We start from the raw sequence: 57,671 nt of genomic DNA, 5'->3' as shown, positions 1-57,671 counted from the left end.
GAGGGTCGAACAGTGTGGCGAAGTCCGGTGGCGGATCGTTCGGTTTCCAGCGCACGCCGCGATTGCTGGCTGAATCAATGCACATCTGTACGGTACGGCTGGCGCCGCCGCGCACGTGAACCAGTGTTTCCAGATTGCCGCCCGCGTCGTAGGTGTAGGTCTGCGTGTAGTTGAGACGGTTGTTCGGATCGGTCGGCTTCGGCAGTCCCGGGAGATCCGAGAGCGGGCCGTCGTCGTAACCGGTAGCGGATTTCAGCCGGTAGAGTGAGTCGTAAGTGAAATCACGGTGGCCATCGACGAGCTGGTTGGCGAAATAAACCGGCTGGAAGGCATGGTCTTCGATGCGGGTGATGTTGCCGACGCGGTCATAGAAATACTCGAAATTCTGCAGCGCCGCACCGGTGTTTTTGCGACTGGACTGGGTGTGTAAACGACCGTCGGCCGGATCATATGTCCATTGGCTGCGCACGCCGTTGCCGGCCTGTTGTTCGATGATCTGGTCGGCGGCATTGTAGTGCGCATCGATTAAAACCGGCTGCCAGTCGGGCTGGCCCCTGACCCGTAGTTGCACATGTTTGAGATGGCCGGCGAGGCCGTAGCGCGACTGTTGCCGATGGCCACCTGCATCGGTCTGTTCCAGCTCGGCCCCCAAGGGACTGAATACCCGCTGACTGGTGAACGCTTCACTGTCGTGAAAGGTGCGGGTTTCGCTCAGTGGCTGGCCGGGCAGGGCGAAGCCGTTTGTGCGCAGCTTGCCTGAGCGGTCTTTTTGCTCCAGCAACTGTCCGCGCAGGTTGTGCCCGGCATCGGCGCTGGCGTCAGCATAAGTAAATACATCGACGTCGGCCTCGCCGTTTTCTTCGACCGCCACCGCGCGCAACTGATTGTCGAACGTCGTGCGCCATTGGTTGCCGCGTTCATCCCAGCGTCTCACCGGCTCGCCGGCCAGTCCCGGCAGGTTCAGGCGCCAGCCGGCGTCGACGCTGTCCGTTTTCACCGGTTCGCCGCTCAGTGAATAGACGGTGGCGAGGTTGGCTCGGGCGGTTGTGCCAAAAAGACGCGCATCCCATTTTTCAATGACCGCGCCCATCGCGTTGTAATACTGGCGAGCGATAAGAGCTTCCACTGCGGCGTCGGTGGTTGTGCGCAAACAGGCGATTTGTCTGACAGTCAGGCCTCTGCCATCCCATGCGACTATGTCTGGTGTGCGAGTCAAGGCGCGAGATTTCGTCATCGTTTAGCCGCGTGTTTCTGTTGTAGGTGTGCCGAGACTCTTGGCAGTAACTCGATCGTGCGATTCATCTTGGCCTGCACAGCCGTTTCAACCTGCGCCAGGCGATAGCGAGTGCCCTGTGCCGTTGCGATGTGTTCCCGACCGAGACCTTCCAGCTCTTGCAGCGCCAAGTCAGACAGCTCCTGGCGGGAAGTGAGGTAAGCGGCAGCCGATTCGATACCTTGCTTTACCAGATCCAGATCACGCTGCCCCAGCGAATCATTGAGTGCCTCGGTCACTTCGACACTCACACGGAAGAACGCCAGAAATTTTTCCAGATGCGTACCGCCCGTTCGTACATCAGCAGCTCCGATGACCCCTACGATCAATGTTTCCTTGTTTCCGTCAGTGGTGCGTGGGTCATATTTTGAAAGAACAGATTTGACTTTCGCCTTCCAGCTTTTGGGTTTGGCTTGTTCAGCCAGGCGGCCCTCGTCGTAATCTGTGTTATCAGGCAAAAGTTTATAACCAAAGGCATTTTCTTCACCGAGCTTGTCAATCTCGGCACCTGTCACGTCAGCGGCGACGGCTGCTGTGGCTACGCCAATAACCAACCCTGCGAGCGGGTTGGAAGTGGCAGCCGTTCCGACGACCGTACCTGCAGTGAACGCCGTAGCTGCGGTGATGGAGGAAGCCAGAACGTTGAGCAAGGTCAGGACAGCCCGCTGTCCGGCGGAGCGGTAGATATCCCTGGTGGAGTTCAAGTGGCTGAGTTGATAGATCGATGTGTCCAGTCTGCGCGTGACAGTAACAAGCAAATCTTCATAGTCTTTTACGACAGTTAATAACTCGGCAGATGTTCGCTGTTGCCCCTGAGCATCGAAATATCGCAGCGGATTATTGCCGACAAACCCATACAAATTCAGCCCGTCCACATCCCCTGCCGGGTCGGCGCTGATCCAGCGCTGCAGCCAGGGCGCGTAATACCGAGCACCGTAGTAATACAAGCCGCTGACATCCATTTCCTTGCCCGAATAACGAATGAATTTGTAACTCACCTCAATGGCCGATGCTGTGGCCATCCACGCCGTGGCGCCGAAGGGGTAATAGCCTTCGTGGCTGATCACCTGTGCGCTCTGATCCAGTTCCATGACGCAGGAACTCAGGTGATCGTCGAGGCTGTAGCGCAGCTGATTGTCGTCGATGCCGCGCGGCGGATTTTTTGCCCAGTGCAGGCAGCGTGCGTTGCCGACGCTGATGACGTGCAGTTCTTCGCCGTTGTCTTTGTTGCGAATCTCCAGGCCCGGCAAGTAGCGCACCTGATGAAAGTGTTCGGCGCTATCGGTAAAGAATTCATGCCGTTTGAACACCCGTGCGCCCTGGCTGTAGCGGTAATGTTCGGCATCGTCGCGACCGCCTTCGCGGTGGATCAGGGTCACGCCTTGCAGTTCGTCGCGAGCGTTCCATTGCAGGGGCTGGCCGGGTTGCAGTGCCAGCAAGTTGCCGTGGCGGTCAAACAAGGTGTCGAACACGGGATCGGGGTCGCCCGGTTTCCAGCGCACCCCGCGATTGCTCTGCGGATCAATGCGCATCTCCCGTGTCTGGTTGGCGCCAGCGCGTACGTGGCTCAACTCGATCAGGTTGCCACCGGAGTCGTAGTGGTACGTCTGGGTGTAGTTGAGGCGGTTGTTCGGGTCGCTCGGCTGCGGCAGTCCCGGAATGTCCGAGAGCGGGCCGTCGTCATAACCGCTGGCGCTGGTCAGTCGGTACAGCGAGTCGTAGGTGAACTCGCGGTGACCATCGACCAACTGGTTGGCGAAGTAAACCGGTTCGAAGGCGTGATCCTCAATACGCAGAAGGTTGCCGACACGGTCGTAAAAATATTCGAAGTCTTGCAGCACCGGTCCCGCGTCTTTGCGGCTGGACTGCGTGCGCAAGCGGCCATCGGCCGGGTCGTACGCCCAGTAGCTGCGCACATGGTTACCGGCCAGTTGCTCGATGATCTGTCCACTGGCGTTGTACTGCGCATCGAGCAACGGCGTTTGCCAGTCTGACTCGCCATTGACCAGCAGCTTCACCTGCTGAAGCTGCCCGGAGCGACCGTGGAACGATTGCTGGCGATGCCCGCCGGCGTCGATCTGTTCCAGCGTTGCGCCGAGGGCATTGAAAGACCGGCGACTGGTGAACGCTGCGCCATCGTGAAAAGTGCGGGTGTCTGCCAATGGCTGGCCGCCCAGGGCGAAGCTGTCCGTGCGCAGCGTACCGGAGCGATCTTGCTGCTCCAGCAACTGCCCGCGCAGATTGTATTGCTTGTCGGCGGTGGCATCGGCATAGGTAAAAAGATCGACGCCTGCTTCGCCGTTTTCCTCGAGCGCCACCACCCGCAACTGAGCGTCGAAAGTCGTGTGCCAATGGTTGCCGCGCGCGTCCCAGCGCTCCAGCGGTTCACCCGCCAGCCCTGGAAGATTCAGGCGCCAGCCGGCGTCGACACTGTCGACTTTCAGCACCTGGCTAGCCAACCCGTAAACCGTTGATAGGTTCGGCTCGGACAAGCGCGGATCCCATTGCGCCACGCTGCGTCCATTCACGTCGTGACGCTGACGGGTTATCAGCGCAGTCACGGGTTCACCGGCAACGCTGCGCAAATATTCGATCTGACGAACTGCCAGACCCCGTCCCTCACTCACCGTGAGTGAGGGCGTGCGCCAATGCACGGAGGCGTTCAACGCCGTGATGTCCGCTTCGGCGGCACCGGTTCAGCGGTGTCGTTGAAGTCTTCGCTGGCGTGGTACCACGGATGATAGGTCTCGCGGGAGAAGTCGCCCTTGGCGTTGAGCAACCGGATTACGCGCCCGAGGGCGTCATAGAACAGTTGATCAAAGTAACCCAGCGTCCGTAGCGAGATGTCGTTGACGTAACCGTGCCGATTGGTAAAAAACGGCCGGAACTGGCGCACCGCCAGACCTTTGTTGTTGTATTCGATGCGCGCGCTGACGCGCCACCGTGGATTGGCTTGTACTTCAACGAACTTGCCATCTTCAACGATCAGCGAGCCGTCGGTGTCCACCGCATAGGCCAGGCCGGGTTCAACCAACTGCTGGGATTGCAGCGCTCGACCAAAGCCGTCGACGCAGGCCTTGGTGATGTGGATCTGTGCAGGCACAGCGTCATCGGGGTAGCGGTCGGCGCTGAGGACGACGCTGTGTACCGGCTCGCGTCGGGTTGCTGCGATCGCCTCGCGCAAGTTCTGTTCTGTCGCCGTCAGGCTGCCGATTCGCGCGAGTCGCCGGCGGGCGCTGGCACGAATATGGCCGCTGGGCAGGAGGTAACCGTTGGCGATCCATTCGCCGCTGGCGCGGTTGTCGGGCGGGATCTGCCCCATCCAGCTGAACAAGTCCTTGCGCAAGGTGCTGGCGGCTTTTTGCAGCGCCTCTTGCGGATCGTCAATCGCGGTATCCGGGCGATGGTCCTCGGGTCGGCGGTATTCGCTCAACGGTTTGAAACCGGCAGGCATCCCGTTTTCCGTACCGTGGAAACTGGTGGCCAGTGGCTGGCCGGAGGGTTCGTAAATCGCCTCCTCGACATTCTCGTTGGCATCGATGATGCGCAGCGGTTGCAGCGCGTGGTAGTCGTATTCGACCTGGGTGGTGCAACCATCCGGCAACTCGACGCGGGTGATCGCCAGCCGAAAGTCGTCGTATTCGGCGCGGGTTACGCCATGGCTCGGGGTTTCGTGGTAGCCGTGTACCTGGTGAAACCCTTTGAGGTCGGCGTACTCGGCGTAGCCGAATGTCGACGACCATAGATTTTCTTCGTCATCGTCCGTCTCTACCTCAAACAGCAACGGCATGGCGGTGTAACCGATTTTTTTCAGTTCGACACGGATATCGAACGGCGGCGGCAGCACGTTGTAGGCGTCCAGTGCGGTCTTGTCCAACTGCGCCAATTCCAGTGGCCCGGCCAGTGCTTCGAACTCGGCGACACCGTCGTCCAGCGGCGAGCCGTCCGCCTGCAAATAACGCTGCACCGACTGTGTCGTCAGGACTCGTTGAGTGTTCCAGTGCGGCGAATCCTGATGCAAAGCCAGTTGCTCGAAACACACCTCACTCGCGGACATCCCCTCAGGCAGTGGGCCTTTTGGCAAGACCAGCGCGTTGCCACGCTGTTGCCACGGCAGGCCCAGTCGCCACTGTTGGGGATTACTGTCGAGGTTGATGTATCGCGCGCGGGTTTCGCTGATGTAGAAGGATTGCTGCGCCTCGTCATGGGCGTCGCGCCACCACTGTTGTTCATCGGGATCGGTGAATGGCGGGGTGTCCGAGTCGACAAGCCTGCGGGCGTAGCTCACGGCCAACGCATGGGTCGACAGACCGAAGTCGTTCCAGCGCAGATTGACCTCATGACGGCACAGCGGATCGTCGATAAACCGGTCGTACTGGTAGCTGATTTTTTCCAGTACCAGCGGCAGCAACACAGCGGCCGCATATGGCCCTTTGGGCCGGACTTCGCGCACCAGATAACGTAGCTCTTGCACCGCATAAGGCGTGGCAATGCCAGGCTCATCCATATCCGCATCGGCATAGGTTTCGATGCGGGTGATCGAGCCGACCAGCGCTCGGGATATCTGGTATTCACTGTCGGCGTCATGCGGCGCGATGGGCTCATCGATTTCGTCGCCGGCGTGGTAACGGCTGAACAGTGTGGTGCCCAGTGCGACGGCTTGCGCATCCTCATTGAAATAGCTATCACGCGCCCGATCCATTGACTGCCCGGTGTGGAACCAGGTGCAGACCCGAACCGGTTCGCTGAAGCCGACGTCATCATCGCCCGTGGCGCTTTCACTATCGGTTTGCTGCAACAGTCCGAAACCGCGGAACTCGCGTTCCTGGCCGTCGTAAACCCCTTCGCGCCAAGTGAAAGACTGGGTCAGGCAGTTGCCGGTGACTTCATCCAGTTGTTGTTGTTTTTTGACCACCGCCACCGGGAACGGCAAGTGCGAAACCGGCAGACGCTTGAGCTTGAGCATCCGCTGTTTTTCATCCAGCCATTCCTGGGCGGAACTGCGATAGACCACACTGGCGCTGCAACCCATGTTGTTGTTGCTGGCCGTCAGCAAATAGGGTTTGGCCGCGACGAAATCGTAGCGCCAGTGCTGCGGTGCGAGGTGCGGCACCGTCAGTATCAGGCTGGCACAGCCCAAACCTTGCAGGTCGGCGAAGCTCACCTGGCACAGGCGGTCATAACGCACACCTTGCGGCCAGGGCACGATCACCGGGATCTGTTCCAGCCCGTTGCCGCCGCGGTTCAGATAGATCTCGAACACATCGGACTTCAGATAGATCAGCGCCGGAGCCCCACAGCCATCGAGGTCGGCGAGGCGTACCCGCGATGAATCGAATTGCTCGTATGTGAAGGGCAGGTCACTGATCTTGCGACCTTCACCAAACCGGCCGTGGCCCAGGTTCGGCCAGCAGCGGATTTCGTCATGACGAATGCGGCACAGCTCGGGCATGTCGCTGCCCAGCAGATTGCCGAGCAGCACCAGTTCAGTGGGCGAGTCGCTGAATAATGGCAAGCGGTCATCGGGTGGTGAATGCGGCACCTCTTCTGCCCGGGCGAACCCTTGCTCTCGCTGGTTGGCGTACAGGCGCACCGAGTTCGGGCCGATCAGGGCAATCGAGCTGAGGCCGTCACCGCTGAGATCCGCCAGTTGCACCAGCGTGTGGAAAAACTCCAGCGCAAACGCGTTGAACGGCACGAAATCGGCGAAATCGCGTTGCGCATTCAGCGTGCGAAACCCGCTGGCGCCCGGTTGTGCGGTGATCCAGTCGAGACGTCCGTCACCGGTCAGATCGGTCAGCCATTGCATGACCGGCCGATTGCGATCAGCCAGCGGAATCCTGTCCAGCGCGGTCCATGGTCCATAGCTGATTTCATCACCACCTACTTTTGCGCGTAGCGGTTCGCGGTAGTACCAGCCTTGGTCATAGCGGCAGAGAAACCCCGGCACGCCTTCGCCGTAGAGGTCAACGCACTGGTAGAACCCGCCGTCTTCGACGCCTGGCTGCGTGTCTGTTGCCAGCAGGCGTGTCGGGGTTTTATTGATTTCGAAGGCTGAGTAGTCGAACTCCACCGGCGGCGTGTTTTCCACGTAACCGCTGGCATCGAAGGCTTGATAGTGGGCGGCGCTGATCTGACTGAACGCCCACTGCGTCATTCTTTGAAGGTCGTGATATTCCAGCAGCAGGCGCCGAACCAGCAGAGGTTTGTCGCCCGAGGCTGTGGGGAAGTGATGAAACATCAGTACTTGCCGACAGAGCCGACGGGTGCCCACTTCAAAGCCCTGGCCATAGGTTGAAAAGGGATCCGGGCGCAGAGGCCACGGCAACAGTGTGGCGCCGTCGTAAACCGGGACTTCAGTCAGCGATGTAGTGCGCTCGCCGTAGTCGAAGATCAGCTGAAAATGCCAATCCGGTTGGGCCGCGTCCTCCGCCTCCCAGGCATACAATTTCTTGCTCGCCGTGAAGTTGCCGTAGCACACCCGCTCCAGATAGCGCTGGGCGCTGTAGTCATGGATCGGGTCGGGATCCTGATCATCGGCCTTGTACCGATAACAGATGTGTTCGCCGCGCGTGTTCATGCTTTCGCAGAGCAGCCAGGCGCCGACACGGCCCTGAGCCTGTGGGTCTTCACGGCGTGAGGCGGCTGTTTTGCCGTAGACGTGCAACGAACCATCGGCACCGTGTATCAGCCAGAAACCAGGCGGTGCGGCCTCCTTCGAACGAGACTCTCGTTGCCAGTATTCACGCAGGGAAAAGTCCCCCTCAACCCGTGGCCAGTAGCGCACCACACGGTGTAGGCCGATGTTCTCGCTGTCATAAGTGGATTGATGGCGGGACTTGATTGTGCCGTCGGCTTCCAGCTCTGGCATCCACACTTCGCCGTCATGGCCGATGATCTCGTCGTGGTCGGTATAGCGCGGTACGCCCTTGTTGGTGCGCCGGCTGATCTGACTGAGGCCAAGTCCCCAGCCAATCCCGAACGGGCCATTACCGGTCTGGCTGCTGTAAGTCAGCGACAGTTGCGGATCCCAGCCACGCCCGGCGGACAGTGGCATCGGCAGCTCGAACGACGCTGCGCCGGTCGGTCCGACGGCCCCCCAACTTTTGCCGATGGTGGCAATCGACGAACTCTTGGCAATGGAAGGTGTAGTGATGTTCAGTTCCTGATCGGCCATGGTCTTGTCCGTTGCGCACGCGGAGGGCGAGGGTGGATAGACGCTAGCAACAATCAGGCGCGAGGTAACCTGTCAGACCTGACAGGTGCGCAAGACCGATTTGTATGCATGGGCGATGTTTTTATCGCCAAATCATTGAATAAACAAAAAGGCCGGCCCGTCGTATGACGGGCCGGCCTTTTTTTACAGCGTTATAGCGCTTACTGCACTTCGACCGCCAGGCTTTCGCTGATCTTCTTTTGCCAGATCGCAGGACCGGTGATGTGTACCGACTCACCGTTGCTGTCCACCGCTACGGTGACCGGCATGTCCTTGACCTCAAACTCGTAGATCGCTTCCATGCCCAGTTCGGCGAATGCCAGCACCTTGGACTTCTTGATGGCCTGGGCCACCAGATAAGCGGCGCCGCCAACGGCCATCAGGTACACAGCCTTGTTGTCCTTGATCGCTTCGATTGCGGTCGGGCCGCGCTCGGACTTGCCGATCATGCCCAGCAGGCCGGTTTGCTCAAGGATCTGACGGGTGAACTTGTCCATCCGCGTGGCGGTGGTCGGGCCAGCCGGGCCAACCACTTCGTCACCGACCGGATCAACCGGGCCGACGTAGTAGATGAAGCGACCTTTCAGATCGACCGGCAGGGTTTCACCTTTGTTGAGCATCTCGACCATGCGCTTGTGCGCCGCGTCGCGACCGGTGAGCATCTTGCCGTTGAGCAGCACGGTTTCGCCCGGCTTCCAGCTCTGCACGTCTTCCGGAGTCAGCGTGTCGAGGTTGACGCGACGGGCCGACGGGCCTGCTTCCCAGACGATTTCCGGGTAGGCGTCCAGCGGTGGCGCTTCCAGCGAGGCCGGGCCGGAACCGTCGAGCACGAAGTGCGCGTGACGGGTGGCGGCGCAGTTCGGGATCATGCACACCGGCAGCGAAGCGGCGTGGGTCGGGTAATCCATGATCTTCACGTCGAGCACGGTGGTCAGGCCACCGAGGCCCTGGGCGCCGATGCCCAACTGGTTGACCTTCTCGAACAGCTCCAGACGCATTTCTTCGATGCGGTTCTGTGGGCCACGGGCCTTCAGCTCGTGGATGTCGATGGATTCCATCAACACTTCCTTGGCCATCACTGCGGCTTTCTCGGCGGTGCCGCCGATGCCGATGCCCAGCATGCCCGGTGGACACCAGCCGGCGCCCATGGTCGGAACGGTCTTGAGCACCCAGTCAACGATCGAATCGGACGGGTTGAGCATGGCCATCTTCGACTTGTTCTCGGAACCGCCGCCCTTGGCCGCCACGTCCACTTCCACGGTGTTGCCCGGGACGATGGAGTAGTGGATGACCGCCGGAGTGTTGTCCTTGGTGTTTTTACGAGCGCCCGCCGGGTCGGCGAGGATCGAAGCACGCAGGACGTTTTCCGGCAGGTTGTAGGCGCGACGCACGCCTTCGTTGATCATGTCGTCCAGGCCCATGGTGGCGCCATCCCAACGCACGTCCATACCTACGCGGACAAACACGGTAACGATACCGGTGTCCTGGCAGATCGGCCGGTGGCCGGTGGCGCACATGCGCGAGTTGATCAGGATCTGCGCCATCGAGTCACGAGCCGCTGGCGATTCTTCGCGCAGGTAGGCTTCGTGCATCGCCTGGATGAAATCCACGGGGTGGTAATAGGAAATGAACTGTAGGGCGTCGGCAACGCTCTGAATCAGGTCGTCTTGCTTGATCACGGTCATGAGTCGCGCTCCTCTAAAAGACGGGAACATTCAATAAGGTGCCTGCGGCTTGGGTGTATCGGTCGGTCGCAAGCACCTTTCAAGGCACGCCGGGGCTGCTGGCGCGACGCTAAAAAGGCGCGGCAGTATAACGCGCATCAAAGGGGCGTACACGCGCAGGTAGTCATTCGTTGGTCGCATGGTTGGGCGAATATCGGACATCGGGTTTCACGTCTACATCGCCCGCTCAGCCCAGCCCTCTCCCTGGGGAGAGGGAGCCGATCCTCATGCTGTTCAAAATCTGAGTCGGGCTCAGACAACTTGGGGGGAAGGGGAGGCGATTTGTGTCGTTGTCAAAACCCCAATTCGGCTCGGTATTTCAGGTCGGTGTAGCTTGTGAGTGAAACGCGGTCAGTCCCCTCTCCCACCGGGAGAGGGCTAGGGTGAGGGGCTTTTGAGGCCACACTTTTGACGTCAAATTTCGAGCCCGAAAATCGGTGGTCATTTATCGACTACGCCACTAAAGTGGCAGCCGGTCTGTAGAGTAGGACACTCGGTCAGCCTCCAATCGCACGGTGAGTCAACGATTGACCCATAACGCCATTCAACGTCTTTTGCTCAAACGCTTTGCCCTCGCTGCAGCCACCTATGGATTGGCTTTGGTGCTGTTGTGGCTGGCGTTTTTCACCGGGCATTACGACCAATCCTTGAGCGCAGTGACCATCGGCAGCGCGCTGGTGGTGATCACTCAGGCCATCCTGTTCGGCCTGTTCTGGTCTGGCCGTAACCTGCGCTTCTCCGATCCCAGCCTGACCGAAGCGCAAGTGCTGCTCGGGCTCGGCTGGCAGACTTGGCTGATCGCCCATCTGGATGAAGCTCGCAGCGCGTTTCTGGTGTTCTACGTGCTGATCCTGTTGTTCGGTCTGTTTCATCTGAGTCGGCGGGCGTTTATTCGCTGTGCGCTGCTGGTGTTCTTCAGTTTCTGCGCAATTACCCTGTGGGACGGCTATCACATGCGCTTGCCGGAACCGGCGCTCGCAGCCTTGCAAGTGTGCGTCCTGGCGATGGTGCTGGCGTGGCTGGTGATTTACGCACGTTTCGTACAGGTCTCGCGCCAACGCATGCGCCAGCGTCGCTTTGCCTTGCAGGCGCATCAGGACACCCTGCGCGGGATGATGCGCCAGCTAGAAGACCTGGTCGCCACCGACGAACTGACCGGCCTGTTCAATCGCCGGCATTTTCTGCGCCTGGCCTCGCGTGAACTGAATGCGATGGACGATGACGTGGTACACGGGCTGGCGCTGATCGACCTCGACCATTTCAAACGCATCAATGATCTGCACGGCCATGCCGCTGGCGATCAGGTGTTGCAAGCCTTTGCCGGCGTTGCTCAAGCATGCCTGCGCGACGGCGATGTGCTGGCGCGTTATGGTGGTGAGGAATTCGTGGTATTGCTGCCCGACTGCGACGCCGAACGCCTTACGGCTTGTTGTGAAAGGCTGCGCATCGCCTTTACCGACGTCGAACTGATCGGTCTGAACGTGCGAGATCTCAGCCTCTCGGCCGGCATGACCTTATTGGCGCTGGACGATGATCTGGACGACGCCTTGCAGCGCGCCGATCAGGCGCTCTATCGAGCCAAGCGTGACGGGCGCAACCGCTGTGCGGCCGCGTGGGAGAACGTCGATGCCTGAACTTCGCGTCGGTGAACGGCACTGGTCGGTGGCGGCGGGCAGCAATCTGCTCGATGCCCTCAACCAGAACGGCGTGGCTGTGCCCTACAGTTGTCGCGCCGGCAGTTGCCATGCCTGCCTGGTGCAGTGCGTACAAGGCCTGCCGGCAGATAACCGCCCGGATGCCTTGAGCGCCGAACAGCGTGAGCAGGGTTGGCGGCTGGCCTGCCAGTGTCAGGTGATCGAAGATTTGCAGGTGCACACCTTCGACCCGATCAAGGACGGTCGCCCGGCCGTCGTCGAAGCGCTGGACTGGCTCGGTGACAATGTCCTGCGTCTGCGCCTGACCCCGCAACGGCCCTTGCGCTACAGCGCCGGCCAACATCTGGTGCTGTGGATCGATCACATCGCGCGGCCGTATTCGCTGGCCAGCCTGCCGGAAGAAGACCGCTTTCTTGAGTTTCACCTCGACTGCCGACAGCCCGGCGAATTCAGCGATGCGGCGCGGCGCTTGCAGATCGGTGACCCGATCCGCCTCGGCGAACTGCGCGGCGGCGCGCTGCATTACGACCCAGACTGGCATGCAAGACCGCTGTGGCTGCTGGCCGCCGGTACAGGTCTGGGCCCGTTGTTCGGTGTGCTGCGTGAAGCCTTGCGCCAGGATCACCAAGGCGCAATCCGCGTCATTCACCTGGCCCATGACGCCAGCGAGCACTATCTGGCCAAACCCCTTGCGGCACTGGCCGCGCAGCGGGAAAACCTGACCGTCGAACTCTGGGCGGCGGCCGAGTCGCCCGCCGCTTTGGCGCAACTGCGCCTTGTTTCCCGGCAAACCCTGGCCTTAGTCTGCGGCTCACCGACCAGCGTAGACGCCTTTGCCCGGCGGCTTTACCTCGCTGGACTGCCGCGCAATCAACTGCTGGCCGACGTCTTCCTCAGCCGTGGTTGAGCGCTGATCCATCAGACGCGAGACACGCCATGCCCGAAGCCATCCTGCTGGAACGCGAACGCGGTTTACTGACCCTGCGCCTCAACCGCCCCGACAAGAAAAATGCCCTGAGCCGGGCGATGTACAGTCGTCTCGCCGAGGCGCTGAAGAAGGCTGACAGCGATCCTGAAATCAACGCCGTGCTGATCACCGGCAGCGCCGAGTGCTTCACCGCCGGCAACGACATCGCCGACTTCATCCAGCAACCGCCGAGCGATCTCGACAGCCCGGTGTTCCACTTCATGCTCAACCTGCTCGAGTTCCGCAAACCAGTGATCGCTGCCGTGGCCGGGGCGGCCGTGGGCATTGGCACCACGCTGTTGCTGCACTGTGATCTGGTCTACGTCAGCCGTGATGCGCGCCTGCGCATGCCGTTCGTCAACCTTGGTTTGTGCCCGGAGTTCGGCTCCAGCCTGATCCTGCCGCGCTTGCTCGGCCAGGCCAAAGCTTCCGAGTTGCTGTTGCTCGGTGAAGGCTTCAGCGGTGAACAAGCCGCCGAGTGGGGCATTGCCAGCGAAGCGTTGGGCAGCGGCGAAGCGGCACTGGCCAAGGCGCGGGAAATGGCCCTGCGCTTCGATGAGTTGCCGCCCGAAGCCGTGCGCATCAGCAAGCAACTGATGAAAGCGCCGGATCGTGAGTTGATCCGCAAAGTGATCGAAGCGGAGGGCGCGTTGTTCACCCAAAGGCTGCGATCGCCCGAAGCGCTGGCGGCGTTGACCGGGTTTATCAAGCGGCACTGAATCTTCGCTGATCCGGCCAGCGATGGAGTGACTGTTGGATCAGAAAACAAAAAGCCCCGCCATTCACATGGCGGGGCTTTTGCTATCAGTAACATAACCTTTGCATCATTCAGCAGTGGTAGCGAGCGACGATCCCATTGTTATGGGATACACCACCAACGACGATTTTTTCGTTTTGCAGTATCACCACAAAACCTGCATCGGATCCGGTGCTCAAACGTGTTCGCGCCCAGCCAAGACCATCATTGAAGTCAGCGTCCAGCTTCCCGGTTTTATCAAATCGAGCAACAACCAAGTCGAACTTGAAAGTATCCTTTCGTTTGTCGATTGCGCCGACAACGATAAAATTGCCGTCCGATTGACGCGTAATCGCTTTCCATAACGTGCTGCTTTCCACCAACTTGGTGTTGAGCGGTTCGCCGAAGTTGAAGTCGTTGTCCGGTTCGCCGTTATTCTTCAGCATCCGTAACTGACCAACGTAGGGGTCATGAACAGAACTGCCACAGCTCAAGAAACCTTGGCTGTCTAACCCGATCAGCGTTATTGCTCGTGAACCGCCCGGAATAACTTCAGGGTCGTGCATGATCCGAAATCCCTGCGGGCCAAACGAGGTATCGGGTGTGCCCTCGTCACTGTAACGTGCAAAGAAAGTGCTCACAGGCGATGTACCCAGATCGTAGACACCGCCGCAGGCAACATAACGACCCACCGAATCGACGGTGACACTTTGGATTTGTGTCTGGCCGTTGTCATACCCCGGAGCGATTACCGGTAGATAACCGGTTTGGCAGAAGTCCGTATCTAGCGTGCCGTTTTCCAACGTACGCAGGATCAAGCCGTAGCTTGGTTCATTCGGTCTGAAAAAATAATGAGAAAGCAGAATCTTCCCGTTCTGCAGCACCGTTGCCGATCCCTCATGAGTGTTGCCTTTTCTCAAGGGTGAATTGGCTGCCTGAGCTATCGTTTTTTTTTGTTCTGCCAGACCATTGGGGCCGGGAAGATGGAAGATAATTCTGCCTCGTCCGTCTTCTCCGAATGTAGGGTCAAAAACGCCCTGTAGATCCAGTCGTGCTAAAGCCGGGAATGGGTCTTTACCGATATCAGATGCACCGACGAGTAACAGCTTTTCACCTGATAGAAAGAGTTGAGTGCAGTAGGAGCTCTGTCCTTCTTCACCAAACAAGCCCACGACAAAACCGTTGTTGCCAAAATCGATAATGAGTTGACCGGTCGAACTCAATGCTGCGATAAAAAACTTTGAGCCCCGTTGGTCTTGCGCACTACCACACACATACAACGTGTTATCAGGGCCGTTGATGACGCCACTGACATCTGCGGACAGTGTGCCAGGAACGTTGATATTCACCACGCCATCGGTGCCGAAAGCCAAATCGATTTTTCCGGCCATATTTGCTGACCGGTTTTGCTCTGATACGGACATTTTTCTTTCTCCATGAAATGCGCCTAGCAATTGGCAGCGCGTGGCGCGGCAAACATCATTGGAATAAAAGAACAGACCTGACTACTGTCAGTGTTGACAGTTGACATGAGCCAGAAAACAAAAAGCCCCGCCATTCACATGGCGGGGCTTTCGCTTTTCAGCAACCGGTCACTCAGACCTGCGGGTCGCCCACGTGCAGGATCTTCATGCCGTTGGTGCCGCCGGTGGTGTGGTAGCTGTCGCCCTTGGTCAGGATGACCCAGTCGCCTTTTTCCACAACGCCGCGCTTGACCAGTTCGTCGATCGCCTTCTGGCTCACTTCGTGCGGCGGTAGCGATGCCGGGTCGAACGGCACGGTGTACACGCCACGGAACATGGCCGCACGGGCCTGAGTTTCACGGTGCGGAGAGAACGCGTAGATCGGCACCGAAGAACGGATGCGCGACATGATCAACGGCGTGTAGCCACTTTCGGTCAGGGCGATGATCGCTTTGACGCCCGGGAAGTGGTTGGCGGTGTACATGGCTGCCAGCGCGATGCTCTGGTCGCAGCTTTCGAACACTTTGCCGATGCGGTGGCTGGAGGTTTTACCGGTCGGATGCTTTTCAGCGCCGACGCAGATGCGCGCCATCGCTTGCACGGCTTCCAGCGGGTACAGACCGGCAGCGGATTCGGCCGAGAGCATCACGGCGTCGGTGTAGTCGAGCACGGCGTTGGCCACGTCGGACACTTCGGCGCGGGTCGGCATCGGGTTCTGGATCATCGACTCCATCATCTGGGTCGCAACGATCACAGCCTTGTTGTGGCGGCGTGCGTGCAGAATGATTTTCTTCTGAATGCCCACCAGTTCGGCGTCGCCGATTTCCACACCGAGGTCACCACGGGCAACCATCACTGCGTCGGACGCCTTGATCAGGCCATCGAGGGTTTCGTCGTCGGCCACGGCTTCGGCGCGTTCGATCTTTGCCACCAGCCAGGCAGTACCGCCGGCTTCGTCGCGCAGTTGACGGGCGTATTCCATGTCGGCGGCGTCACGCGGGAAGGACACCGCGAGGTAGTCGACTTCCATTTCTGCGGCGAGCTTGATGTCGGCCTTGTCTTTTTCAGTCAGGGCCGGCGCGGTCAGGCCGCCACCGCGACGGTTGATGCCTTTGTGGTCGGACAGCGGGCCGCCGATGGTCACGGTGCAATGCAGTTCAGTGGCAGTGGCGGTATCAACGCGCATCACCACGCGGCCGTCGTCGAGCAGCAGCTCGTCGCCCACGCCGCAGTCTTTCACCAGATCCGGGTAGTCGATGCCGACCACTTGCTGGTTGCCTTCGGTCAACGGATGGCTGGTGGAGAAGGTGAACTGGTCACCGATCTTCAGCTCGATCTTCTTGTTGGCGAATTTGGCGATACGGATTTTCGGGCCTTGCAGGTCACCGAGCAGGGCGACGAAGCGGCCGTGCTTGGCAGCGAGGTCACGCACCAGTTTCGCGCGAGCCTTGTGCTCGTCGGGGGTGCCGTGGGAGAAGTTCAGACGGGCAACGTCCAGACCAGCCAGAATCAGCTGTTCGAGAACTTCCGGCGAGTTACTGGCCGGGCCAAGGGTAGCGACGATTTTGGTACGACGGACGGACATGCAAAGACTCCTGAGTTCAAGCGCTAGCGAAGGCTACTATGCTCGAGGGGTGTAGTCATTGTTCGTTTGCACTACTTTCTATTTTCTTTATTGAACGCGGTAACTTTGGGACAAACGCGCCTGAAGATTTCCGACGATGGGTCGATACAGAGCTCAAGACAGGAGAACCCCCATGCGATTGTTGCCCATTGCCGCCCTTGCCCTCAGCGTCCTCGCCGTCACGGGCTGCACCCGTTGGTCGATGAACCATCATTTGAACAACGCCTACAGCGCCTATGATCGCGGCAATTGCGAGCAGGTGATGCTCGAACTGTCCAAGGTCGAACGTGCCAGCCGCGCCCGCCCGTACGTGTGGCCGGAAGTGTCGATGATGCGCGGCCAGTGCCTTGAACGGCAGAAAATGTTTGTCGATGCCGCGCAGACCTACCAGTTCATCATCGCCTCGTACCCCAACAGCGAATACGCCTACCGCGCCCGCGCGCGCCTTGAAACCTTGCAGAGCCTGGGCCATTACCCGACCCGCAGCGCCGCAGCCGTGGTGCGTCCGACCCGTTTTTGATGGTGGTTGTCATACAAAAGCTGGCCGGTTGTACAAGCTGAGCTATAGTCGAATGAATCGGGTTTAGAGCCGTGTCTCTAATACCGTGCAACACCTGCGACTGGCCAGTTGTCAGGTGACGGCGATTTAGCGACCGTCACACCGGAAGCGGGGAGAGCGTGCTTGCGATACAGGCGCGTTCCGAAGCAAAGGTGCGGCTCTGTGAGAGAGCCTTGCATGGCGAACTGCGCATCATGTTTACCGACCGCCGAATCGAACGGCATCAGTTGCCGTACTTCCTCAGAGTGTTCAACAGTGTCACCGACAAACCCATCGGCTTTCTCGGCAATGTGTCCGAAGACGGGCTGATGCTCATCAGCCAGTTGCCGATGATGATCGGTGCGGATTTCCATTTGCGTCTGAAGATCCCCTGCGGCGATGGCTGCCAGCAGGTGATCGATCTGGCTGCCTGCTGCCTCTGGTGCCACGAAGACGCGACCCCGCTGCACTACGACGCCGGCTTCAGCCTGCAACGACCGCCGGTGGAATACGGGCAACTGGTCGAGGCGCTACGGCAATACTTCAGTTTTCAGCCGTTGCCGGCTTCGGCCTGAGTTCTGCGGCGCCTTCACCATTGCAATCGCTGGCAAGCCAGCTCCCAAAGGGTTTGCGTCGTTCACTGATGTTGTGTCCGCTCGCTGAACCTGTGGGAGCGGGCTTGCCCGCGATGGCGTCAGTTCAGGCGCCGCATGGTTAACGATCAGGTCACGGCAATCGCCCGTTCGTTATCCAGCGCCTGCTCCGCCAGCAACAATCCCATCTCGCTCAACTGATAGATCGCCATCGCCAGATGTCGCGGCTTGTCGTCCAGGCTGTCCGCCAGATCCAGCAACAGAATGCTCACCGACGAAAACGTTTCGTACGTCTGAATGGCCACGGCTTCGGGGTTGAGGTCGGGGGCGACCCTGAACATCTGCATGCCACGATCCACGGAGTTGCGCGGGTCGGGTTTCGGTTTGAGGTAATGGTCGAGGGCTTTTTCGGCGGCCTCGTGGAGTTTTTTTGATTCGGCTGATTTATAGGGGGAAACCGAGTCGTCGGTTTCGGGGGGATTAGGCGTGTCTTTGAACATAGTCATTTCTCCGGTATGGGCTGCCCCCGCTTCGCGACTAAACGAAGGGTGGCGGCTGGACGCAGGTTAGTCGACCGGTGGAGAAATGAATCCCGGCGCGCCCGGAGGCGCCCTGCGTACAGCCACCATCGAGTGCGGGGATAGGGAATACCCGACTTGATGACGCTTACACACATCATTTCAACCACCGGGCGACTAAACCCGACCACTGATTGGCAGCGGCACGGATCAAGTTACGGGGCATCAGCCAAGCGCACAAGCCGGCGGATTCTGAGGGATGTGTAGGCAATGGCGCAACTCGGCGTAGCCGCAAAGGGACGGCTGTAGGACGGCACCGAACGGTGTTGTGGGAAGAGTTATCGCGCATCGAGATTGCCAGACTCACAGGCAGGCATTGTCCATAAATGAGGAAAAGCGACACCTTCAGGTTTCCGACCGGCGGCACTTTAACCTGTCAGATCTGACAGTGGTTGCGCGTTGCCGTGATGCCTATATTGGCGGCAGTGCGTTAGTTCTCCATTGCCGGGACATACTGAAATGAACGACAACGTTGATGACGGTGATAAAAGCAAAGCGCTGCTGAATGAAAGCAGTGGCGAACCTGCCAGTGAAGCAATAAGCGTCGCGCTGGAGAACGACTCATATCAGGATGCGGGCGATGAAGGGCCACATTCCGAGGTGTTTTGGTCCAACGCGGTGGAGACCACCCTCCACCAAACGCACCCTCGCGTACCTACATTGACCACCCAACTGGAATGCCAGTACAAATTTGAATACGGAAGTCTTTATGTAAGAACTCTGCGTTACAAGATGACAACGCGTAATGGTGATTGGGACCGTGCCAATATAGATCTTTACCTTAAAACCCGTACTAGTGTGGTGGTGTATTCGCCGGACGAACTTAAGCAAGACGGAGCTTGGCACGACTATTCACGTGAAACTAATTCCCCCGCTGCCCCCGTTGCTGACGGGGGGCTGAAAAACAGAATATATATTCGGGTCAATTATGACGGAACGAATAATGATGTTGAGCCGCATGAGGGATTCGGTCCTGAGGTATACCCCGCAGCCCCCCCATTCATCGATAGACCGGTGGCCAACGAGGTAATAGGGGGGTTATTCCTTGTCACGGGCAGCAACGGCCTTGTTGGTGGCACGATCCACATTTATGTCAGCTATGGGGCTGCTGAAATTGAGGTCGGAACTGCGCCCGGCGAAATCTCTGGACGCTGGGAAGCCACCTGTAGATTGCCGTCGGGCATGATGGAGAAAGGGACCCTGAGTGCTCTTCAAAAAATCGGCGATCAAACATCTGTGCGATCGAACATGGTCGGCGTTTACCCTCACCGCGCTCCAATAATTACTTACCCACCCAAGAATGTGGTGCTCACCCGCCAACCCCTTAAGTTAACAGGTACGGGGACCTACCCCTGGGATCTCAATGTCATGACGCCGGGTGGCGGTATTCTTCACGCATCGGCCAAAGTCAAAAACGACATGACCTGGGAGGCGGATTTCAATCTTTCGAACTACCCCAACGGCGGTCTGGTTGAAATGACCGCGGGCCACCGGGGCGTGAATGACTGGTCACAACTGCATACCTTCACCTTGCTGGCTGTTCCCATCATCAGTCTCCCGATTTCCGCAAGTGTCACCGATCTGCGTGGCCCCATATCCGGCACCGGTTTCAAAGGCGCCATTGTCGAGGTGCTCAGAGACACTCAGCATGGGTCCAGGATCGGGCAGGCGAACGTTGAATCTGACGGAAGCTGGGTGATCAAGACATTCGACAATGAAATGTCGCCCGGCCCTTTTTCGATTGTCGCCCGCCAAATCCTTGGCAACGTCACGACGGGTATTGGTGACGCAAGAGGTTTCAAAGTTCGGCCTGCCACATTTACAGCTGTCGGTGTCACCTGCGAGTTCATCGATACATCAATCAAATTCTCCGGCACCACTGCCCATCCCGGCGCTACGGTCGTGATCACGGCTCCGGTTTCGTCTGTCACACCGCCACCGCCAGTAGTGGCGACCGGTGGCAAGTGGACAACCACGGCGACAGGCTGGCCGATCGGCATTTACAGCCTGCAAATCGTGCAAAAGGTGGGCGACGGTGCCAGTGGCTGGATCGAGTCACAGCCCTTCACGTTCGAGGTCGAACTGGTGTTGTCTGATGTGAGTGATGTGACATCAACCACCGACTATAAGCCGACTGTCAGCGGCAAAGGCATCAGCGGCGCCACGGTGCAATTGCTGTTCCCCGGTGGCGCTGATGCCGGCCTGCCCAATGCCACTGTGACGAACGGCCAATGGTCAAGCACGGCTTCGACGGTGTGGGGGCCGACGCGGGCTCTTGCCATCAATATCAGGCAATCGCGGGACGGGCAGTATTCACCCAATTGGATTGCGCACACGATCAACATTCCCCCCTTGGCCCCCGGCCTGAACGACCCGGTGGAAGATGGTCTTTCCCCAAAGCTCAGCGGTACTTGCTGGCCGGGTGCAGCGGTCAAGATTCAGTACAGCGACGAAAACAAGATCGTGCATGACGCGATTGTCAGTGGTGGTACCTGGCAGTTCCGGCGCGACAAGGAATTTGCGCCGGATGTGTCGCATACCGTCACCGTTACCCAATTCGCCGCCGAGCAAACCTCGCCGCCGGTTTCCAAGACCTTCACTGTCAAAGTGCTCATGCTCCAACCGCAGATTACCCAGCCCGATGACGGGGCAAAAGTCGGTCGGGTTGTCACGGTCGAGGGTAAAAACGGTATGAAGGGCGCCACGATGCAGTTGCGTGACATGCGTTTCGACAGCCCGCTCGGCAATCCCAAGGTACTGGATCAGGACGGTGACTGGTCGATTGACCTCAGCAATCTGGAGTTCAGGCTCTACACCTTCGACGCGCAGCAGACCCTGCTGGGCAGGCCTTCGGCTTACAGTGACGCGCGCACCCTTGAAGTGGTGTTGCTGCCCCCGGAATTTACCCGGCCGACGCAAAACGGCAAGCTGCCCCGCATGGCGAAACTGGAGGGGCGCGGCATGGCGAACGGGCATGTCGAGATTTTTCTCGAAGGCCTCAGCGGGCCTCTGCTCACGAATGTTCCGGTGAAATGGGACGGCAATTGGGACGCTGAAGTGACGTTGCCGGTAGGACATAAAACCCTCTGGGCGCGGCAAACGTTCCGGGATGAAAACGACAAACTGCAGGAATCAGAAGACACACCGCTGCTGCAATTTGACCTTGTGCCGGCGGCGCCGTTTATCGAGTCCCCAGTCGAAGATGACCAGGTCGGCCAACAGGTGGTGGTGTCTGGTTTCGGTATACCGGGCGACACCGTCACTGTGCAGTTGAACCTTGGTACACAAAGTACCGTCGTGCTGGAGGATCGCACCTGGTCGGTGACGCTGACTTCCGGTGTGACGAGCGGCTTTCACGCTTTGCAAGCGACGGCAATGTACGACAGCTTTGAGTCGGATCCTGCGCAGCGAACGGTTGAACAGAGCGCTTACCGACCCGTCATCGACGAGCCGGCAGCCGGGCGCTGGCTCACTGATCCGGTGGCCCTGGCCGGCAAGGGGTGCGAGGGCTCCGTGCACGTGGTGAGCTGGTTCAACCCGGACGTGAAGTGGTCGCTGCCGCTGGCCGTGTCTGGCGAGGCATGGCGCGGCGAGTCCGAAGTACCACTGTCACCCGGGGGCAATTGGTGTCGCGTCGGGCAAACGCTTGTCAACGATCCTGACGGGGTAAAGGCTTCGGACTGGGTGTTGAGCGCGCGCTTTGAGATCGAATCCTCAAAACCGACCTGAGCCAGGCGAGCCGACGAACGGTCTATAAACCTGTCAGATCTGACAGTAGACGTTGACCTTTTCAAAGCGCCAAATCGTACTCACTCAATGCGCAGCCTGCCGGAAACGGCAAGCTGTTCGGGCCAGTTGTCGCCTCAAGGAACCTGATCATGGTCGATTCGCGCCGCCCCGTCCTGCAACTGTTCGATCAGTTGTTTGCTGAGGAGCAACAAGTACAAAACATCGGGCTGGAAAACCTGAAAACCTACCTCGAGCAGGGCGGATCGATTTTTCCTTTGGTGGAGAAGGGCGTTCAAGGCTTGGTCAGGGAACAGCGGGTAACCCCCGATGACGCGCGGCGGTTTCTGCGCTCGGCCAACAGCATGGCCACGTTTTTGCGTCGCCAGTTTATCGAGCAAACCTTGACCGGCGACAAGACGACTGCAACACGCAGTTCAAGCGGTTTGTTATCAATGGTTATTGGCCCCAATTATGAATTTCTGATCGGTACACACTTTGCCGCACTGTGTCCGCCGAATGCACTGGAGTCACTGTTGTCGCCAGTGGCTTATCTGATTGAACTGTTGCGCTGGATTCGAGACCGTATCGAGTCTGTAGACAATCCGCCGGCGGAATTTCGACTGCATAACCGCCGTACTGATTTGCTGCCGTTGTCTGTCGACTTCAATGCGGTGTATCAGTCGATATCTTCGGTCGACATCATCGTCGCGGTGCTGGAAGCGTTCATCGCTGAGAACACGGATGACGAGAACAATACGTCCATTGAAGATGCGTTGATCGAAGCCCGCTATCCCAATGGCCTGCCGTACTACCAGCATTGGGTCACGCTTGATGGCATTGCCCAGTCTCATGGCCTGTCGGTGGGCGATTTCGAGCACAGGGTTGACCTCACGTATCCGTATTTTCTGCAAGCCAATGCCCGTGGCCCCAATACCGGTCCCGGTTTTGCTCATGCGTCGCGGCTTGGCCCTTATCAGCGGGAGTTGTTAACGGAACCGCGTGCGGGGTTCGGTGATGCCTATGCTTTCTACGCGAGCAATTTTGGTACTAGTGGGGTTGAGCATCTAAACCTTAATCAGTTTGCGTTTTTTGGCGAACGGACAAAGTTGACCAGTCCGCAGATTGAAGCCTTGCTGTCGATTCGCGATTTTGCACCGGTACGTTCAGCCAATGTGACCTACCCGGATGAGGCGCCCGAGATACCGGAAAGCGAGCGTTCGGGATCGGTCTACATCAACAACAACACCTCTCCGCCGGTGCGCATCGACGACGGGTCATTGTTACTCCCTCGCCTGACAGCAGACCCCAACGACGCTGAAGGCTTCAACCGCTACGACCGGATGAATCAGATGGTGCGTCTGGCCAATTGGGTCGGATTGCCTTTTGACGAGGTGGATGCGGTGTTGGTGGCAGCCATCAAGGCGGTAGAGCTTGGCAATGCACCTTCCCCTACGAAAGAGATGAACATATCGAGCGGCGTCGTGCGCGCACTTGGCCTGTTTCAGACCTTGCGCGAGCGCTACGAATGCACAGCCGCCGACTTTGCCGTGTTTATCGACGAACTGGGGGTTTATGGCCGTGGCGACGCGCTCTCGCCGTTCGACCGGATTTTCAATAATCAGGCGGGTTATCGCGAACCCTTGAAACTCGACAACGGTGAGTTTTTACTGGCGCCGGTGCCGGGCGAGGTTGATTTGACGATCAGCCAGTTGTGCAGCGGTCTGGCGATCGACCTGCAGACGTATTACTACCTGGCAATGACGGTGGCCAACGCGCACGGCCTGACGGAAAAACTGACGCGCAGTCCGGCGATTATCAGCGCCTTTTACCGCCTGGTGAGACTGCCCCGACTGCTGAACATTACTCCCGTCGAAGGTGTGCTGATGCTGTCGTTGCTGGGTGAGGATTCCTGGGTCAAAGGCGTGGCGGGTGTTCCTTATATCCATACCGTGCCAGATGGTCCACCGGATGTACTGGAACTGATCGAAGCCATGCAAAGCTGCGTTCAATGGTGCGCGCAAAGCAATCTGCCGGTGCTGTGGGTGTTACAACACGCCGTCGCTGCGCAACCGGCGCTGGAACCGACTGAGCAGGATCTGCAGTTTTTCGAGCAGCTGCGCAATTTGCTGCCGACGACACTGTTATCCAATAGCGCTTTTCTGATGGCGGGTGTGCCGCCTGCCGGGGCTGCCAACTGGCTGGAATTCCTCGCAACACTTGCCGATGGCCTGAATCCGATTGTCGATGCCAACGGTCTGGTATTGCCATATGTCGGAACTGCCGAGCAGTACCTGGCCGTTGTCCACGCAAAAATCGCGTGGGCAGTCGACAGTGCCTTGGGTGTGATCGAACCACTGTTGCGCCAGAACATCATCGACATCATGACCCGAGTGCTGTTGCAGGTTCGGGATGCTCAGACGTCGCTGGTGAAAGAGACGCTGGCCGTGTATGCCAGCGTGGGTGTGGAACAGGCAATACCGATCCTCAACTGGGCAAATTCCACGGTTCATCAGTTACTGCAACAAGTGCTTGAGCTAACCGACGCGAGTTCGGAGCAACCAGACCGAACACGCATCCGCAATGCCAACCTGATACTCGATCTGTTGGCGGAGGTGCGACGTCGCAGCGAGGTAGTGACGACGCTGGGACTGAGTGCCGCGGTGTTGCTGGATTATCTGGATTACGGCTACAGGGATTGGTTCGCTCCGACCAACAAGCATGAGTTGTCGCTGCGCACGCTGTATTACCTGACGACGCTCACCCGTGCCTTCAGCTTGAGCGAACAGCCGGCGCAGAAGCTCTTGGACTACCTGCGCCAGGTCAATGCACTGCCCACTGTCACGGGGCACGCGCTGAAGCTTGCCCAACAGGCTGCCGCCATCAAACTGGCCGATTTTTTTGGCTGGAGCGTGCAGGAAGTGCGTGAGTGTGTCAGTCGCATTGATCCCACGGACCTCAAGGTACTGAAAAACCTCAGTCAACTTGATCTGTTGATGCGGATCCGCGTGCTGTCCACCGAGAGCGGAATGGATGCGTTGACGATTTTCCTGATCGGCAGCTTGCCCGAGACCGTCGACAAACAAGCTTATGAAGAGGCTGCCGAACTTGCCCTGTTGGGCGAGTCTCGTACCCGCGCGCCAACGGTACATGTGCCCGGCGACCTCAAGGCGCTGGTCACGACCACGTGCGTAGTGCTGGGTAACAACGACGTAGTGGCCAACAAGCCTGGCGAACACATCACCTATAAGGTGACCCTGCGCGATGCAAAAGGGGCTGCGCTCAGTGGTGTCAACGTCTACTGGCAGGCCACCTTGGGCCGCATCGAAACGGGCGCGACCCAGATAGACGGAACGCTGTTGGCCGAGTTTATCCCAGGCAAGGTCATGGGCACCGATACGCCAATCTTCTGGCTGGATTTGTTTGACCCGGAGTACGCCCCTCCTTTGGTAGTCGCGTTCGAAGTCCAATCACTGTCTTTTCCGGGTGCGGAGCTGTCGCCAACCCCTTCGGGGGATGTGCCGCAAGGTCAGGAAGTCGAACTGTACGCCGTGCTGGAGGACGGCTACGAAAACCGTGCAGGAAACTCGCTGGTTGACTGGTATGCAGAGAGCCTTCCCCCCACAAAGTTCGCCGTCGCGACGATTCGGCCATCTCAGGGGTTCACCGACCAGCAGGGGCTCACACGGGTCTTTGTTTCCAGTTCGACGGGCGGAACCTTCGTTTTCAAGGTCCGCAGTCAAGCTGGAGACGCCCAAAGAACATTTGTCGACCCCATCACCTTTGTGGGTGGTTCGACACCGGGGTAAGCGATGTCGCTTGGCGAACGTTTGTCCCCGGGTTCTACCCCAAGGAGCTAAATCATGGCACTGAGTAATATTGACGGGCTGCTGGAAAAACGCCGTTTGGCGCTGCTCGAGTACTGCATCGGCCAGGTTGGCAATGCGAAGTACCCTTTTCTGAAAACGCCGGCCGATCTGTTCGAATTGCTGCGCATGGATCCGCTGGACACCTATCAGGTGCAGAGTTCCTGGGTGGCCGAAGCGACAAGTTGTGCACAGCAGTACATTCATGCGGTGTATCGCAAGCTTGAGCCAGGCTTTGAAACACAGCAGTTCGACAAGCGGCATCTGGAGGAGTGGGAGCTGTACAACAACTACCCCGACTGGGCCGCGGTGCAGATGATTTCGTGCTACCCGGAAAACTTCATCAATCCCTTTGTGCGTCTGCGCAAGACCAGCCTGTTCAAAAGCCTGGAAAACAACCTCAACCAGGCGCGTTTGAACAACGATTCCGTTCAGGCTGCCCTGCAGGACTATCTGCAGGACTTCGAAAAGACCTGCGATCTGGACGTGATCAGTTGCTACATGGATGGCACAACGCCTGCCCGCGCCGATTATTACTTTGTCGGGCGTCAACGTGTGCAGCCGTTCCAGTATTTCTGGCGCAAGGCCGAAATCGAACTCGGCGCCACCACCGTTGCGGTCAACCCGGCCGCCTGGAGTGAGTGGCAAGCCGTGGAGATTCCGTCCGGCAACCGCGTGCTGGATATCCGCCCGGTGGTGTGGAACGGCCGGTTGTGTCTGGTCTGGGCTGAATGGCGTGACAAGGTCACCAGCATAGCCGCGGGCGAATACACCCCGAACAAACTTGAAATCAATCTGGCGTTCATGACGCAGAACGGTCAATGGTCGGCACCGTTGAACCTGCACAGTTCGGAGCATGACCGTGCGCTTTTGCCGGACACGCGGTTGATTGCGAGCGTGCGCACCGACTATCTGGATCCCAAGGGGAAACTGGGGATTTTGATGACGGGCAAGTTCGTACCGGCAACGCCTGAACCTGGTGAACTGAGGATTTACGCCGTTTATGACGTACTGATGCGCCCCGTCAGCGGCGACGGCGGGGGCTGGCTGGATTTGGCGCTGCAACACCGATTCGTCAGCAACGAAACGGTTCAGCACCCGCTGAGCAGTCAGGTGACGGTTGTTCCCCGCAAGCCGGGAAAGGGCGTCATGGCGCCGTATCTGGATGTGCAGGTCATGGCTCTGCGTGTGGGTGAAAGAGATCTACTGATGGTGCAGGGTTTTTGCCGGCCCACGGGACGTGGCAGTGCCCTGCAAAGTGTGAGTTTGGGGATGGAACAAGCAGGCGATGACCCAGGCCCGATAGTCCAGGATGTTGCGGAGGCGGGCGGCTGGGTAACGGCGCCGTGGATATCCAGTCGAGCCGAAGGATCATGGCCGGACCCGACCACGTTTTCATTCGAATTTCCCAGTTGGGAGGGGGGCGGGCAAGTGATGTTCGATCTGACGATTGTCGACCTCCTGGACTTCACCCCGCCGACCCTGCACAAAAATACCGCTGATGCCGCGCAGTTTCTGTCCTTCAACCAGACCGGACTTGCATTGAAGTTCACCCGGCTCAATTCATTGTTTGGGCCGGAACTGGTGCAGCGCTCGAATATTTCCGTGGATGCCGTACTGGACTGGAAAACCCAGTTCTTGCCGGAGCCATCGCCTACCGATGTGCCGTTTAATGAGCCCAATGGTGCCTTCAATGGTGCCAATGGCCTGTTTTTCTGGGAGCTGTTTTTTCATCTGCCGCATTTGATGGCCACGCGCTTGCGCGACGAAGAGCGCTTTCGTGAGGCACAAAACTGGCTGCATTACCTGTTCGATCCTCAGGCCCCTGCCGATCCTGTCACAGAGCCACCCACTCCCAATCCGAAACCGAGGTATTGGCGCTGCCGGCCTTTGGACACCGTTCAAGGCGAGCCGGGTTGTGAAACACAAAACCCCACAGACCCGGATGCCATCGGCTATGCGGCCCCCGCGCACTTCCAGATTCTGGTGTTCACCGACTACGTGAAAAATCTGATGGCCTGGGGCGATTGGTATTACCGGCAACTGACCCGTGACAGTCTGGTGGCGGCCAAGTTGTGCTACGTCCAGGCCGGATTTCTGATGGGCAAGGCGCCCTCCGCCAGCACGGCGACCCGTTGGAAAACCGCTACAGTCGAAAGCCTCTTGAATCAGAGCGCTTCGCGGCCCAGGCTCGAAGCTTTTGAGCAGACGCTGAATTTTAGTCTGGCGGATTTTCCGGTCGCCTCAGATACCCCGCCCATGCTCGGCCTGTTGGCGTGCGGGCCTTTTGAAATTCCGGTCAATCAGTCGCTGCTCGACCTGTTCGCAGCGCCCGATCAACGGCTGCATAACCTGCGCAACAACCTGACCCTTGATGGCAAACCGCTGGATATTGCCCTGTTCAGCCCCGCCACTGATCCCAATCAATTGGTGCGTGACCTGGCGGCCGGTGGCGTGGCCGGGCCCAGACCGATGGGCGGGCGGCTGGTGGTCAACGCGTTCCGCTGGCGCGTGACGTTCGAAGTCGCGCTGCGCGCGGTGCAGGCGTTGCAGGATTACGGCAGTCAGGTGCTGAATCTGCTTGAACGACGCGATCGCGCCGAGCAGGAAGAGTTGCAGCAAAACCATCTGGTGGAGTTGGGCAGCTACGCCGAGACGGTGCAGGAGCAGTCCATCGCTCAGTTGGAGGCCAATGTTACGGCGCTGCAGCATAGCCGGGCAGTGGCGCAGGAACGGGCCGATGCTTACGCAACGCGCTACAACGACAACGTCTCGGCGATTGAGTATCAGGTCATGGCGAGCCTGAAGCAGTCGAAAACATTCACCTTGCAGGCCAAAGTCGTCAAAACCGCAGGCGGGGTCATTGCGGCATTACCAAAAATCTTTGGTATGTCCAATGGTGGTTTCAAGCCCGAAAATGCATTCGATGCAGTCGCTTTCGGCCTGGAGGTTGCCTCGTCGCTGGTGCAGATCGATGCCGATAGTCAGGCCACCACCGAAGGCTACCGTCGTCGCCGTGGCGAATGGGGCCTGCAACGCGACCAGGCACTGGCGGAGGTGCGTGCCATCGATGCGCAGATCGTCGCGCAAACCCATTCAGTGACCGCTGCCCGATCCAGCCTTGAGCAAACCCTCAGGGGCAACGCTCAGGCATTGACGGTTTACAACTACCTGAAAAAACGCGCCAGCAACGCCGAGTTGTTCGGCTGGATGCTCGGCCAACTCAAGGCGCTGCACTATCAGGCCTACGATGCGGTAATCAGCCTGTGCCTTAGCGCCCAGGCCTCACTGGCTGCCGAAACCGGCGATTACGATGCGCAGATCCCCTTGCCCCAGGTCTGGCTCGACCACCGCCATGGTTTGACCGCCGGTGAGCAATTGCGTGGGCATCTGCTGCGCCTGGAACGTGAACACCTGCAACGTCAGGAGCGACGGCTGGAGCTGGTCAAAACCGTCTCCTTGCGGCACTTGTTCGATGACGAAGTCGAGCGCCAGGTGGGCGTTGCCGACTGGGCGGATGCCTTGGAGCAATTGAAAGACACTGGCGCGCTGGAGTTCAAGCTGACCCAGTTGCTGTTCGATCGTGATCATCCGGGCCACTTCTGCCGGCAGATCAGTTCGGTGGAAGTTGATCTGCCGGTACTGACCGGCCCCTTCGAAGATGTCCGCGCGACCTTGCTCCAGATCAGCAGTATGACGGCGACCCGATCGACCACGCAGTCGGTGCAGTACTTGCACAATCCGGTCGGGGTCGCGCCATCGGATGTGGTGATCAATCTGCGCAGCGCTCAGCAAATAGCGTTGTCGCTCGGGGTTGCCGACAACGGCCTGAGCGCCATGAAGCCCGATGAGGGTCTGCTTAATCCTTTTGAGAACACCGGTGCGATCTCCAGTTGGAAACTGAATTTCCCGTGGCCGGGAAAACAGCCGCAGGCAGCAATGCTCGACTCGTTGACCGACATCATTGTGCGCATCCGCTATACCGCCAAGGCTGGTGAACCGACCTTCACCCAAAAAGTCGTGGATCTGGTCACCGAGGCTGAAAACGCCAGTCTGAACAAACAAGTCAAAGGAGCGGGCGATCATGAATGAGCCAGTCATCCAAGCGAATGAAAGTCTGGTGCGTAATGGCTATTTCAATGACCGGCTGGACGGGTGGACTCGAAAAGGCCAGGTAGGTTTGGCAACGGAAATGTATGAGGGCGTGTACACCAATTATATGGATGTCGGGGGCGGAAGCCTGGCCACACAGGCCTTTACGATCCCTAAAAAACCCGACGCCAATGCCAGGTACGAATTGACGTTTCTCTGCGAACTGAATACCGGATTGTCTTGGGCAGGCGATCCAGGCTGGTTGCGCATCCTCAAGGGCAATGATGTGTTAATGAGCATCGAGCTCCAGAAAGGGGATTCACGCAACCTTGAACAGGATCAAGCCCGGCTGGCGGCAGGGCAGCCGTTGGTGTTCAATCCGATTGCCTATCGAGCATCACTGGATGCGTTGGCGTTTGATAGGGGGGACGAGCTGAGTGTTCAAGTCAGTGGTGTGGCCAACTCTTCAGACCAACGTACGTCTGTACGTATCACCCACATCAACCTTCAATTGCATCTGGAACCATTGAGGCTGCAAGAGATGCGCCTCGATGATCAGACTCTGGCGCCAGGCGCTACGTTACACCTGTGCCTGGGAACGACGATCCTTGGCGTCCCACATCGGTTGACGTTCTTGCCTGAGCCGGGAAATGCCTGGGAAAACACCGAGGCTTCTTTGAGCAGCGTCGGCAACCCTCGGGAAGCAATCATCGCGACACCTGATTGGGGTGTCGATCAATCGCTGGAATCCGAATGGCTGCTCGATTGCCCGTGGGTGGGGGATGAGGAGCGCTATGAGTTTGCGTTGACCTTGCGCAACCGGTACGCCGCCGAACCATTCACTATCCCGATTTCACTGGGACATCACCGTCTGGCATTTCGTGATGAGCAGCAAGCCAGTCATTATCCGGTGCTTGAGTATGAAGACCAGGGCGTTTGGCTGGGTGTGCGTGTGGTGTCGTATTACACCAGCCAGGCGATTGCAGACCAAACGGTGAACTGGTCGGTTGCAGGGCAAGGCGTCAAAGCCGCTTCGGTTACCAATGAGCAAGGCTGGGCCGAGTTCTATTACCAGCCGCAGGTGGCGGGTGACGTTGTTGTCACCGCAACGGTTGCCAGTCTTTATTACGCCGAAGGCGAAGTCAGCATGCCTTTTGAGGTGAAGGTCCTGGCCACGGATCCGTGGAACGATTTGAAGGAGATTGTTGACGGAGCACCGACAGACTGGGACACCCCCGGCTACCCGAACCGGGGCTCGGCTCATGAATTGCAGGTACGCCTGCCTGCCGACAGTCCTTTGCTGAATACCACGCTGGCGTTGCGCTGGAGCGGCGATGGGCATGAGCAACTCGGTGTGGTTGTCGAACCGCCAGTTGGGCGCCCTGTGCCCGTCGAAACACCCGACATGGGCTGGACGCTGACCTGCGAGGATCGGCTGGACGGCCGGTTCAAACTGTCACTGGTCTGCTCGATGCTCAAGTTGCCTGCCCCCGAAAAAATCATGTCGCTGGCGCGCAATAAAGTGCGGATTGCCGACGTGCGCGAGGCCAACAAGTATCCGGTAGTGGCGGATCAGGAAATGGTGGTGTTGCGCCTGCAAGTGGTGCATGTCACGACACGTGGCGACGGCGAGGGTGTCATCGACGCTCGGGTCGACTGGGACACCCTCGATGGCCCGTTTTCGACCCGCACCGGCACCGGTGGCTGGGCGAGTCTGCCTTTCGTGCCAAGACAAGTCGGGGAGCAAGTGGTTACCGCCAGCGTCAAGGCCTACGAAGGTGCGGTGGGCATTGAGCAGAAATTCGATGTGAAGGCGATTGCGACCAGTGCCTGGAAAGACAAGGTTGCGATCAAGGTTGATAACCTTCCCATCGAACGGATTAAAGGGGCCGTGTGTTACCGAGGGGAGACACACACCTTGCAAGTCGAGGCGTTACCCGGCAGCCCATTGATTGGCCAAGACATTACGCTCGAGTGGCGGGGTAGCGAGCCGGGTATCGGCCTGGTGGCGAGTGACATCGGAACACCCAAGACTTTGCCCGCCGAGGGCGGTCTGAGCTGGACACTGGAGTCTGATCTTGCGGGCAGTACCAGCAGCATGTTCGAGATGAGATTGACTTGCGCAGGGCTTGAAGATCGAGAATTGTTCGGGCGCCTGATGAAGCGTGATTTTCAGGATGAATTGTCCGTGGTGCTGGATCAGATGACCACGACGAGGGGTCAGCAACTCTATCCGTGTCTGGGGGCCAGACACCGCTACACCCTGAGGCCTCATGCGTTGAGTCCGTTGGTGGGGTTGAATATCGCTCCGTTGTGGGTGAGTGGCGACACACCGGACAAGCTGGGTATCACGATCGAGCCTGCTTTGATAACTGAGCAGTGGTTGGAGGATGGTGGCGCAACCTGGACACTCGATTGTTCAAGCGCTCCGGCACCGGCTGATTTTTCCCTCCTTTTCCAGACGCCTTTGGGTCGAGTCGATGCCAACCAGATGAAGATGGGTCACAACAAAGTCAGGATCGAGGCGTCGCACGAATCGGCGGTGGACCCGGTTGTCGGGCAGGATCCCGCCTGGATGTGGGCGCAGGTGGTTTCCCATTTCACAGACCTTGCTGTGGATCAGGTGCCTGTTAAGTGGACAGTGGATGAACAACCCCAAGAGCACAAAACGGCTGCTGACGGTTGGAGTGGCTTCCCCTTTGTGCCTGCCACGGGAGGGGGCAAAACGGTCGAGGCCCGGGTGATCAGCCCGTATGACGGCTTCGAAGAATCCCGTTCGATGACCGTCAATGCGCTGGCGAGCGATCCGTGGGAAGAGGTGGTGGTCAGTTTTGATGGTCAAGCGGAACAGTCATTGGGAACGCAGGCGTTCTTCCCGCGGCGCAATGGGGAACACAGACTTGACGTGAAAGCCCCGCAGGACAGCGCCTTGTTTGGTAAGTACCTGACGCTAGGCATGATGGGTACCGGGCCAGCGGCGCTGGGCGTACGCTTTGAAGAACCCAGGCTTGGCGAACCCAGGTATTTCAGTGAAGCAGGATTGACCTACCTATTCAGGGTAGGCGATCTCAAGGATGGAAGCTTTGGCCTGGGCTTCTCGTCCTCTCGGCTGGCGCGCCTGTCACCGGTGAACGCATTTTCGGTAGGGCAAGGCGCGCAGGTGGTGAAAATCGCAGAGCGCCAGCGGATCAACAAGACGCTGCTGTGGAGGGAGGTTGTGTCGGAACAGATCACCGTCATCTCGGTGATCAGCGGCAAGCCGATGGTCGGGGTGACCGTGACGTGGCGCAGTCCTGATCTTGGCGTCGTGACGTCGACCACCAATTTTTATGGCGTGGCGAAAATAGATTTTGTGCCAACCACCCCCGGGGCGTTTGCACTGACGGCAACGGTGGGGGATGAGCTGTACTCGGATTCGGTTTCGATGGCGTATTTTCTGAGCGAGCCACGGCAGATCACCGCGTTGGTCATTGATGAGCCTGGCGGCTATCCCGGCCAGCATATGACTGCACAGGCGTGGGTGGTTTCGGCAAATACCGGGGAGCCTATGGCAGATGTCGAGGTGATGTGGGAGTACGACAACGCATCGATACCGGCAACAATGACGGATGCCGATGGCAAGGCAACGTGTAGTTTTACCTTCGGGTCATCAGGTGAGGCTGCTTTGTGGGCGTCGGTACAGGGCGGTTTGGCTGGCTGGGATGTGAAAACGCTGTGGTTGACCGTCTATGAACCTCCAGCGGCAGTGGCGTCCGTTGTCGCTTCGCTAAATCCGGTTCCCTTGCAAACCTATGTAACCATGACTGCGTTGATCGTGGATAAGGAGTCTCGAGAGCCGATGCCAAAAAGAAAAATCCAGGTCTCAAATAATGGAGCACCATTCTTCGAAACCACTACCGATAGTAAGGGGCAATATCAGAGCTATTGGAGACCGATGTCTATAACGGATAACGTTTCCCTCGCCGTCAAGCTCAACAACCCAGATGGCACCTCGGACAGTGGTGCCGTGTATGTCACGGTCGTGAGCTGATCGACAGTTTAAAGCGCGGCACTTCGTTTCCAGCTGAGATACAGCGTCACCAGTTCGGCCCCCAACTCCGCAGGCTGAACATCCACCACCGGTACTCCATGAGCACTCAACCGCTCATGGAGTTCTATCCGTTCATTCAAGTAACTCACCGCCCCGCAGTAGGCCAGTGCATCCGGTAGCGTTTGCACCGGCGTATGGCGTAAGGCATCGAGCGTCTTCTCACGCAAACTCGCCACCAGTACTCGGTGTTGCGTGCTCAAGCGTTTGACAGCGCCGAGCAGTTCTTCATCGTCCTCATCGCGCAGGTTGGTGACCAGTACCACCAGCGCCCGGCGCTTTTGCCGGGCCAGCAGCTGATTGGAGGCGGCCTGGTAATCGGCGGGGCGTTGCGTGCTGTCGAGGTCGTAGACGCTGTTGAGCAGTACGTTCAGTTGGCCGGCGCCTTTGACCGGCGCGAGATAGCGAGGTTGATCGCAGGCAAAAGTCATCAAGCCAACGGCATCACCCTGGCGCAAGGCGATGTAACTGAGCAGCAGACAGGCGTTGAGTGCGTGATCGAAGTGCGACAGTTCATCGTCCTGGCTGCGCATGCGCCGGCCGCAGTCGAGCAGGAAAATGATCTGCTGATCGCGTTCGTCCTGATACTCACGGGCAATCGGCGTGCGCTGGCGTGCCGTGGCTTTCCAGTCGATCTGGCGCAGGCTGTCGCCCTCACGGAATTCGCGCAGTTGATGGAACTCCAGACCCTGGCCGCGACGTTGCCGCTGGCGCACGCCGAGTTGGCTGAGCCAGTTGTCTACCGCCAGCAACTTACCGCCGTATAGCCGGGCAAAGTCGGGGTAAACGCGGGTGCTATCGCTAACCTGCAACAGGCGTTTGCCTGACCATAGACCCAGCGGACTTGGCAGGTTGACTTCGCACACATCGACACTGAAATGACCGCGTTTGAGTGGCCGCAGGCGATAACCGATCTGGCTGGTTTGACCGGGCCGCAACGCGACGCTGAGTGGCAGGTTTTCAAAGCTCAGCCCATCGGGGACATGGTCGAAGATCTGAATGTTCAGGGGTTCGGCAAAGTCATGCTCAACCTCAAGCTGCACGTCTCCCCAACGCCCGAGCGCAAGGCTGCCGGGCATCTGCCGTTTGATCCGCAGTGCCGGCAGGCGCTTGAGGCGCAGCGCGTCGAGCATTGCCAGCGCCAACAATGCCAGCAGCAATCCCCAGTTGATCGATAGCAGGCTGGCCGGGATGTCGACCTCCAGTGCCCGCAAAGTGCCCAGCGCCATGCCGATGACCAGCAGCATGGCCAGCCAGATCAGCAGCAGGCGTGCGGGTTTCACAGGCGCGGCGCCGGGATCTGGTCGAGGAGTTGCTGCAGCACCTGATCGACTTGCAGGCCTTCGATGTCCAGCTCCGGGGCAATGCGTACGCGATGGCGCAGCACGGCCAGTGCGCAGCCCTTGATGTCATCCGGGATCACGAACTCGCCGCCGCGCAACAACGCCCGGGCGCGGGCACAACGCACCAGTGCGATCGAGGCGCGCGGCCCGGCACCGAGAATCAGGCCTGGCCAGGTGCGCGTGCTGCGCGCCAGACGCACGGCGTAGTCGAGCACCTGATCGTCCAGCGGCAAATCACTGGCAATGCGCTGCAAGGCTTGCACATCCTTGGCTTGCAGCACGGTGCGCAGTGGCTGCACATCGAGCATGTCGGCGCGGGTCGAACGGCTGACCTGTCGCACCATGTTCAATTCCTGATCCGCGTCCGGGTAGTCCATGCGCACCTTGAGCATGAAGCGGTCTAGTTCAGCTTCCGGCAGTGGATAAGTGCCTTCCTGTTCGATCGGGTTCTGCGTGGCCAACACCATGAACGGCTGAGCGATGGGCAGTGCGCGGCCTTCAAGGGTGACCTGGCGTTCCTGCATGGCTTCGAGCAGTGCGGCCTGAGTTTTCGCCGGGGCGCGGTTGATCTCGTCGGCCAGCAACAGATTGGTGAACAACGGGCCTTTGCGCAGCTTGAACTGCTCTGTCTGAAGGTCGTAGACCGCGTGGCCGGTGACGTCGCTGGGCATCAGGTCCGGGGTGAACTGAATGCGTGCGAACTCGCCGCCGAAGCACCGCGCCAATGCGCGTACCAGCAGGGTTTTACCCAGTCCGGGAACGCCTTCAAGCAACACGTGGCCGCCGGCGATGAGTGCAGTGAGCACGTCGTCGATCACCGCGTTCTGGCCGATCACGGCTTTCTGCAATTCGCCACGCACCGCTTGGGCCAGTTGACTGGCACGCTGGCGTTGCTGGGCGGCGTGGCTGGCGCTGCCGGGCTCGATCTGTTCAGTCATAGCGTGTTCCTCAAGGTTTGCAGGTGGGCGACCTGGCGGCAGAAGTCGGCGCTGGACATCCGCCGGTTCGGCACCGGGCTCAAGGCCTGGCTGATGGCACGGGTGGGTTGCCGTGTCAGGCGCGACAGCGCCAGCCATTGTTCGGCGACGTTCAATTGATTAAAACCGGGGTGCCGTCGCCGGGCACGACGCAATGCGTCCTGTTGCAACGCCTGCAATAGCGACTGCTGTCCGTTGTGCCGGAGCATGAAATCGGCACTGGCACGCAGGTGTTCCTGCAACTGCCGACGGCCAGTCGAGGCGGGCGCCTGAAGCGGGCCGTGGCGTACGCCGGCTTGCCACAACCACAGGCCAATCAGTGCAAGCAGGGCGACGATGGCTTGTGGGAAATAGCGCCAGAGTAGCGTCAACAGGCCATCGTGCTCGGTGTTGTAGATCAGCGTGACGTCGGTGTCGGCGCTCAGGTACCAGAGCAGCCAGGCGTTGTCGTACTGGGCGATGGCCGGGGTTTTCCACAACTCGGCATCGGTAACCACGGTGATCGAACCGAGGCTGTAGGGCAGTTGCATCATGTGCGTGGCCTTGGCGCTGTTGGCCCAGGCCTGAGCAAGATTTTTCGGATCATCGAGGTGAAAGTCGGTGTCGAACCCCGCATAGGCCGGCGCGTCTTCATCTTCCATATACAGCTTGGTCAATTTCGGAAAAGGGTCTTGTTCCTGATCGGCAGGGGCATCCTTCAGATCTTTACTCATGGACTGATGCAGTTGCACGCGGTCAAGCAACAGGTCGTTGCTTTGTTTCGCCTGCTCATCCCACAGCGATTCGGCGACAAACACCAGCCGTCCACCGGCCCGCGTCCAGTTCAACACTTGATCGACCTGACGCGGCGTCATTCGCGAACGGTCGTTGAACAGCAGCAATGTGTGGCCCCGTGGATCGGTGTCCGGCAGCACCGCCAGACTTTCGGCATGGGCGACTTTGATGCCGCGCTCGCGCAAAAACATTTCTGCCGCCAGATAGGGATTGGCCTGCGCGGCCGGTGAGGGGCCGTGATCGATCTGCTCCTGATACGGCTTGGCATTGAGGTACAGGAAAATGCTCAGCGCAGCCAGCAGCGCGACGATCAATGCGCCAATCCACCACAGCGTGCGCCGGTTCAACGGCTGACTCCCTGGCCGAACAGGGCGCGCCAGCCATCACACAACTCCTGTTGCAGATGCGCCGCCGGTATCCGATGCCCGTAGGCCATGCTCTGCCAGTGCGTGGTCAGCGTGCGGCTGAAGGCGAGCAATTCCGGACGCTGCAACTGTTCGACACGCGCCAGCACCTGATTTTCGGTGTCGGCGTCTTTCAGGGTCAGAGCAAAGTCGTGCAGCAAATGGCTGAGCAGGCCCCGATAGAGCAAACTCAAGGCTGCGCGGGGCTGGCTCTGCCAGAGTTGTTCGGCGTGGGCGGCGATATCGTCTGGCAGGGTGTCGCGGTTCAGATCCAGGCCGAAGGCTTGCTGCGGGGTTGGTCGCTTGGCGCGGGCGGGCAGTTTCGGCCGGCTGACGAAGGTTTGCAGAAACTCCCGATAGCGCCAGACCAGCCAGCCGAGTCCCGCAATCAATGTGCCCCACAACACCACTTCGATCAGCGTGGCCAAGGTATTGAAGTGGCGGCCGTCGAGCCAGCCGAGCAGGGTCTTCAGCCACTGCGGGGCTTCACCGTCCTTCTCGGATTTGGCCGGGGCCGCCGGGTCGTCACCAAAGCGATAACGGGTAACGGACTCCTTGTTCTTGAATGGCGCTTGTTCAAGCAGGGCCTTGACGCTGTCACGTGATTCCTGACTGGTCAGCGGCTGATTCAACAAGCGCGGCGCATCCGGGCTGCTGACGGGCTCGGCCGCCCAGACCTGGGGCACATTCGGCAGCAGCAGACACACCGCCAGCAGCACGCCGACCACGCTGCTGTTCAGGCGTTGGCGCAAGCGGCGGAACACCAGTTCAATGTCCCATGCCTCCAGTTGTGTGCGCCGATTCAGATAGAGACTGAAACCGCAGGCCACATAAATCGGCTCCCACACCACCAGCACCAGTGCATAAAAGGCGTTGGTCAGGTGCTCCAGCCAGCGCCAGTCCTGGTCCGCCGCGAGGATCAACGACTGCCAGTCCCAGTCGGTTTCGATCTGTTGCGGTAACAGCAGGTAGAACAGCACCATCAGGCCAATCCACAGCGCCGTTTCCAGATGCACGCCGATGATCGTCAGCCACTGCGCGGCGCCGGCGTTGCGTTGCAGCAGCACCTGCAAACGCTGCTGACGGGCGTCGCCATCCAGACTTTCGAGTTGCACCACGGACATGAGGAAACTGCGGCTCAAACTCAGGCGTCGCCAGGTCAGGCTGGCCAGCAGTTGCGGTTTGAGCAGGCGCGGCCACTCACGCAGGGCTTGTCTGAGCGTCGGCGTTTCGCCGAACAGCGCTTTGGACAGGATGTACAGTGGCAGGCGTTCATAGGCCGGCTTCAGCCACCAGAAAATAAACACCGCCAGTGACGGCGAATCCCACAGCAACACGCTGAGCAAGGCGAACAGCGGCAGGGTGACGATGGCCCAACTGGTCATCAACAAGCGCCGATGCTGCTGACTCATGAGCACGCCAAGATCCATGGCTTCCCAGGTGGTACGCGGACGGATGACCACGGTCGCGTCACTCAGGCGCATGGCGTGTCCTTCCGGCGAACAGCAAATAGCTCGCCACTAACATCCACAGAGCGGCACCGACCAGATATTTGGTGAGCGGAGCGACGCTGGTTTTCGACGACCAATAGGCTTCTATAAACGCGGCGATCAGCAGGAACAACATGACCCCACAGATCAGCAGCACGCTTTTGCGCGCGGCGCGTTTCAACGCTTCGGCACGGGTCAGGCGCCCCGGTGCGATCAACGCCCAGCCCAGTTGCAGACCTGCCGCGCCGGCCAGGGCAATGGCTGTCAGTTCAAAGGCACCATGGGCGACCACGAATGACCAGAAGGTCTGGCCGTAGCCGATTTCACTCAGATGCCCGGCCACGGCGCCTATGACCAGGCCGTTGTAGAACAGGAAAAACGCACTGCCCACCCCCATCAGCAAACCGCTGGCGAAGGTCTGAAAGGCGATGCCGATGTTGTGCATCACGTAGTAGCCGAACATCACCCAGTCTTCGCTGGCCGCGCGTTCGGCCGGGCGCCCGAGGTGACCGGCCACCGGGTCATACATGCCTTGCATCTCGCGCACCTGATCGGCGGGGAGCAGGTTGTAGACCAGTTCGGGAAACACATAGACCAGCACACCGACGCCGATCAGGCTGCCGAAAAACAACAGGCCGGCGGCCAGCACGAAACGCCATTCGGCACGCACCAGACGCGGGAAGTCGGCGAGGATGAAGCTCAACAGGTTGGCGCCCAAACGACTGCGATGCCGGTAAAGCTGTTGATGACCGCGCAATACCTGTTGTTGCAGCGAGTCGATGAGAAAACTGCTGTAACCGCGTTCCTGCGCCAGTGCCAGATGTTGGCAGAGGTGCCGATATGCTTTGGGGAAGCCTGCCACTTGTGAGGTTTCCTTACCCCGTTCGAGACGTTCAAGGGCCAGGGCAAAACGCTCCCATTCGGCCTTGTGTCGATTTTCGAAAAGGCTTTGCTTCATGTCGGGCCCAACAAGCCGCGGGCGATGCCGTTGAGTTCGGTGACTGCTCTGGGCGCAGAAATATGCAGCGGCTGGGCCAGCAACGCCGCCAGTTCATTGACCCGCGCCGGTGTCAGCTCGGCCTGCCGCTCGGCGAATCCGAGCAGCGCGCGCTGTTCGCTGAGGGTGAGGGCAATCGGCGCGCGGCGCGGTTCGGCGGCGGGCAATTGCGGGCGGGTTAGTGGGCGTTCGCTGTAGACCACCAGCGTGCCGGCGGCGATGTCGCCCAGACGCTTGAAGGTCGGGTGATTAAGGCAACTGAGGGTGCCGAGGAAATAACCGAATGGCAGCAGATCGACAAAGCGCAACAGGTTGCGCAGCAAGGACGCCGACCAGCCAATCGGCGTGCCGTCATCATGTACCACGCGCAGGCCCATCCATTGCTTACCCGGCGAGCGTCCCTGGCGCAGCACTTCGAACAGCACCATGTACCACCAGCTGACCGCAAACAGCAGCAGCGAGCCGAGGCCCATGCCGAGCTTGCCGAAAAACGCCAGGACGATGAACAGCACGCCCATGACCGCGCCGCGAATACCTAGGTCAATCGCGAAGGCGATGGCCCGTACCATCAACCCGGCGGGTCGCAGCGGCAAGTCGATGCCTTCCGGCGTTTCGACCTGATGCCGCGTATCCAGCGGTGCTTTCCTTGGCGGTGCTGTGGGCTCGAGCATGGGCTTCCTGATGTTCGCCTGTTCGGGATGCAAGTGGGGCCGATGCTAGCAGCCTCTCGGGGGGAAACGACATAACTATGTATTGCACATCGTGTGACGCCAGGTGTTTGAATGACGCGAGGCTGGCCGCGACCGCGGTTGAACGCCTAGACTTCGCCGATCTTCAGTTCAGGAACCGCCCGTGACTTCCATCTTTTGGTACGACTACGAAACCACTGGCATCAATCCCCGCAACGACCGCCCGCTGCAGGTTGCCGGGATTCGCACCGATCATGACCTCAACGAAATCGATGAACCGGTCAATCTCTACTGCCAACCCAGCGAAGACATCCTGCCGCATCCGGCGGCGTGCGTAATCACTGGCATTACTCCGAGCCAGCTCGCCGACAAGGGCTTGAGCGAGGCCGATTTCATGACCCGGGTGCATGCACAACTGGCGGCTCCCGGTACGTGCGGCGCCGGTTACAACACGTTGCGGTTCGACGACGAGATGACGCGCTACAGTTTGTACCGCAATTTCTTCGACCCATACGCGCGTGAATGGCAGGGTGGCAACAGTCGCTGGGATCTGATCGATGTGGTCCGCGCCGCGTATGCACTGCGTCCGGACGGGCTGGTCTGGCCGACCGATGACGAGGGTCGGGTAACGCTCAAGCTCGAGCGCCTGACGGCCGTGAACAATATTGATCATGGTCACGCCCACGAGGCCTTGTCGGACGTGCGCGCGACCATCGCGCTGGCGCGGCTGATCCGCGAGAAGCAGCCAAAACTGTATGACTGGTTGTTCCAGTTGCGCAGCAAGCAAAAGGTCATGGATCAGATTCGTCTGTTGCAGCCGCTGGTGCACATTTCCGGGCGCTTCTCGGCGGCGCGCAGTTATGTCGGCGTGGTGCTGCCGTTGGCCTGGCATCCGAAGAACCGCAACGCCTTGATCGTCTGCGATCTGCATCTGGATCCCCAGGGCTTGCTCGATCTCGATGCGCAGACCCTGCGCCAGCGCCTGTACACCCGCCGTGACGATTTGCTGGAAGGTGAGTTGCCGGTGCCGCTCAAACTGATTCATATCAATCGTTGCCCGGTGGTGGCGCCACTGTCGGTATTGCGCGCGCAAGATCAGCAGAGACTGGGGCTGGACATGGCGCTTTATCAGGAACGAGCGCTGCGACTAACTGACGCACAAGAAGTTTGGAAAGATAAAGTTGCGGCGATTTATGCCAGCGAAGACTTCACCCCGAGCGAGGATCCGGAACAACAGTTGTACGACGGATTTATCGGTGACCGCGACCGACGTCTATGTGAGCAAGTGAGAACGGCCGATCCTGCACAATTAGCGCAAGAGCAATGGCCTTTCGATGATGAACGTTTGCCTGAATTACTCTTTCGATATCGAGCGCGTAACTTTCCCGACACCTTGAGTTTTGAAGAGCAGGAACGTTGGAGAATATTTTGTCAGCAGCGTTTGTCCGCACCTGAATGGGGGGCTCCAAATACCCTGACATCTTTTACAGAGGCAGCAGAGAAATGGGCGCTTAGTGCGACGCCGGTGCAGAGTGCGGTGCTCAATGAATGGCAGAATTATGTCCAGGTATTGCGCAAACGTTTGAATCTTTGAAATCGAACATGACCGGGTTAATTCCGGACATAAAAAAACGCCAGCATTCGCTGGCGTTTTTTTTCACCGCAGATCAGTCCGCGGCAGGCGTTGCGGCTTAGCCCAGCAGGGTAGCCCAGCCTTCAACCACGTCACCGCCCCACTTGGCTTTCCACTCTTTCAGAGTTTTGTGGTTGCCACCTTTGGTTTCGATGACTTCGCCGTTGTGCGGGTTTTTGTATTGTTTAACTTTGCGAGCACGCTTGGTGCCGGTAGTTTTTACAGCGCCGCCGCGTGGAGCCTTGGTTTTCGATTCTGGATCCAGCAGGGCGATGATGTCACGCAGGGACTTGGAGTATTCGCCCATCAGGGTGCGCAGTTTGCCTTCGAATTCCAGCTCGGTTTGCAGTTTGTCGTCTTGCGACAGGTTCTTCAAACGGGCTTGCAGCTCTTTGATAGCTTCTTCGGTGGCGCGATATTCGTTGATCAAGGACATGATTACTACCTTAGTAGAGTGCTGAGTGGCAGGGGACAGTGCCGCAATAATAGTCAGGCTGTTTCATCAAGTAAACATTTAACCGGGGTTTTTATTTAAATTAGTTACAAGAATTAGCGGCAAATTGAATGTTCGGTTAAATAGTGTGATGCAGTCATCACAGATACTCACAGTTATCTGATCAAGCAATACCTCCGAACCGCCGTCCCGTTGACGGGTGTCCCCGTCAAAAAGCCGTACGCCGGGGTGGGGCGAACGCCCCCGAGCTCATCAATACTGCAGTTTTGCTGCGCAGTCGCTAGAATGGCGGCCTTTGCGAAGTTCTGGAGTTTCCCCCTCATGCGCACTTTTCGGCTGGTGATTTCTTGCCCGGACCGCGTTGGCATTGTTGCCAAAGTCAGTAATTTTCTGGCATCCCATAATGGCTGGATCACCGAAGCGAGCCACCACTCGGATAATCAGATCGGTTGGTTCTTCATGCGTCACGAAATTCGTGCCGATTCGCTGCCGTTCGGTATTGAAGTCTTGCGCGAGAAGTTTGCACCGATCGCCGAAGAGTTCTCGATGGACTGGCGCATCACCGACACCGAGCAGAAAAAACGCGTGGTGCTGATGGCCAGCCGCGAATCCCATTGCCTGGCCGATCTGCTGCACCGCTGGCACAGCGATGAACTGGACTGCGAAATCTCCTGCGTGATTTCCAACCACGACGATCTGCGCAGCATGGTCGAGTGGCACGGCATTCCTTATTACCACGTCCCGGTCAATCCGCAGGACAAGGAGCCGGCATTCGCCGAAGTGTCGCGTCTGGTCAAACAACACGATGCCGAAGTGGTGGTGCTGGCGCGCTACATGCAAATCCTGCCGCCGGCGCTGTGCCGCGAATACGCGCACCAGGTCATCAACATTCACCACAGCTTCCTGCCGTCGTTCGTCGGTGCCAAGCCTTACCACCAGGCCTCCCTGCGTGGCGTGAAACTGATCGGTGCGACCTGCCACTACGTGACCGAAGAGCTGGACGCCGGTCCGATCATCGAGCAGGACGTTGTCCGCGTCAGCCACAGCGACAGCATCGAAGACATGGTGCGTTTCGGTCGTGACGTCGAGAAGATGGTGTTGGCGCGTGGTCTTCGTTATCACCTCGAAGATCGTGTGCTGGTACATGGCAACAAGACTGTAGTGTTCTGATCGAACCACTTCATGCTTGAAAAACGAAGGGCTTGGGCGTTGAATCGCCCAAGCCCTTCGCCGTTTCAGAATCAGAGGACATGCAGATGAGCGATCCACTGGACAAAGCCACTTCCAAAGCACCCGCGACATTGGGCGAGGGCTGTTTGAGTCGGTATGACCCGGATGACCTGAGTCCAGACGACGGGACGGAGTTTCCCGGCGCTGCCGAGTTGTGGGAGCAACTCAAGGATGAACAGAGCGAGCCTACGAAGCCTGCCTGACTTTCATCAGCTTCCTGATCAGCGGCCGGCCGAGCATCAACAGAAACACAGGTCCACCGACCACAAGATAGAAATAGAACGTCACCACCCGCCAGATCAGAATCGCCGCCGCGGCAGTGGATTTGCCGACCATCGGTGCCAATAGCGCCGCCGAGGTCAATTCTGCGGCGCCTGCGCCGCCCGGCAGCAGGCTGAACTGGCCGGCGCCCAGCGAGAGCATCTGCACCAGAAAACTCCACGCCCACTGCAAATCCGCCCCCAGCCCACGCAGCGCCAGATACAGCACGCTATAGCGCAGTAGCCAGTGCACGCAGGTCAGGGCGAAGACTTTGCTCAAGGTCTGCCAAGGCAACTTCAGCGTATCGATGAACGCGGCAAGAAAATGCAGCAGCTTGCGTGCCCAGCGGCGACGGGTGCTGGCGCGCACGTTCATTCGAGCCAGCAGCCGTCCGCTCAGTCGAATCAGTTGGCGGTGGTAGCGCGCCAGCAGTACGCAACTGCACAAACCGCCGAACAACGACACTGCGCTGACAATCAGCAGCCATTCCATGCGATCGCTGAGGTGTTGGAACAGTGCGTAAATCAGAATCCCGCTCAGGGCGCAGAGAAAAAACAGCAAATCGCTCAACTGATCCATGGCAAATACCGCGCTGCCCCGGGCCGGGCGCACGCCGCTGCGGGCCAGCAGGGCCATGATCGTCAGCGGCCCGCCGCTACCGCCGGGTGTCGCGCAGTAGGCGAATTCGGCGGCCATGACCACGCCGAGGCTTTTCATCGGCGTGACGCGATCCCGTTGATCGCCGAGCAACAAACGCAGGCGCAAGGTGTTGATGCCCCAGCACAGCAGGATCATGCCGAACATGATCAGCAGCCATTGCAACGGAAAGCTCTGCAGGCGCGCCCAGATTTCGCTGCCGCCGAGCAGCAGCGGGATCGACACCGCCGCGAGCAGGCCGATCAACAACACAATGCCGCGACTCATGCGGCGTGTTCCTGTTGACCGCGCTGTTGGGCGAGCCAGTTCACTTTGGTCATCGGTACTCGTCCTTCATTCAGCAATCGTTCGAGAGTGTTCAGCCAGTAATGGCGGGAGAATTCGTGGCGCATGTCCACCGGGTGCAAGCCTAGCCGAATCACCGGCGCCTGGCGCCAGTGCTGTTCACGCTGGTCGCTGATGATCTTCGACAGGCCGCGACGCCATGCACTGCGGGCGCTCCAGACCAGCCCCGGCGCATCGATGGAGGTGAAATCCGGTAAACGATAAAGATGCTGCGGGTCGCTGGTGTAGCTTAGCGGCAGTTCGCGCAGGGCCTGCCGTGCGCCGTCGCTCATCAGCCAGGCGGGGGCGACGAAACCCTGCAGCGGCCAGTCGTAACGCCGGAACAGGTCAATGCCGGCGCGCAGTCTGGCGAGAGCGGCTTCGCGAGACAAGTGATAAAACTCGCCTTCATGGGTATAAATGCGCCGCATGAACCAATCGCGCGGCGTGGTCGGGCCTGGCTCCTGGTCGTCGTGAAAGTAACCGTGCAAAGCCAACTCATCGCCGCGGGCGACGCGTGCGCTCAGCAGCCGGCGAAAGTCCGTGTGAGCATCGAGGTTGTTGTGGCGATGAAAATTCGGCACCACCAGCCAGGTCATTGGCACGTCACCCAAAGCATCGACGGCTTCAACAAAGGGTCGGTAATCCGTCCAGGTCGATGGGGCCACGTCGTGCAGCACCAGCAACACGGCGGGCCGATTGAGCGAGTCAGCCATTAGCCACCCGTGGAATCCCATGGCCGAGGACGGCGTGATAGTGACTGAGCAGACTGTCGACCACCGTGTCCCAGGCGTAATGCCGTTCGACATGCTGGCGTGCTTGCTGGCCGAGTTTCACGCTGCCGCGACTGAACAATTCCCGCACGGCATTGGCCATGGCCTGGGGATTGTTCGGCGCACACAGCAGACCGCAGGACTCAGTGACGATTTCTTCGAACGCACCGGCCGCCACAGCGACCACTGGAATACCGCTGGCCATCGCTTCGAGGATCACCAGACCGAAGGTTTCCTGATCGCCGGCATGCAACAACGCATCGGCACTGGCCATCAGGCGTGCCACGGTCGGTGCCGGGCAGAACTCATCAATGACGCTGACGTTGTCCGGCACTGCGGCCGGCATCGCCGAGCCGACCAGCAACAAGTGATAGCGCGAGCCAAGGCGCTGCATGCACTTGAGCAAGACCGGCAGGTTTTTCTCTTTCGAACCGCGCCCGGCGAAGATCAGCAGGCGGACGTCTTCGGCAATGCCCAGTTCGGCCCGCAAGTCCGGGTCGCGGGCGCAGGGGTGAAAGGTTTGCAGATCAACGCCCAACGGCTGTACGAAGACGTTGCGCACGCCCAGGCCTGTGAGCTTGTCAGCCATCACCTGACTGGGCGCGAGAACCCGGTCGAAGTTGCCATACAACTTGGTGACATAGGCCTCGACGTTGGGCGTGACCCAATGCCCCATGCGGTTGCTGACCAACAGCGGCAGGTCTGAGTGATAAAAACCGATCACCGGCACGTCCAGCTGCCGCCGGGCATCCAGAGCTGCCCACGCGGTGAGGTACGGATCGCCGACCTCGATCAGATCGGGCTGCAAATCCTGCAGGACATTTCTCCAAGGAGCCAGGCGTACCGGAAAGCGGTAGCCCTTGCCGAAGGGCAGGGCGGGGGCGCGAACCGTGTACACGCCATCGTGTTCACCGACATGCGCGCCGGGGATCAGCAAACTGTGACGAATCCCGGGTTTGACGCTCAACCGACGGTGTTTTGCATCCAGATAAGTACGTACGCCACCGCTGGCCGGGGCGTAGAACATGGTGATGTCGGCGATATGCACGGTGATCGTCCCTCCGCAGCGTTGCTCTCCTTTGGTTGACCTTTATCCAGAATAGATGTTCGGTCGGGATTGCGCGGGGTAGGGCCGATGCGAAAAGATCGCAGCCTGCGGCAGCTCCTGCAGGGAAAACACATTCCAACTGCAAGAGCTGCCAAGGCTGCGATCTTTAGATTTTCAGATGCGGAAGCTGCCCACCAACTGCTTCAACCGCGAAGCTTGCTGTTCCAGATCCGAACAGGCACGCAATGTCGCGTGCAGGTTCTCCACCCCTTCCTGGTTCAGCGTATTGATCTCGGTGATATCGACGTTGATCGACTCGACCACGGCGGTTTGTTCCTCGGTCGCCGTAGCCACCGACTGGTTCATCCCATCGATCTCGCCAATGCGTTGGGTCACGCTGTTCAAGCGCTCGCCCGCCAGGTTGGCGATTTCCACGCTGTCCTGGCTGTGACGCTGGCTGTCGCTCATGGTGCTCACCGATTCCCGGGCGCCGACTTGCAGCTCCTCGATCATGGTTTGTACCTGCTGCGCCGATTCCTGGGTGCGGTGGGCGAGGTTACGCACTTCGTCCGCCACCACGGCAAATCCGCGCCCGGCCTCACCGGCACGCGCGGCTTCAATCGCCGCGTTGAGCGCCAGCAGGTTGGTTTGCTGGGAAATACTGGTGATCACTTCGAGAATCTGCCCGATGTTCACGGTTTTGCTGTTCAGCGACTCGATATTGCTGCTCGACGCGCTGAGCATGCTCGACAGTTGATTCATCGCCTTGATGCTGCGATCCACCACTTGCTGGCCGTCTTCGGCGAGGCCGCGGGCGTCGCTGGCCTGGTTCGAGGCTTGCGCGGCGTTGCGGGCGATTTCCTGGGCGGCGGCGCCAAGTTGGTTGATCGCGGCGGCGACACTGCTGGTGCGCGACGCCTGCTGATCGGAGTTGTACATCGACGAGTTCGACGCCGCGACCACACGCAGGGCGACTTCGTTAACCTGCCCGGTGGCCGACGACACTTCGCGGATCGAGCCATGAATGCGCTCGACGAAACGGTTGAACGCGGTACCGAGAACACCGAATTCATCGTTATTGACGATGGTCAGGCGCTTGGTCAGGTCGCCTTCGCCATCGGCGATGTCCTCCATGGCGCGGGTCATGACGTGCAGCGGCTGGATCAGGATGCGGATCAGCATGCCGAGCAGGGCAATGATGATCGCCACGGCAATCACCGTTGCGATTACTGCCGAGGTGCGGAACTCGCTGAGCATGGCGAACGCCTGGTCTTTGTCCACCGACAGGCCGATGTACCAGTTCACCGACGGCAGGCCCTTGATCGGGGCGAAAGTGACGATGCGGGTCTTGCCATCGACAGTGACTTCACTGAAGTCGCTGCTGATGCGCGGGGTGGCCTGCGGATAGGCCTCCTTCAGTGATTTCATCACCAGGGCTTTGTCCGGGTGCACGAGGATCTTGCCGTCGGCGCTGACCAGGAACACATAACCCATGCCGTCGAAATCCCGGGCGGCCAGGGTGTCGACCAGTGATTGCAGGCTCAAGTCACCGCCGACCACGCCAACGCTCTGACCGGCCTTTTTCGAGGCTGTGGCGATGGAGATGATCAACTGGCCGGTCGCGGCGTCGATGTACGGTTCGGTCAGGGTTGGCGTGCTGCTGCTCTCGGCACCTTTGTACCAAGGACGAACGCGTGGATCGAAACCGTCCGGCATCTTCACGTCCGGGCGGATGGTGAAGTGGCCGGTGGCATCGCCCAGATAGGTCGCCATGAATGTCGAGGTCAGGGACTTCTGTTCCAGCAGGCTGGCGACATTGGTCGCTTCCGGGTTGATGGCGATATTCTGGGCAGCGTTCTCGACCAGCAGAATGCGGCCATTGAGCCAGGTCTGGATATTGTCGGCGGTGACCTCGCCCATCTCGTTGAGATAGTTGTTCAGGTCATCGCGGATTGCGTTGCGCTGTAGCCAGTCGTTGTACAGCGTGAACGAGGCGAAAGCGGCGATGACGATGAGGGCGGCGGCAAGCAAAATTTTATGGCTGAAGCGCAGGTTTTTGTTCATGGCTTGGGGTTCCGCTAAGGTCTTAATGTCCTGGGCGTGCTTTTATAAAGACGCTCAATATGGGCAAGGGTGAAAAAAGCTGATATTTCCGTCTCTCCTTAGGGAAATGTCCGACCCGACTTTTCAGTCAGGTTCACGCCTTTATTTATCGGCCATCGCGAATTAAAGATTAACCATTGGGTGACAAAATGCCTGACTCATCGCAACTCGTAATCGGCGCCGATCTCGCGGGGCAACCGATAGCCCAGGCCATGCGCCTGGCCAACCGACATGGACTGGTTGCCGGCGCGACCGGCACCGGTAAAACCGTGACTTTGCAACGTCTGGCCGAAGCTTTCAGCGACGCGGGCGTCGCGGTGTTTGCCGCTGATATCAAGGGAGATCTGTGCGGCCTCGGTGCTGCCGGCAACCCGCAGGGTAAGGTCGCCGAGCGCATCGCCGGCATGCCATGGCTCAATTACAAACCGCAGGCTTATCCCGTGACCTTGTGGGACATTCACGGTCAGTCCGGTCATCCACTGCGCACCACGTTGAGTGAAATGGGGCCGCTGCTGATTGGCAGCCTGCTCGAGCTGACCGACAGTCAGCAGTCGGCGCTCTATGCGGCGTTCAAGGTCGCCGATCGCGAAGGCCTGTTGTTGCTGGATCTGAAGGATCTGAAGGCGCTGCTCAATCACCTCAAGGACAATCCACAGCTGTTGGGCGAAGACGCCGCGCTGATGACCACCGGTTCCAGTCAGGCACTGTTACGCCGCTTGGCAACGCTGGAGCAGCAGGGTGCCGAAGCCTTGTTTGGCGAGCCGGCGCTGCAACTGGAAGACATCCTGCAACCCGCTGCCGATGGCCGTGGGCGCATTCATCTGCTCGATGCCAGCCGTCTGGTACACGAGGCGCCGAAGGTTTATGCGACGTTTCTGTTATGGCTGCTGGCCGAACTGTTCGAGCAGTTGCCGGAGCGCGGCGATGCCGATAAACCGCTGCTGGCGCTGTTTTTCGATGAGGCGCACTTGTTGTTTGGCGACACGCCAAAGGCGTTGCAGGAGCGGCTGGAGCAGGTGGTGCGGTTGATCCGTTCCAAAGGCGTGGGTGTGTATTTCGTCACCCAATCGCCGACGGATTTGCCGGATGACGTGCTGGCGCAACTGGGGCTGCGCATCCAGCACGGCCTGCGTGCATTCACTGCAAAAGAGCAGAAATCCCTGCGCGCGGTGGCTGACGGGTTCCGGCCGAATCCGGCCTTCGACAGTCTGTCGGTGCTGACCGAGCTTGGGATCGGTGAGGCGTTGGTCGGTACGCTTGCCGAGAAAGGCACGCCGGAAATGGTTCAGCGCGTGTTGGTCGCTCCGCCGCAATCGCGGATCGGGCCGTTGACCGAAACCGAGCGAACAATGCTGATTGCCGGATCGCCGTTCAAGGGGCGCTATGACAAACCGATCGACCGGGAGTCGGCTTATGAAATCCTGATGGGGCGTAAAGGGTTGGCCCCGGAGGCTGAAGCGCCGGCAACTGCTCAAGAACCGAGTCTGGCGGACAGGGCTGGCGAGTTCCTGGGTACCGCAGCAGGGCAGGCGCTGAAGTCGGCGATGCGCCAAGCGGCCAACAATCTGGGCAAGCAACTGGTGCGTGGCCTGATGGGTTCGCTGCTCGGAGGCAGCAAACGCCGCTAAAAGCAAAGATCGTCCGATCGCGGCCCGAGCCTGCGGCACCTCCTACAGGGGATGCATTCCAGCTGTAGAAGCTGCCGCAGGCTGCGATCTTTTCAGGGCTTGGCTTTGGCGTGCGCCGCAAGGCGCTCCAGCGCCGCCCGCAGATTCGGATCACTGATCCCGTCCGCCGTTGCCTGAATGGTCGCCGCTGCATCCGTTGAAAGATCCATCGTATGCCCGGTTGCTCCACGCTGAACCGTCGGTGGTTGAACCTTGAACAGAATCCGCGTCAGGCTGGCGAACTCGTCGAACATCTGCAATTGCCGTTGCAAGCGCTTTTGCTGATAGCGCAGGCGAGTGGCCCAATGACCATCGGTGACAATTAACAGGAGACTGCCCTCACGCCACGACGCCACATGGCAATGTTCGCGGGCGGCGGGTTGTAGTTGGCTTTCGAGCAGGCGTTGCAGATGGCCCAGTCGCTGGGCATGGCCGAGGATGGCTTTGAGCGGCTTGGCTTCGCGTAGCAAAACGGCGGGTGCTTTGGCCGTAAGAGGGCGAAACGCCATGATCGAACACCTGAAAGTACAGAGGCGCCATGGTAGCAGAAAGCACCGAATTCACTCGCCCATTGCTTTTGCCCCTGCTTTGCCCATTAAATCAACGACTAACTTCTTTTGCGTACGACTTGAAGTTGAGCAAAACGCCCCTATTTTAAGTGAGCCCCGTCAAAGCGCAGTGCCAGCATCGTGGAACATCGCCACTTTCCTCACCACCGTTTCCGGGTAGAATGCTCGTTCGCATGCGGCCATGAGGGCTGCACGGGCGACTCACGGGGCCGCCCTCCATCCCTTTAGTGTGGAAGATCCTGCCGATATGTTTGCGCCTTTGTTAAAGAAACTTTTTGGAAGCAAGAACGAGCGTGAAGTCAAACGCATGCTCAAGACGGTGCAGCTCGTCAATGCCTTCGAAGAGCAAATGGTGGCCCTTTCGGACGATCAATTGCGCGCCAAGACCGATGAGTTCAAGGCCCGCATCGCCAAAGGGGAAACCCTCGACAAGCTGTTGCCAGAAGCCTTTGCGGTCGCCCGCGAAGCCGGCAAGCGCATCATGGGTATGCGCCACTTCGACGTGCAACTCGTCGGCGGCATGACCTTGCATGAAGGCAAAATCGCCGAAATGCGTACCGGTGAGGGTAAAACCCTCGTGGCTACCCTGGGTGTTTACCTCAACGCACTGTCCGGCAAGGGCGTGCACGTTGTGACGGTGAACGACTACCTGGCCCGCCGTGACGCCAACTGGATGCGCCCGCTGTATGAATTCCTCGGCCTGACCGTCGGCGTCGTGACGCCGTTCCAGCCGCCGGAAGAGAAGCGTCTCGCTTACGCCGCCGACATCACCTACGGCACCAACAACGAATTCGGTTTCGACTACCTGCGCGACAACATGGCGTTCAGCATGGAAGAAAAATTCCAGCGCGAACTCAATTTTGCCGTGATCGACGAAGTCGACTCCATCCTCATCGACGAAGCGCGTACCCCGCTGATCATTTCCGGTCAGGCCGAGGACAGCTCCAAGCTGTACATGGAGATCAACAAACTGATCCCGCAGCTGGAACTGCACGTCGAAGAAGTCGAAGGCGAAGTCACCAAGGCTGGCCACTACACTGTCGACGAGAAGACCCGTCAGGTCGAACTCAACGAAGCCGGTCACCAGTTCATCGAAGACATGCTCACCCGTGTCGGCCTGCTGGCTGAGGGCGAGAGCCTGTACTCGGCGCATAACCTGGGCCTGCTGACCCACGTTTATGCCGGTCTGCGTGCGCACAAGCTGTTCAATCGCAACATTGAATACATCGTGCAGGACGGTCAGGTCGTACTGGTCGACGAACACACCGGCCGTACCATGCCGGGCCGTCGATTGTCCGAAGGTCTGCACCAGGCCATCGAGGCCAAGGAAAACCTGAACATTCAGGCCGAGAGCCAGACCCTGGCATCGACTACGTTCCAGAACTACTTCCGTCTGTACACCAAGCTGTCCGGCATGACCGGTACGGCCGATACCGAAGCGTTCGAATTCCACCAGATCTATGGTCTGGAAGTGATGGTCATTCCGCCGAACAAGCCGTTGGCGCGTAAAGACTTCAACGACCTGGTGTTCCTGACAGCCGAAGAGAAGTACGCGGCGATCGTGACGGACATCAAGGAAAGCATGGCCGCTGGCCGTCCGGTGCTGGTGGGTACTGCGACCATCGAAACCTCCGAGCACATGTCCGCACTGCTCGTGAAGGAAGGCATCGAACACAAGGTTCTGAACGCCAAGTTCCACGAAAAAGAAGCCGAGATCATCGCGCAAGCCGGTCGTCCGGGCGCACTGACCATCGCCACCAACATGGCCGGTCGTGGTACCGACATCCTGTTGGGCGGTAATTGGGAAGTTGAAGTCGCATCGCTGGAAGACCCGACCCCTGAGCAGATCGCCCAAATCAAGGCCGACTGGCAGAAGCGTCACCAGCAAGTGCTGGAGTCCGGCGGTTTGCAGGTGATTGCATCCGAGCGTCACGAATCCCGTCGTATCGACAACCAGCTGCGTGGCCGTGCCGGCCGTCAGGGTGACGCCGGTTCCAGCCGCTTCTACCTCTCGCTGGAAGACAGCCTGATGCGTATCTTCGCCTCTGACCGGGTGAAGAACTTCATGAAAGCCCTGGGCATGCAGCCGGGCGAAGCGATCGAGCACCGCATGGTGACCAACGCGATCGAGAAGGCGCAGCGCAAGGTTGAAGGCCGCAACTTCGACATTCGTAAGCAACTGCTTGAGTTCGACGACGTTAACAACGAACAGCGTAAAGTGATTTATCACATGCGTAACACGTTGCTGGCCGCCGACAACATCGGTGAAACCATCGCCGACTTCCGTCAGGACGTACTCAACGCGACCGTCAGCGCCCACATTCCGCCGCAATCGCTGCCAGAGCAGTGGGACGTCGCCGGTCTGGAAGCCTCGCTGCAGAGCGACTTCGGTGTGGCGTTGCCGATCCAGCAATGGCTCGACGAAGACGATCACCTGTACGAAGAAACCCTGCGCGAGAAGCTCATGACCGAGCTGATGGCCGCGTACAACGAGAAAGAAGATCAGGCCGGTGCCGAAGCACTGCGCTCCTTCGAGAAGCAAATCGTTCTGCGCGTGCTGGACGACCTGTGGAAAGACCACCTGTCGACCATGGATCACCTGCGTCACGGCATCCACCTGCGTGGCTACGCTCAGAAGAACCCGAAGCAGGAATACAAGCGCGAGTCGTTCACGCTGTTCTCCGAGCTGCTGGATTCGATCAAGCGCGACTCGATCCGTGTGCTGTCGCACGTTCAGGTTCGCCGCGAAGATCCGGAAGCCGAAGAGCAACGTCTGCGTCAGGAAGCCGAAGCACTGGCCGCCCGCATGCAGTTCGAACACGCCGAAGCCCCTGGTCTTGAGCAGCCGGAAATCCTGGGTGAAGAGGTCGATGTGGCCCTCGCCACCGCCCCGGTTCGCAATGACCAGAAGCTAGGCCGCAACGAACTGTGCTACTGCGGTTCGGGCAAGAAATTCAAGCATTGCCACGGGCAGATTCAGTAACACCCGTTTCAATCGCTGATGTACCCGCGCCGCGACCGGCATAAGCCGTCGCGGCGTTTTGCCATTTAAACCACCGCTTTCAAATGGCGGTGCTGACTTCATTGAGTAAGGAGCGCATTCATGGCTGTTGGTCTTGGTCCTTTGCCAACGTTGCACCCGGTTGCCGGTTTTGAACTCGGTATCGCCTCGGCCGGCATCAAGCGCCCAGGGCGCAAGGATGTCGTGGTGATGCGCTGCGCCGAAGGTTCGACCGTGGCGGGCGTGTTCACTCTGAACGCCTTTTGTGCAGCACCGGTGATTCTGGCGAAAAAACGCGTGCAGAATGCTGTGCGCTACCTGCTGACCAACACCGGTAACGCCAACGCCGGTACCGGCGAACCAGGCCTGGCCGCTGCCGAGCGCACCTGCGCCAAACTGGCCGAACTGACCGGCGTTGCTGCTGAACAGATCCTGCCGTACTCCACGGGTGTCATCGGCGAGCCATTGCCGGTCGAGAAAATTGAAGGTGCCTTGCAAGCCGCACTGGACGATCTGTCGGAAAACAACTGGGAAGCGGCCGCCACCGGCATCATGACCACCGACACCCTGCCCAAAGGTGCCAGCCGCCAGTTTCAGCATGACGGCGTGACCATCACCGTTACCGGCATCAGCAAAGGCGCAGGCATGATTCGTCCGAACATGGCGACCATGCTCGGCTACATCGCCACCGACGCCAAAGTCTCCCGCGATGTCCTGCAAAACCTGATGCTCGACGGCGCCAACAAGTCGTTCAACCGCATCACTATCGACGGCGACACTTCGACTAACGACTGCTGCATGCTGATCGCCACCGGCAAGGCTGCACTGCCGGAAATCACCCGCGCGGAAGGCGAACTGTTCGCCAAACTCAAGCAAGCGGTGTTCGAAGTGTGCATGGACGTGGCCCAGGCCATCGTGCGAGACGGCGAAGGCGCAACCAAGTTCGTCACCGTTGAAGTCAACGGTGGCGGCAATCACCAGGAATGCCTGGACGTTGGCTACACCGTGGCGCACTCGCCGCTGATCAAGACCGCGCTGTTCGCCTCCGACCCGAACTGGGGACGCATCCTGGCCGCTGTCGGCCGTGCCGGCGTGCCGGATCTGGACGTGAGCAAGATCGACGTGTTCCTCGGCGATGTGTGTATCGCCAGCCGTGGCGCCCGCGCTGAGACCTACACTGAGGCGCAGGGCTCGGCGGTGATGCAGCAGGAAGAGATCACCATCCGTATCGAGCTGGGTCGCGGCGATTGCAGCGAAACCATCTGGACAACTGACCTGTCGCATGAATACGTGAAGATCAACGCCGAATACCGGACCTGATCCGAGACCGAGTCGCTGCAATCGCCAGCAGTCTGGCTCCCACAGGGTTTGTGTTCACTGAACATCTACTGTGGGAGCTAGCCTGCTAGCGATGGCGTCGGTTCAGACATCGCAAGTCCCAAAGCTTTTCCACTGACGAAAAGGCGCCAAAACCATGTCTCTGCACCTGATCATCGGCGACAAACTGCTTTCCTCCTGGTCCCTGCGCGCCGCCCTGGCGCTCGAATTGACCGGCGCTCCCTACACCGAAGAGTTGATCAAACTCGGCAAGCCCGACACCCGCGAGCGTCTGCTCAAGCATTCGCCGACTGCCAAAGTGCCGCTGCTGAAAACCGCACGCGGCACCGTGGCTGATTCCTTGGCTATCGCTGAGTACCTCGCCGAGCAGTTTCCGTCCGAGCAGCTTTGGCCAACCGACCTCTTCGCCCGCGCCCAGGCCCGATCCGCCTGTGCGCAAATGCACAGTGGCTTCTTCGCCATGCGCAACCACATGCCGTTTAACCTGAGCCACAACGCGCCGCTGAACCCGGTGCCGCCGGAAGTGAAGGTCGATATCGAACGCATGCTCGCCTTGTGGGCTGAATGCCGTGCTGTCGCCACCGAGAGCGGGCCGTACCTGTTTGGTCGTTTGAGCTTGGCCGATGCGTTCTTCGCACCGATTGCCGTGCGTTTGCGCACCTATCAGGTGAAGCTGCCGGCCGCCGACGAGGCCTATGTTGAAACCGTCTACCAATGGCCGGCCTTCAAGGCATGGCAGAAGGCTGGACTGGAGGAGATGAACCCGTGAAACGTGTACACGTCGCGGCTGCCGTCATACGTGACGACAGTGGCAAAATTCTCATCGCCCGCCGTGCCGACACCCAGCATCAGGGTGGTTTGTGGGAGTTTCCCGGCGGCAAGGTCGAGGCTGACGAGTCGGTCGAAACCGCGCTGGCCCGTGAGCTGCACGAAGAGTTGGGCATTGTCGTTGGCGCTGCCCGGCCATTGATCAAGGTGCGTCACGATTACCCGGACAAACAGGTGTTGCTGGATGTCTGGGAAGTCTCGGACTTCACCGGCGAACCCCACGGTGCCGAAGGTCAGCCTTTGGCCTGGGTGACCGCGAAGGAGCTGGTGAACTACGAGTTTCCGGCGGCCAACCAGCCAATCGTCGCAGCGGCACGTTTGCCAGCCGAATACCTGATTACTCCGGAAGATCTTGAAACCCCGGCGTTGTTACGGGGCATCCAGAAGGCGATTGCCAGCGGGATCAAATTGATCCAGCTGCGTGCGCCCAATGGCTACGACCCGAAGTACCGTGATCTGGCGGTGGATGCAGCGGGGCTGTGTGCCGGCAAGGCGCAGTTGATGATCAAGGGGCCGTTCGAATGGCTCGGTGATTTCCCGTCTGCCGGGTGGCACATCACCTCCGCGCAACTGCGCAAGTATGCGGCGGCGGGGCGGCCGTTGCCTGCGGAGCGTTGGTTGGCGGCGTCTTGCCATAACGCCGAAGAACTGGCGCTGGCCGAACAGATGGGCGTGGATTTCGTGACCCTGTCGCCGGTGCAGCCGACGTTGACTCATCCGGATGCGCAGCCGTTGGGCTGGGAGCAGGCTTCGACGTTGATCGAGGGCTTCAGCAAACCGGTGTTCTTGTTGGGCGGGGTTGGCCCGGCTGAGCGCGAGAAGGCCTGGAGCTTTGGGGCTCAGGGTGTGGCAGGGATTCGGGCGTTCTGGCCAGAAGCCTGATTCTTTATTTAGGCTAAAGGCCCCATCGCGAGCAGGCTCACTCCTACAGTTGACCGCGTTTTGTCAGTAGACATGCGGTCAACTGTAGGAG

General features: G+C 59.3%; 36 protein-coding genes and 1 pseudogene (1 of these 37 running past the window's edge). 17 read left to right on the top strand and 20 right to left on the bottom strand.

Annotation, left to right across the window (positions count from 1 at the left end):
- The 4 genes from IAI51_RS08835 to IAI51_RS08820 form a co-directional block, all read right to left on the bottom strand.
- On the bottom strand, positions 1–1,126 hold the 5' portion of the coding sequence (locus IAI51_RS08835; protein ID WP_316249756.1) for an RHS repeat-associated core domain-containing protein. The gene continues 1,499 nt to the left of window position 1, outside the view; only the first 1,126 of its 2,625 coding nucleotides appear in the window; the start codon lies at positions 1,124–1,126; its stop codon lies beyond the left edge, outside the window.
- Between the two features lie 104 nt (positions 1,127–1,230).
- Positions 1,231–3,834, bottom strand: a complete 2,604-nt coding sequence (locus tag IAI51_RS08830; RefSeq protein ID WP_410457998.1) for an RHS repeat-associated core domain-containing protein — start codon at positions 3,832–3,834, stop codon at positions 1,231–1,233.
- Between the two features lie 101 nt (positions 3,835–3,935).
- Positions 3,936–8,450: a SpvB/TcaC N-terminal domain-containing protein gene (locus IAI51_RS08825; RefSeq protein ID WP_187678114.1), complete on the bottom strand. Its 4,515-nt coding sequence runs from the start codon at positions 8,448–8,450 to the stop codon at positions 3,936–3,938.
- 200 nt (positions 8,451–8,650) lie between these two features.
- On the bottom strand, positions 8,651–10,174 hold the full coding sequence (locus IAI51_RS08820; RefSeq protein ID WP_187678113.1) for a fumarate hydratase: 1,524 nt from the start codon (positions 10,172–10,174) through the stop codon (positions 8,651–8,653).
- Between the two features lie 566 nt (positions 10,175–10,740).
- Here IAI51_RS08820 and IAI51_RS08815 point away from each other — a divergent pair.
- From IAI51_RS08815 to IAI51_RS08805, 3 genes are read left to right on the top strand one after another with little or no spacing between them, the layout of a single operon-like run.
- Positions 10,741–11,847 (top strand): sensor domain-containing diguanylate cyclase, encoded by a 1,107-nt coding sequence (locus IAI51_RS08815; protein WP_187678112.1) that lies wholly within the window; start codon positions 10,741–10,743, stop codon positions 11,845–11,847.
- Entirely contained in the window at positions 11,840–12,775 is a 936-nt protein-coding gene (locus IAI51_RS08810) for an iron-sulfur-binding ferredoxin reductase (RefSeq protein WP_187678111.1), read from the top strand. Before IAI51_RS08815 ends, IAI51_RS08810 begins: the two co-directional genes overlap by 8 nt.
- A gap of 29 nt (positions 12,776–12,804) precedes the next feature.
- Entirely contained in the window at positions 12,805–13,554 is a 750-nt protein-coding gene (locus tag IAI51_RS08805) for an enoyl-CoA hydratase-related protein (protein ID WP_187678110.1), read from the top strand.
- A gap of 109 nt (positions 13,555–13,663) precedes the next feature.
- Here IAI51_RS08805 and IAI51_RS08800 read toward each other — a convergent pair whose 3' ends face one another.
- Together IAI51_RS08800 and pyk are read right to left on the bottom strand one after the other, a co-directional pair.
- On the bottom strand, positions 13,664–14,995 hold the full coding sequence (locus tag IAI51_RS08800; RefSeq protein WP_187678109.1) for a hypothetical protein: 1,332 nt from the start codon (positions 14,993–14,995) through the stop codon (positions 13,664–13,666).
- Positions 14,996–15,167: 172 nt separating this feature from the next.
- Positions 15,168–16,619, bottom strand: a complete 1,452-nt coding sequence (pyk, locus tag IAI51_RS08795; protein ID WP_187678108.1) for a pyruvate kinase — start codon at positions 16,617–16,619, stop codon at positions 15,168–15,170.
- Between the two features lie 172 nt (positions 16,620–16,791).
- On the opposite strand from pyk, the gene IAI51_RS08790 reads away from it, so the two are divergent.
- Together IAI51_RS08790 and IAI51_RS08785 are read left to right on the top strand one after the other, a co-directional pair.
- Complete coding sequence (locus IAI51_RS08790) at positions 16,792–17,178, top strand: tetratricopeptide repeat protein (protein ID WP_042560673.1); 387 nt, start codon at positions 16,792–16,794, stop codon at positions 17,176–17,178.
- 233 nt (positions 17,179–17,411) lie between these two features.
- On the top strand, positions 17,412–17,771 hold the full coding sequence (locus IAI51_RS08785; RefSeq protein ID WP_187678107.1) for a PilZ domain-containing protein: 360 nt from the start codon (positions 17,412–17,414) through the stop codon (positions 17,769–17,771).
- Between the two features lie 146 nt (positions 17,772–17,917).
- Here IAI51_RS08785 and IAI51_RS08780 read toward each other — a convergent pair whose 3' ends face one another.
- The gene (locus IAI51_RS08780) at positions 17,918–18,289 is read right to left on the bottom strand and encodes a DUF6124 family protein (RefSeq protein WP_187678106.1); all 372 of its coding nucleotides are present in this window, start codon (positions 18,287–18,289) and stop codon (positions 17,918–17,920) included.
- Between the two features lie 537 nt (positions 18,290–18,826).
- Between IAI51_RS08780 and IAI51_RS27920 the strand changes: the two genes are divergently transcribed.
- From IAI51_RS27920 to IAI51_RS08760, 4 genes are all read left to right on the top strand, one after another.
- Complete coding sequence (locus IAI51_RS27920; RefSeq protein ID WP_262410322.1) at positions 18,827–22,096, top strand: hypothetical protein; 3,270 nt, start codon at positions 18,827–18,829, stop codon at positions 22,094–22,096.
- 149 nt (positions 22,097–22,245) lie between these two features.
- Complete coding sequence (locus tag IAI51_RS08770; protein ID WP_187678105.1) at positions 22,246–25,902, top strand: Tc toxin subunit A; 3,657 nt, start codon at positions 22,246–22,248, stop codon at positions 25,900–25,902.
- Positions 25,903–25,956: 54 nt separating this feature from the next.
- Positions 25,957–30,051 (top strand): neuraminidase-like domain-containing protein, encoded by a 4,095-nt coding sequence (locus IAI51_RS08765; protein WP_187678104.1) that lies wholly within the window; start codon positions 25,957–25,959, stop codon positions 30,049–30,051.
- Entirely contained in the window at positions 30,044–34,081 is a 4,038-nt protein-coding gene (locus tag IAI51_RS08760) for a hypothetical protein (protein ID WP_187678103.1), read from the top strand. Before IAI51_RS08765 ends, IAI51_RS08760 begins: the two co-directional genes overlap by 8 nt.
- An 8-nt stretch (positions 34,082–34,089) precedes the next feature.
- On the opposite strand, the gene IAI51_RS08755 is transcribed toward IAI51_RS08760, so the two are convergent.
- From IAI51_RS08755 to IAI51_RS08730, 6 genes are read right to left on the bottom strand one after another with little or no spacing between them, the layout of a single operon-like run.
- On the bottom strand, positions 34,090–35,421 hold the full coding sequence (locus IAI51_RS08755; RefSeq protein WP_187678102.1) for a DUF58 domain-containing protein: 1,332 nt from the start codon (positions 35,419–35,421) through the stop codon (positions 34,090–34,092).
- A complete protein-coding gene (locus IAI51_RS08750) occupies positions 35,418–36,419 on the bottom strand; it encodes an AAA family ATPase (protein WP_187678101.1) in 1,002 nt (333 codons plus the stop codon). Before IAI51_RS08750 ends, IAI51_RS08755 begins: the two co-directional genes overlap by 4 nt.
- The gene (locus IAI51_RS08745) at positions 36,416–37,579 is read right to left on the bottom strand and encodes a DUF4350 domain-containing protein (RefSeq protein ID WP_187678100.1); all 1,164 of its coding nucleotides are present in this window, start codon (positions 37,577–37,579) and stop codon (positions 36,416–36,418) included. Before IAI51_RS08745 ends, IAI51_RS08750 begins: the two co-directional genes overlap by 4 nt.
- Complete coding sequence (locus tag IAI51_RS08740) at positions 37,576–39,120, bottom strand: DUF4129 domain-containing protein (RefSeq protein WP_187678099.1); 1,545 nt, start codon at positions 39,118–39,120, stop codon at positions 37,576–37,578. The genes IAI51_RS08745 and IAI51_RS08740 overlap by 4 nt, the downstream gene beginning before the upstream one ends.
- Complete coding sequence (locus tag IAI51_RS08735; RefSeq protein WP_187678098.1) at positions 39,107–40,084, bottom strand: stage II sporulation protein M; 978 nt, start codon at positions 40,082–40,084, stop codon at positions 39,107–39,109. The genes IAI51_RS08740 and IAI51_RS08735 overlap by 14 nt, the downstream gene beginning before the upstream one ends.
- Complete coding sequence (locus tag IAI51_RS08730; RefSeq protein WP_187678097.1) at positions 40,081–40,794, bottom strand: RDD family protein; 714 nt, start codon at positions 40,792–40,794, stop codon at positions 40,081–40,083. The genes IAI51_RS08735 and IAI51_RS08730 overlap by 4 nt, the downstream gene beginning before the upstream one ends.
- A gap of 181 nt (positions 40,795–40,975) precedes the next feature.
- Here IAI51_RS08730 and sbcB point away from each other — a divergent pair, with 181 nt between their 5' ends.
- Positions 40,976–42,406 carry an exodeoxyribonuclease I gene (gene sbcB, locus IAI51_RS08725; RefSeq protein ID WP_187678096.1) on the top strand — a complete coding sequence of 477 codons (1,431 nt, stop codon included), beginning with the start codon at positions 40,976–40,978 and terminating at the stop codon, positions 42,404–42,406.
- A 97-nt stretch (positions 42,407–42,503) separates the two neighbouring features.
- Here sbcB and mvaT read toward each other — a convergent pair whose 3' ends face one another.
- Complete coding sequence (mvaT, locus tag IAI51_RS08720) at positions 42,504–42,881, bottom strand: histone-like nucleoid-structuring protein MvaT (RefSeq protein WP_007933316.1); 378 nt, start codon at positions 42,879–42,881, stop codon at positions 42,504–42,506.
- Between the two features lie 339 nt (positions 42,882–43,220).
- Here mvaT and purU point away from each other — a divergent pair, with 339 nt between their 5' ends.
- Together purU and IAI51_RS08710 are read left to right on the top strand one after the other, a co-directional pair.
- Positions 43,221–44,069: a formyltetrahydrofolate deformylase gene (gene purU, locus IAI51_RS08715; RefSeq protein ID WP_187678095.1), complete on the top strand. Its 849-nt coding sequence runs from the start codon at positions 43,221–43,223 to the stop codon at positions 44,067–44,069.
- Between the two features lie 86 nt (positions 44,070–44,155).
- Positions 44,156–44,332 carry a hypothetical protein gene (locus IAI51_RS08710; RefSeq protein ID WP_187678094.1) on the top strand — a complete coding sequence of 59 codons (177 nt, stop codon included), beginning with the start codon at positions 44,156–44,158 and terminating at the stop codon, positions 44,330–44,332.
- On the opposite strand, the gene IAI51_RS08705 is transcribed toward IAI51_RS08710, so the two are convergent.
- From IAI51_RS08705 to IAI51_RS28205, 5 genes and pseudogenes are all read right to left on the bottom strand, one after another.
- The gene (locus tag IAI51_RS08705; protein ID WP_187678093.1) at positions 44,316–45,314 is read right to left on the bottom strand and encodes a YbhN family protein; all 999 of its coding nucleotides are present in this window, start codon (positions 45,312–45,314) and stop codon (positions 44,316–44,318) included. The genes IAI51_RS08710 and IAI51_RS08705 overlap by 17 nt on opposite strands.
- Complete coding sequence (locus tag IAI51_RS08700; protein ID WP_187678092.1) at positions 45,311–46,087, bottom strand: DUF2334 domain-containing protein; 777 nt, start codon at positions 46,085–46,087, stop codon at positions 45,311–45,313. The genes IAI51_RS08705 and IAI51_RS08700 overlap by 4 nt, the downstream gene beginning before the upstream one ends.
- Positions 46,080–47,171: a glycosyltransferase family 4 protein gene (locus tag IAI51_RS08695; protein ID WP_187678186.1), complete on the bottom strand. Its 1,092-nt coding sequence runs from the start codon at positions 47,169–47,171 to the stop codon at positions 46,080–46,082. Before IAI51_RS08695 ends, IAI51_RS08700 begins: the two co-directional genes overlap by 8 nt.
- 195 nt (positions 47,172–47,366) lie before the next feature.
- Complete coding sequence (locus IAI51_RS28210; RefSeq protein WP_370872677.1) at positions 47,367–48,131, bottom strand: methyl-accepting chemotaxis protein; 765 nt, start codon at positions 48,129–48,131, stop codon at positions 47,367–47,369.
- 93 nt (positions 48,132–48,224) lie between these two features.
- Positions 48,225–49,256: pseudogene (locus IAI51_RS28205) on the bottom strand (cache domain-containing protein); the annotation flags it as partial.
- 188 nt (positions 49,257–49,444) lie between these two features.
- Between IAI51_RS28205 and IAI51_RS08685 the strand changes: the two are divergent.
- The gene (locus IAI51_RS08685) at positions 49,445–50,923 is read left to right on the top strand and encodes a helicase HerA-like domain-containing protein (protein WP_187678090.1); all 1,479 of its coding nucleotides are present in this window, start codon (positions 49,445–49,447) and stop codon (positions 50,921–50,923) included.
- A gap of 92 nt (positions 50,924–51,015) precedes the next feature.
- Here the strand turns inward: IAI51_RS08685 and IAI51_RS08680 are convergent, their stop codons facing one another.
- On the bottom strand, positions 51,016–51,471 hold the full coding sequence (locus tag IAI51_RS08680) for a DUF721 domain-containing protein (protein WP_187678089.1): 456 nt from the start codon (positions 51,469–51,471) through the stop codon (positions 51,016–51,018).
- Between the two features lie 307 nt (positions 51,472–51,778).
- Here IAI51_RS08680 and secA point away from each other — a divergent pair, with 307 nt between their 5' ends.
- The 4 genes from secA (at position 51,779) to IAI51_RS08660 (ending at position 57,580) form a co-directional block, all read left to right on the top strand.
- A complete protein-coding gene (gene secA / locus IAI51_RS08675) occupies positions 51,779–54,514 on the top strand; it encodes a preprotein translocase subunit SecA (protein ID WP_187678088.1) in 2,736 nt (911 codons plus the stop codon).
- Between the two features lie 120 nt (positions 54,515–54,634).
- Complete coding sequence (gene argJ, locus IAI51_RS08670; RefSeq protein ID WP_187678087.1) at positions 54,635–55,852, top strand: bifunctional glutamate N-acetyltransferase/amino-acid acetyltransferase ArgJ; 1,218 nt, start codon at positions 54,635–54,637, stop codon at positions 55,850–55,852.
- Between the two features lie 154 nt (positions 55,853–56,006).
- Entirely contained in the window at positions 56,007–56,639 is a 633-nt protein-coding gene (locus IAI51_RS08665) for a glutathione S-transferase family protein (protein ID WP_187678086.1), read from the top strand.
- Positions 56,636–57,580, top strand: a complete 945-nt coding sequence (locus tag IAI51_RS08660; RefSeq protein WP_187678085.1) for a Nudix family hydrolase — start codon at positions 56,636–56,638, stop codon at positions 57,578–57,580. The genes IAI51_RS08665 and IAI51_RS08660 overlap by 4 nt, the downstream gene beginning before the upstream one ends.
- The last annotated feature ends 91 nt before the right edge of the window (positions 57,581–57,671 follow it).

Origin of the sequence: Pseudomonas sp. N40(2020) (assembly GCF_014472415.1) — a bacterium.
Classification (GTDB): Bacteria; Pseudomonadota; Gammaproteobacteria; order Pseudomonadales; family Pseudomonadaceae; genus Aquipseudomonas.
The sequence above is the reverse complement of the archived record's forward strand: the minus strand, read 5'-3'. Positions and strand labels throughout refer to the sequence as shown.

Coding starts and splice junctions, on each gene's coding strand:
- IAI51_RS08825 (WP_187678114.1), bottom strand. CDS start 8,450: ATGGCCGATCAGGAACTGAACATCACTACACCTTCCATTGCCAAGAGT.
- IAI51_RS08785 (WP_187678107.1), top strand. CDS start 17,412: ATGTTTACCGACCGCCGAATCGAACGGCATCAGTTGCCGTACTTCCTC.
- secA (WP_187678088.1), top strand. CDS start 51,779: ATGTTTGCGCCTTTGTTAAAGAAACTTTTTGGAAGCAAGAACGAGCGT.
- IAI51_RS08710 (WP_187678094.1), top strand. CDS start 44,156: ATGAGCGATCCACTGGACAAAGCCACTTCCAAAGCACCCGCGACATTG.
- IAI51_RS28210 (WP_370872677.1), bottom strand. CDS start 48,131: ATGTACAACTCCGATCAGCAGGCGTCGCGCACCAGCAGTGTCGCCGCC.
- IAI51_RS08770 (WP_187678105.1), top strand. CDS start 22,246: ATGGTCGATTCGCGCCGCCCCGTCCTGCAACTGTTCGATCAGTTGTTT.
- IAI51_RS08780 (WP_187678106.1), bottom strand. CDS start 18,289: ATGTTCAAAGACACGCCTAATCCCCCCGAAACCGACGACTCGGTTTCC.
- IAI51_RS08700 (WP_187678092.1), bottom strand. CDS start 46,087: ATGGCTGACTCGCTCAATCGGCCCGCCGTGTTGCTGGTGCTGCACGAC.
- IAI51_RS08805 (WP_187678110.1), top strand. CDS start 12,805: ATGCCCGAAGCCATCCTGCTGGAACGCGAACGCGGTTTACTGACCCTG.
- IAI51_RS08800 (WP_187678109.1), bottom strand. CDS start 14,995: ATGTCCGTATCAGAGCAAAACCGGTCAGCAAATATGGCCGGAAAAATC.
- purU (WP_187678095.1), top strand. CDS start 43,221: ATGCGCACTTTTCGGCTGGTGATTTCTTGCCCGGACCGCGTTGGCATT.
- IAI51_RS27920 (WP_262410322.1), top strand. CDS start 18,827: ATGAACGACAACGTTGATGACGGTGATAAAAGCAAAGCGCTGCTGAAT.
- pyk (WP_187678108.1), bottom strand. CDS start 16,619: ATGTCCGTCCGTCGTACCAAAATCGTCGCTACCCTTGGCCCGGCCAGT.
- IAI51_RS08730 (WP_187678097.1), bottom strand. CDS start 40,794: ATGCTCGAGCCCACAGCACCGCCAAGGAAAGCACCGCTGGATACGCGG.
- IAI51_RS08685 (WP_187678090.1), top strand. CDS start 49,445: ATGCCTGACTCATCGCAACTCGTAATCGGCGCCGATCTCGCGGGGCAA.
- IAI51_RS08695 (WP_187678186.1), bottom strand. CDS start 47,171: ATGTTCTACGCCCCGGCCAGCGGTGGCGTACGTACTTATCTGGATGCA.
- IAI51_RS08765 (WP_187678104.1), top strand. CDS start 25,957: ATGGCACTGAGTAATATTGACGGGCTGCTGGAAAAACGCCGTTTGGCG.
- IAI51_RS08680 (WP_187678089.1), bottom strand. CDS start 51,471: ATGGCGTTTCGCCCTCTTACGGCCAAAGCACCCGCCGTTTTGCTACGC.
- mvaT (WP_007933316.1), bottom strand. CDS start 42,881: ATGTCCTTGATCAACGAATATCGCGCCACCGAAGAAGCTATCAAAGAG.
- IAI51_RS08820 (WP_187678113.1), bottom strand. CDS start 10,174: ATGACCGTGATCAAGCAAGACGACCTGATTCAGAGCGTTGCCGACGCC.
- IAI51_RS08665 (WP_187678086.1), top strand. CDS start 56,007: ATGTCTCTGCACCTGATCATCGGCGACAAACTGCTTTCCTCCTGGTCC.
- IAI51_RS08790 (WP_042560673.1), top strand. CDS start 16,792: ATGCGATTGTTGCCCATTGCCGCCCTTGCCCTCAGCGTCCTCGCCGTC.
- IAI51_RS08750 (WP_187678101.1), bottom strand. CDS start 36,419: ATGACTGAACAGATCGAGCCCGGCAGCGCCAGCCACGCCGCCCAGCAA.
- IAI51_RS08760 (WP_187678103.1), top strand. CDS start 30,044: ATGAATGAGCCAGTCATCCAAGCGAATGAAAGTCTGGTGCGTAATGGC.
- IAI51_RS08810 (WP_187678111.1), top strand. CDS start 11,840: ATGCCTGAACTTCGCGTCGGTGAACGGCACTGGTCGGTGGCGGCGGGC.
- IAI51_RS08705 (WP_187678093.1), bottom strand. CDS start 45,314: ATGAGTCGCGGCATTGTGTTGTTGATCGGCCTGCTCGCGGCGGTGTCG.
- argJ (WP_187678087.1), top strand. CDS start 54,635: ATGGCTGTTGGTCTTGGTCCTTTGCCAACGTTGCACCCGGTTGCCGGT.
- IAI51_RS08735 (WP_187678098.1), bottom strand. CDS start 40,084: ATGAAGCAAAGCCTTTTCGAAAATCGACACAAGGCCGAATGGGAGCGT.
- IAI51_RS08740 (WP_187678099.1), bottom strand. CDS start 39,120: ATGCGCCTGAGTGACGCGACCGTGGTCATCCGTCCGCGTACCACCTGG.